The following is a 53,749-nucleotide window of genomic DNA, read 5'->3' as shown; positions in this document are numbered from 1 at the left end:
TTCAGGAGGCGCTTGCGGACACCGTTGCCGATCCGCGACGCCACCTTCTTGGCCTGGCTGTCCTGCCGTTTCACCCGCTCGCCGCCGACCAGGGCCAGGTCCGGCGGACCGGCCAGCAGGGCGTCCACCAGCTTCGGCCCGTCGGCGGGGTCGTTCTGGCCGTCGCCATCCAGGGTGACGATGATCTCGCCGCGCGCCGCCAGGATGCCGGAGCGGATGGAGCGGCTCTGGCCGGAGTTCCTGCGGTGGGCGAGCACGCGCAGCTGCGGAATCTCGGCCTGCAGCGCCTTCAGCGCCGCGCGCGTGCCGTCGCGGCTGGCGTCGTCCACGAAGACCATCTCATAATCGCGGCCGTGGAAGGCGGCGGCGATCTCGCGCGCCAGGGCGGGGGCCGCGCCCTCCTCGTCGAAGACGGGGACCACAACGGAGATCTGGGGCGCTTGAGCCATGGTCCTCCCATAGCGGAAAAGCAGGCGAACGTAAGGATCGTGGTATCAGGGCCAAATGACGCTCGAAGGTGAACTGGCGCGCTGGAGCCGCGGCTGGCGGGGTCCCGCGGTGGCGGCGCTGATCGCCTTCCTGGCCGGCCTGCCGGGGGTCTTCGCCGTGCCGCCCCTCGATCGCGACGAATCGCGATTCGCCCAGGCCACCGCCCAGATGCTGGAGACCGGCGACTACGTCGTAATCCGCTACCAGGACCAGCCGCGGTTCAAGAAGCCGGTGGGCATCCACTGGATGCAGGCGGCCAGCGTCTCGACCTTCTCAAGTCCCGAAGCCCGGCAGATCTGGGCCTACCGCATCCCGTCCCTTCTGGGGGCGATGCTGGCCGCGGCGGCCTGCGCCTGGGGGGCGGCGGCGTTCTTCGGCGGACCGGCGGGCCTGCTGGCCGGGGCGATGCTGGGGACAACCTTCCTGCTCTCCACCGAGGCCTTCATCGCCAAGACCGACGCCATGCTCTGCGGCATGACGACGCTGGCGCTGGCGGCGCTCGCCAGGATCTACGGCGAGGCGCGCGGCGGACCGCCGGCCGGCAAGCGGGCGGTGCTGCTGTTCTGGCTGGGGATCGCCTTCGCCACCCTGATCAAGGGGCCGGTGGGGCCGCTGATCGTCGCCCTGACGATCGGCGCCCTCCTGCTCCTCGACCGCCGCCCGGCGTGGCTCGCGCGGCTCAACGGGTATTGGGGCCTGATCCTGGTGCTGGTCATCGTCGGCCCCTGGGCCGGCGCGGTGACGGTCGCCACCGACGGGGCCTTCTGGACCACGGCGCTGGCCGGCGACCTGGCCCCCAAGCTGGCCGGCGGCCAGGAGACCCACGGCGCGCCGCCGGGCTACCACACCCTGCTCGCGCCGCTGCTCACCTTCCCGATGACCCTGCTGCTGCCCGCCGCCCTGGTGACCGCCTGGCGCAGGCGGGGCGAGCCCGGGGTGCGCTTCGCGGTCGCCTGGTTTGTCCCCGGCTTCCTGTTCTTCGAGCTTCTGCCCACCAAGCTGGTGCACTATCCGCTGCTGACCTACGGCGCGCTCGCCTGGCTGGCCGCCGCGGCGCTGGCCGAGCCCCTGGGGCCGAAGGCCCGTTGGGTCGGCGCGGGCCTCTCCGCCTTCGCGGGCTTGGCCCTGGCGGGCGGCGCCGTCTACCTGCTCTCGGCCTACGGCGACGCCGCGGACGTCGTCGCCGCGGCGCTCACCGCCGGCCTGCTGGCCGCGGGGGGCCTTGTCGGCGCCTACATGATCCTCCGGCGAGCCCCGCACACGGCGCTCGTCAGCGCCTTGGGCCTGGGCGTGCTGGGCCACGGGGCCCTGGCCGCGGGCCTGGCGCCGCGGCTGGACCCGCTCTGGCTCTCCGACCGCACCGAGCACGCGCTCGCCGCCGCCCGTCTGCTGCCGCGACAGGGGGTAGCCGAGGCGCCGGTGGCGGTCGCGGGTTTCGCCGAGCCCAGCCTGGTCTTCGCGCTCGGCACCCCCACCGAACTGGAGGACGCCGAGGAGGCCGCCCAAGCCATCGCCGAGGGCCGCCCCGCCGTCGTCGAGGCCCGGGAGGAGGCCGCCTTCCGCCAGGCGCTCGCCGCCGCCGGCGCCCGCGCCCGCCTGGTGACGGAGATCGAGGGCTTGGACTATTCGAACGGCGATGAGATGACGCTGCGCGTCTACCAGTCCGCCCGAGGAGCCGCCGGATGAGCCGCAGGATCGAGATCGTGGAAGTGGGTCCCCGCGACGGCCTGCAGAACGAGAAGACGCTGCTCGAGGTCGACCAGAAGCTCGAGCTGATCCGCAGGCTGGAGGCCGCTGGCGCGAAGCGGATGGAGGTGGTCTCCTTCGTCAACCCGCGCCGGGTGCCGCAGATGGCCGGCGCCGAGGAGATCATGGCCGCCCTGCCGCCCGAGGCCGGCAAGGGCCGCATCGGCCTGGTCCTGAACATGAAGGGCTGGGAGCGCTGCGTGGAGGCCAGGTGCGACGAGGCCAATGTGGTGGTCTGCGCCACCGACGGCTTCGGCATCCGCAACCAGGGCGCCTCGGTGGCCGAGCAGGTGGATGCGCTGCGCGCCATCATGGCCGTGCGCCGCAAGGAGGACCCGCCGGTGACGGTGACCGTCTCGGTCGCCTTCGGCTGCCCGTTCGACGGCGAGGTGCCGGAGGACCGGGTGGTAGAGATCGTCTCCGCGGCCGCCGACCTGCGCGTCGCCGAGATCGCGCTGGCCGACACCATCGGGGTGGCGGACCCCTGGACCGTGCGTCGCCGCATCGAGGCGGCCCGCAAGGCCGCGCCGAACACCAAGCTGCGGATGCACTTCCACGACACCCGCAACACCGGCCTGGCCAACGCCTTCGCCAGCGTAGAGGCCGGCGTGGACGTGCTGGACGCCAGCGTCGGCGGCCTGGGCGGCTGCCCCTTCGCGCCCAACGCCACCGGCAACATCGGCACCGAGGACCTCGTCTACATGCTGGAGCGCGCCGGCTTCGAGACCGGCTACGACCTCGACGAGCTCATCGGGATCGGCACCTGGGTGTCGGACCTCCTGGGCAAGAAGGTCGCCTCGTCGGTCGGCCGGGCCGGCAGCTTCCCGTTCCGCACCGCCTGACGCACGCCCGGTGCGCGTCTTCCTCGACTTCGAGGCCTCGTCGCTGAGCGACGACAGCTATCCCATCGAAGTCGGCTGGGTCTTTGAGGACGGGACCGAGGAGGCCCACCTGATCGCGCCCGCGCCGAAGTGGACCGACTGGGATCCGGGGGCCGAGGCCATCCACGGCGTCTCCCGCGCGACGCTGCAGCGCGAGGGCGAGCCGCACGAGGCCGTGGCGCGGCGGATGCTGGAGACGCTGTCCGGGCACGAGCTCTACGCCAGCTCGCCGTCCTGGGACGGCAAGTGGCTGAGCGTGCTGCTGCGGGCGGCGGGCCTGCCGCGCCACGCCCTGCGGCTCAAGGACTCCGAGATGGCCTTCGCGGAAGCCGCCGAGGCGATCCTCGCCCCTCGCCTGTCCGAGCCGGACGCGGAGGCGGCCAAGCTCGCGATCCTGGCGCAGGCCCAGCAGGAACGCGCCGGGCGCCCCGTCGCCCACCGGGCGCTGGCGGATGCGCAGGAGGAGCGGCGGACCTGGCTGCGGGTGCAGGCGCTCGCCGCGGAATGGGGCGCTAGGCCCGGCCCCTCAAGCGCCACATGATCGGCCGCGCCACGGCGGCGCCGACCACCACCGGGACCAGCAGGAGGGCGATGGCGCGCTCCGAGACGCTGCGGGCGCGCTTCTGGAAGTAGCGGGCGAGGCCGACGCCCTTGTGGAACTCCACCTTCAGCGGGCTGGTCTGGCTGGTGTGGCCAAGGTGGATCACCTCGGCCTTCGGGTGGAACAGCACCAGACCGCCCTGCTCGCGCACCCGCCAGCAGAGGTCCACGTCCTCCACGTGCAGGAAGTACTTCTCGTCGAAGCCGCGCACGGCGTCGAAGTCCTCGCGGCGCATGCAGAAGCAGGCGCCGGAGATGGTCGGCACCGGGGTGATCTGGTCGGGGGCGGCGTCGCCCTCCCAGTGCACCTCGTAGCGTCGCCAGGCGGGCACCCGCTGGGCCAGTTGCGACAACGACAGCAGCGCGCTGAACGGGGTGATGTCGCCGCGGCGGGCGCCGCGCTGCTCCGTCCGGTCGGCGTTCAGCACCCGGCCGCCGACGATACAGGGCACGGCGCGGCCCTCGATCTCGCGGACCAGCTCGGCGATGCAGCCGGGCTGCAGGAAGGCGTCCGGATTGAGGAAGACCAGGATCTCCCCGGTGGCCGCCCGGGCGCCAAGGTTGGCGCCACGGGCGAAGCCCACGTTGCCGTGGCCGGAGATCAGCTTCACGCGGCGGTCGCGGGCGACCTCGCGCAGGCGCGCGGACTCCGCCCCGGTGGACCCGTTGTCGACGATGACGAATTCGTCGACGTGGGTGTCCGCCAGGACGCAGGCCACGCTCTCCTCGAGCGCCTCACCGGTCATGTAGACGACCATCACCACCGAGACGCTGCGGCGCTGCCGCAGGTCGTCCGGCGCCGGCGCGGGCTCTACAGCGACGATCGGTGCGGCGACGCCGTTCATCCAGCCTCCCTCGCCCCGATGTCCCCGGGCGCCGAAAGCGCCCCCCTAGCCCGGGCAAGATCGGGCGGAGTCGCCTGCAAGGCAAGCATGTTCGCCGCTGCATCCAGGGCGAGAATCTCCTGGCCGTCGGAGCCGAGGCGCCGGAGGGCCACCTTGCCCTCCTCAGCTTCGCGGCGTCCGACCACGGCGATCACCGGGACCTTGGCGAGGCTGTGCTCGCGGATCTTGTAGTTGATCTTCTCGTTGCGCAGATCGGTCTCCACCCGCAGCCCCTTCGCCCTCAGGTCGGCGGCGACCTTGTGCGCGAAGTCGTCGGCGTCGGACGTGATGGTCGTCACGACCACCTGCACGGGAGCGAGCCACAGGGGGAAAGCGCCTGCGTAGCTCTCGATCATGACGCCGATGAACCGCTCCATCGAGCCGCAGATCGCCCTGTGCAGCATCACCGGCCGCTGCTTGGATCCGTCTTCGGCCACGTATTCGGCGTCCAGTCGCTCGGGCAGCACATAGTCGAGCTGCAGCGTGCCGCATTGCCACGTGCGGCCGATGGCGTCCTTCAGGTGGAACTCGAGCTTGGGCCCGTAGAAGGCGCCTTCCCCAGGCAGGTGCTCCACCTTCTCGATGCCCGCGGCCAGCGCCGCCCGCTCCAGCTTCTGCTCCGCGGCGTCCCAGATCTCGTCCGTGCCGAACCGTTCGTCGGGACGAAGGGCCAGCTTCACGGCGTGCAGCTCCAGGCCGCAGTCGCGATAGACCGCTTCCAGCAGGCGGATGAACTTCGTCGACTCCGCCTCGATCTGGTCCTCGCGGCAGAAGATGTGAGCGTCGTCCTGGGTGAAGGCGCGCACCCGGAAGATGCCGTGCAGGGCGCCCGACGGCTCGTAGCGGTGGCAGGATCCGAACTCCGCCATGCGCAGCGGCAGGTCGCGGTAGCTCTTCTGGCCGTGGTTGAAGATCTGCACGTGGCCCGGGCAGTTCATCGGCTTGACGGCGAGGACCTCGCCCTCCTCCGTCTCGCAGGTGAACATGTTCTTGCCGAACTTCTGCCAGTGGCCGGACCGCTCCCACATCTCGCGGTCCATGATCTGCGGCGCCTTCACCTCGACGTAGCCGTCGTCGTCCAGCATGCGGCGCATGTAGGCCTCCACCGAGCGGTAGAGCGTCCAGCCCTTCGGGTGCCAGAAGATCATCCCCTTGGCCTCTTCCTGCATGTGGAAGAGGTCCATGGCCCGGCCGATCTTGCGGTGGTCGCGCTTCTCGGCTTCCTCGATGCGGTGGATGTAGGCCTCGAGCTCGGCCTCGGTGGCCCAGGCCGTGCCGTAGATGCGCTGGAGCATCGGGTTGCGGTGGTCGCCGCGCCAGTAGGCTCCGGCCAGCTTGGTCAGCTTGAAGGCCTTGCCCGCCGCCTTCGTGGACGGCAGGTGCGGCCCCCGGCAGAGGTCCTTCCACTGGCCCTGCTTGTAGACCGTGATCTTCTCGCCGGCCGGGATGCTCTCGATGATCTGGGCCTTGTACTCCTCGCCGATGTCGCGGAAGTGCCGGATCGCCTCGTCGCGGTCCCACTCCTCGCGGCGGATCGGCTCGTCGCGGTCGACGATCTCCTTCATCCGCTGCTCGATCTTGGCCAGGTCATCCAGGCTGAACGGCTCATCGCGGGCGAAGTCGTAGTAGAAGCCGTCCTCGATGGCCGGACCGATCGTCACCTGGGTGCCGGGGAACAGCTCCTGCACGGCCTCGGCCAGGATGTGGCTGACGTCGTGGCGGATGGTCTCCAGCGCCTCGGGCGCCTCGCGCGTCAGGATCTCGAACCTGCCGCCCTTCTCCAGCGGCCGGTCGAGGTCGAGGAGCTCGCCGTCCAGCTTGATGAGGATGGCCTTCTTCTCCAGCGACTTGGAGATGCCGGCGGCCACGTCGCGCCCCGTCACGCCTTCGTCGAAGGAGCGCTTGGAGCCGTCGGGGAAAATCAGGTCGATCATGTCTTACGGGTTCCGGGTGCGGGCGGCGGCGGGTCGTAGCCCGCCGGGCCCCAGGGATTGCAGCGGCACACCCGGCGCGCGCCCAGCCAGGCGCCGCGCCAGGGGCCATGACTGATCAGGGCCTGCGCCGTGTACTCCGAACAGGTCGGGAGGAACCGGCACTGCCGCCCGATCAGCGGCGAAAGCGTCAGCTTGTAGGCGCGCAACGCGCCCCTGACGCACCTCTCGTAGAAAGTCATGCCGGCTACGGGATGGATGAAAGTCGGGCCGGGCTTACGCCCCGCTCACGAGAGGATCAAGCCGCGCCGGCGGGGCTAGTTCGCGCCGTGGCCTGCCGCACAGCCTCGGTCACGGCCTCGAACGCGAGCAGCGTCGAGGCGTGGCGGGCCGGGTAGTCCTTCACGGGCGCGAGCATTTCCAGATCCGAAAACCGTCCATCGGGCGGCGAACCACCCTCTTTCAGCATAGCACGGAACTGGTCGCGGGCCACTTCCAGCTCCGGAAGGGTGGCGCCGATCACATGGGCGCCCAGCACCGAGGCCGCGGCCTGGCCCAGCGCGCAGGCCTTCACCTCCTGGGCGAAGTCGGCGACGACGCCGTCCTCCACCTTCACGTCGACCAGAACCCGGCTGCCGCACAGCTTGGCCACCTTCTCGACGCTCGCGTCGGGCGCGTCGAGCCGCCCGACCCGCGGCAGGTTGGCCGCGAGCTTCAGGAGCTTCGCCGAATAGAGGTCGTCGATCATCGGCCCTTAGTTCCGGATCGCGGGCCGGTCTGTCAAACGCCGGACCGCTGGCGCGTCAGCGCGCCGCGACCGCCGCCATGAAGACGATGGCGGCGATGGTGATCCAGATGATCGAGTTGACCAGCATGCGCAGCAGGCCGCGCTCGTGCTCGTCGGTCGTGCCGAGCCGGTCGGCGAGCATGTTGCCGGGCGTGTAGAAGATCGACTTGAGCAGGTTCATGACGGGCGCCCTTCGCCGCCGTCCATCGGCGACCGAAGGCGTCCGAATATCCGACCACAGCAGTCGGACATACTCCGGGAAAGTACGTAGCTGGGCCGCCCGCTCAGCTCTGCCGGGCCTGCCAGGCGGCCTCGGCGCGCGCCTTCAAGGCCTCGTTCATCTGGCCGAAGCCCCGATGCACCGAGCGACCCACCTGGCGAAGCGCGCTCTTGGCCAGCAGGCCCTGGAACAGCTCGCCGTTGTTGACGATGCAGCCGGCCTCGGAGAGCGCGTCGATCTCGATGAAGCGGATGGACTTCATCAGCCCGCCCATCAGGGTCAGCCGCCAGTGGAGCTGCTCGTTGGGCACCCATTCCAGCACCACCGGCTGGATCTGGCGCTCGGCCTGGCCCGGCAGCGCGAGCGTCATGTCGAGGGTTTCGCCGAGCCGGATCTGCCCGACGGCGCGGGGATAGAGCGGGTTCCACTCGTGCCAGCGCTCCAGGTCGTAGAGCACGTCCCAGATCACCTCGGCCGGCGCCTGCACGCCGATGCGGTGCTCGATACGGATGCCGGTGGGGCCCTTGGGCTTCACCGGCTTGGGGGCGCCGGGAAGCTGCGGTCCGGCGGCGGGGCCGCGCGAGCCGAACATGCCGGCCTTCATCTGTGGGGGCGGAGTGAAACCCATCACGCCTGTTCCTTGATCCTCCAGGTGGCGCCGGTCGGGCCGTCCATGACCTCGACGTTCAGCGCCGCCAGTTCAGCCCTTATACGATCGGCTTGCGGCCAATCCTTGGCGGTCCGGGCCGCTTGCCGCGCGGCGAGCAGCTCTTCCACCTTGGCCTTCAGGCTATCGTCGGCCCCGCCCTGGAACCAGGCTTGCGGGTCGCCGGCGAGGAAACCCATCAGGCCCCCAGCCTGCCGCAGCAGGTCGCGGCCGCTGGCGGCGGCGGCGACGTCCTTGGCCATCACCGCGCTCCGGACCAGGTCGGCCAGCTGGAACAGGGCGGCAAACGCGCCCGGCGTGTTGAGGTCGTCCTCGAGCGCCGCGAACACCGCCTCGTAGGCCTTGCGCTGGGCCGGGGTCTCCCGACCGCCTGCGGCCGGGTCGCCCTCGCCGGACAGGAAGCGGGCGGTGTCGTCCAGCACACGGTAGAGCCGGTCGAGCGCGCTCTTGGCCTGCTCGATCAGTTCGCCGTTCCACTCCAGGGGCGCGCGGTAGTGCCCGACCAGCAGAGCCCAGCGCAGGGCCTCGCCCGGATATTGCTTCAGGAGGTCGTGGGCCAGGGCGACGTTGCCCAGGCTCTTGGACATCTTCTCCTCGGCCATGTTCAGGAAGCCGTTGTGCAGCCAGAAGCGGGCGTACTCGCGCCCGTGGCCGGCGCACACGCCCTGGGCCAACTCGTTCTCGTGATGCGGGAAGACGAGGTCGATGCCGCCGCCGTGGATGTCGATGGGCAGGCCGAGCGCCTGGTCGATCATCGCCGTGCACTCGATGTGCCAGCCGGGCCGGCCGGGGCCCCAGGGGCTTTCCCACTCGGGCTCGCCGGGCTTCGAGGGCTTCCAGAGGACGAAGTCGCGCGGGTCCTGCTTGTAGGGCGCCACGTCCACCCGGGCGCCGGCGATCAGGTCCTCCAGCGGGCGGCCCGAGAGCTTGCCGTAGTCGGCGAAGGCCTGAGTGTTGAAGAGCACGTGCCCCTCGGCGGCATAGGCGGCGTTGTTGCGCACCAGGTCGCCGATCATGGCGACGATGGCCTCCATGGTCTCCGTCGCCCGCGGCTGGAAGGTCGGCGGCAGGGCGCCGAGCGCGGCGGCGTCGGCGTTGTAGGCCGCCAGATAGCGCTCGGTGATCTCGCGGATCGGCACGCCCTCGGCCTGGGCCTTCGCGTTGATCTTGTCGTCCACGTCCGTGACGTTGGCCGCGTAGAGGACGTGGTCCTCGCCGTAGATGTGGCGCAGCACCCGGAACAGCAGGTCGAAAACCACCACCGGCCGGAAGTTGCCGATGTGGGCGAAGTTGTAGACCGTCGGCCCGCACACATACATCGTCACCCGCTCGGGATCCTGGGGCGCGAAGGGCCGCTTCGAGCGGCTCATGGTGTCGTACAGGTGCAGGGTCATGGTCTCGGGCTAACGCAGCGTTACAGTTGCCGCCGGCGGCGGCCTGCCCATATACATTTCGCCCGGACGGGAGGCCACGGGAACCATTCCGGGGGCCCTCCATCCAATGTGTAGGGTGGCACGCGTCATTTCCGGGACCTTCGTCCCGGCGCAACTCAGCCCTGGAAAGAACCGCCTCAGACATGGACGCCATCCGCGACCGAACCCTGGTCGGAGCCGATCAGGAACTTGAAGCCGTGAAGCGCCCGACGCGCGAAGAAGCGATGGAGGCGGTGCGCACGCTCATCGCCTGGGCCGGCGACGATCCCCGGCGCGAAGGCGTGATCGACACCCCCAAGCGCGTGGTCGACGCCTACGCCGAATGGTTCGAGGGCTACCACCTCGACCCGGCCAAGGAGCTGTCGCGCACCTTCGAGGACGTGCAGGGCTACGACGACATCGTCATGCTGCGCGACATCGAGGTGGAGAGCCACTGCGAGCACCACATGGCCCCGTTCCTCGGCAAGGCCTACGTCGCCTACATGCCGACCAACCGGGTGGTCGGCATCTCCAAGCTGGCCAAGGTGGTCGAGATCTTCGCCCGCCGGCTCCAGACCCAGGAAACCATGACCCAGCAGATCGCCGACGCCATCACCGACAGCCTGCGCCCGGCCGGCGTGGCGGTCCTGATCGACGCGGCGCACCAGTGCATGACCACGCGCGGCGTCCACCACCGTCACGTCTCGACTATCACCACCCAGTTCACCGGGGTCTTCAAGACCGACCCGACGCTGCGCCAGCGCTTCCTGGACTTCGTGAACCGGAAGTAGCGCGCCGCCCGGCCTCCGCTGTCGCGCGACAGGGGAGGCCGGGCGCACGCGGCCGCATTGCCGTGCTTGATCTTTGGCCATGAGTGGGCCGGGGTGACGGCATGAAGTGGCTCTTGCTGATCGCCGTCCTCGTCGCCGTCGCCCTGCTCGCCACGCGCGGGATCTGGCGAGGGCCGACGGATCGCGCGCCTCCCCCACCCGCGGCGCGGATCTCGGCCGACTGCGAGGGACCGGCCGAGTTCGCCGAAGCGGCGCGGGCCAATGCGCGCGACTTCGCCGGCCTCCCCTGGGCCCCGTTCGGCGTCGAAGAGCGCGGCTGGGACGCCTATGCCCCGGTGATCGCACGGGAGGTGGGGACCGACTGCGCGCCCGACTCGCCGGGCTTCGCCGCCGCCCTCGCGAGATGGCAGGCCGGCCAGAAGCTCCCGGCCACGGGCCGCGTGGACGCCGCCAGCTTCGAGAAGATGCGGGTGGCCTGGATGCTGCGACGGCCGTTCGTGATCGCCACCCGCCAGGGACAGTGTCCGCAGGCTCCCGCCGAGGCGACCCTCGCCCAGGCTCGCCCTGAGGAGGGTTACTGGCGAAAGCCGGTGCAGCTCCGCCCGGCGGCGCTCGAGGCCTACCGCAAGCTCGTCGCCGCCGCGCGCCGCGACGTCCCCGATCTCGCCGCCGACCCGGAGCTGCTCACCATCGTCTCGGGCTACCGCAACCCGCAGGCCGATGCGGCCCGCTGCGCGGCGGCGGGGAACTGCGGCGGGCCGGCGCGGGCCAACTGCTCGGCGCACCTGACGGGCCTGGCGACGGACCTCTACGTTGGCGCCGCGCCCGGCCAGGATCCCACCTCCAGCACCGACACCAACCGCTCCTTCCAGGCGCAGACCCGGCTCTACGCCTGGATGGCGCGCAACGCCGAGCGCTTCGGCTTCGTCGGCTATCCTTACGAGCCCTGGCACTGGGAATGGACCGGCGAGCCCGTCACCCCCTAGGCCCGGGGGCGGCGGCGCGGCATATGTCGGGGATGGACAAGCACGACCTAGAGCAGGGCGAGACGCTCGCGCCCCGGTTCGACGCCAACGGCCTGATCGCGGCGGTGGCGACGCACGCCGACACCGGCGAGGTGCTCATGCTGGCCTGGATGAACGCCGAGGCCCTGGACCGCACCCTCGCCACCGGCGAGGCCCACTACTGGAGCCGCTCGCGCGGCGAGCTCTGGCACAAGGGCGCGACCAGCGGCCAGGTGCAGACGGTCGCCGAACTGCGCGTCGACTGCGACCAGGACGCCGTCTGGCTGAAGGTCCGGCCGCAGGGCGACGGCGGCGCCTGCCACACCGGCGCACGGTCCTGCTTCTACCGCGCCATCGAGGGCGGCAGACTGGTGCGCCGGCCATGACCGTCCTGCAGGCGCTGCTGGCCTTCGGAGTGGCCGCGGCCCTCCTCACGATCACCCCTGGGCTGGACACCGCCCTCGTCCTGCGTACCGCCGCCGTGGAGGGGCCGAAGCGCGCGGCCCTGGCCGGCGTCGGCATCGTGGCGGGGTGCCTGGTGTGGGGCGCGGCCGTGGCCTTCGGCCTGGGCGCGTTGCTGGACGCCTCCCAGCTCGCCTTCCAGGTGCTGAAGTGGGCGGGCGCGGCCTACCTTGTCTGGCTCGGCGTGAACCTGATCCTGAAGCCCCGCGACCGGTTCGACGCGGCGAGCGCGCCGGTCCAGGACGGCGACGGCCTCGCCTGGATGCGCCGCGGCTTCCTCACCAACCTGCTGAACCCCAAGGTCGGCGTCTTCTACGTCAGCTTCCTGCCGCAGTTCCTGCCACAGGGCGTGGCGGCCGGGCCGTTCATCTTCCTGCTGGCCGCGCTGCACGGCGCGATGGGGCTCGCCTGGTTCGCGGCCCTGATCGCCGCCACCCGGCCGATCGCCGGCGCCCTGCAGAAGGCCGCCATCGTCCGCTGGCTGGACCGCCTGACCGGCGGCGTTTTTCTGGCGTTCGGCCTGCGCCTGGCCCTGGAGCGGCGCTAGGCCTCGGCCGGCTGCGCCACCCCGGTCCCGTCGGGCCGCACGACGAAGCGCTTCACAGGGGCCGCCGTGAACGCCGGCTCGACGATGGTGGAAACCGCCACCATCTCCGCCCTCGCCTCGCCACGGGTCAGGGTGAGCAGGACGAAACCCTTGGCCATCTGGTTGTTGTAGAGCACCTCGGGATTGGCCCGGGCGATGATCTCGCCGAAGTCCAGGCCCTTCACCACCTCGCCGGCGCCGGGGCTGGTGATCCCGGTCGTGCCGAACTCCGCCGCCACCCGCCGGCCCGACGCGTCCTTCAGCTCGTTCGCCCAGAAGGAGTGGCTGTCGCCCGAGAGCACGATAGGCCGGGCCCTGGCCTGGCGGAACAGGCCGTAGAGCCGCTCCCGGTCCGCCGGATAGCCGTCCCACATGTCGAGCGCCGCCGGCACGCCCAGGGCCGCGGCCTCGTCGCGCCGCTCGATGCGCCGCAGCGCCCGGGGCTCGACCTTGGCCGCCTCGTCGGGGGTCAGCGCCGCGCGCAGCGGCGCGTCGACGCGGGCCATGACCACCTGGTTGCCGATCACCTGCCAGGCATGGCCGGCCTTCACCGAAGCGGCCAGTTCACGGCCGATCCAGGCCTCCTGGGCCGGGCCCATCATCCGCCGGGCGGGATCGTTGAGCCGGGCCTTGAAGGCGGCGACGTCCGGCTTGCCGTCCACCATCGGCAGGTCGCGCTCGAGGTCGAGCTGCTGGTCGCGAGCGGCGAGCCTGGTCTCCACCATGATCAGCTGCGCCAGGTCGCCGAACCGGAAGCTGCGGGCGGCGGCCTCCGCCAGGCCCTGGCCGGGCGCGGGCTCGCGGATTGGCATCCACTCGTAATAGGCCTTCAGCGCCACCGCCTTGCGCGCGGCCCAGTCGCCCTCGGCGCCCGGCGTGTGGTTCTCGGCGCCGTTCATCCAGCTGTCGTTGGCCGTCTCGTGGTCGTCCCAGGCGACGATCCAGGGCGCGCGGGCGTGCGCCGCCTGCAGGCCGGGATCGGACTTGTACTGGGCGTGGCGCGTCCGGTAGTCGGCCAGGCTGACGATCTCGCGGTAGGGCGCATGCCGGCGCTGGGGCGCGACGGGCGAGTTGTCGCCGTAGCTGTCGGGCCCGCCGTACTCGTAGATGTAGTCGCCGAGGTGCAGCACCGCGTCCACGCGCGGCAGGTCGGCGATAGCTTGGTAGGCGTGGAAGTAGCCGTTCGGATAGAGGCTGCAGGAGGCCACAGCCAGGACCACGTCCTTCACCCCGCCGGCCGGCAGGGTGCGGGTGCGGCCGGTGGGCGAGGCCACCCCCGCCGCTTCGAACGCGAAGGCGTAGGCCCGGCCCGGCGTCAGCCCCGCCACGTCCACCTTGCAGGTGTAGTCGCGACCGGGGCCTGTGACGCCGACGCCCGATCTCGCGCCGCCCGCGCGCCGGTCCACGGGATCGAGCCGCCAGCGGTATTCGATTTCGCCGCCGGGCGTTTCCGGCGTGATCCGGGTCCAGATCACCACCCGGTCCTGCAGCGGGTCGCCCGAGGCCACGCCGTGGCGGAACGCCACCGTTCCCGTCGTCGCCTGCGCGGCGGCCGGCCCGGCCGCCCCAAGACCCAGCAGCGCCAGCGCGCGTCGCCTGTCGATCCTCATGGTCGTTCCCCCCGTGTCCCGCCCGTAGTATGGCCGCGACATCACCACAGGAGCATGACAGGCATGTCGAAGGAAGGCCTCCACGTCCCCCGCGAGAAGCTGTCCCGGGACACGCTGAACAAGCACTACGCCATCACCTCGATCATCGAGGAGCTGGAGGCCGTCGACTGGTACCGGCAGCGGGCCGACGACTGCGACGACGCCGAGCTGAAGGCCATCCTGCTGCACAACGCCCGCGAGGAGCTGGAGCACGCGGCCATGGTGCTGGAGTGGCTGCGCCGCAACGACGACGAGGCAGCCGAACAGTTCAAGGAATACCTGTTCAAGGACGGCTCCATCGCCGGCCACGAGGAAGGCGCCAGCGAGAAGCATGGCCTCTGAGGACGACCTCGGGATCGAGACGGAGGCGGAGCCGGCCGGCGTCCTCTCCGTCGAGATCGCCGCCGAGGAGGCCGGCGAGCGGATCGACAAGGCGCTGGCCCTTCGCCTGCCGGAGCTGTCGCGGGCCCGCCTGCAGGCGCTGATCGCCGAGGCCCGCGTCAGCGTCGATGGCCGCCCGGTGACCAGCGGCTCGGCCAAGACCATGGCCGGGACCTACCGCGTCGAGGTCCCGCCGCCGGAGCCGGCGGAGCCGCAGGCCGAGGCGATCCCGCTCACCATCCTCTACGAGGACGCGCACCTCGTCGTGCTCGACAAGCCGCCGGGCATGGCCATGCACCCGGCGCCGGGAAGCGAACGCGGCACCGTGGTCAACGCCCTCCTGCACCACTGCGGGGAGAGCCTCTCGGGCATCGGCGGCGTGGCGCGGCCGGGCATCGTCCACCGCATCGACAAGGAGACCTCCGGCGTGGTGGTGGCCGCCAAGAGCGACGCCGCGCACCAGGGGCTCTCGGCCCTGTTCGCCGCCCACGACATCGAGCGGGTCTACGTCGCCTTCACGCGCGGCGCGCCGAACCCGTCGCGCGGCACCATCGAGGGCGCGATCGCCCGCTCCACCCACGACCGCAAGAAGATGGCCCTGGTGAAGTCCGGCGGCCGCCACGCGATCACCCACTACAGGGTCGAGCGCACCTTCGGCCCGCAGGAGAAGCCGCTGGCGGCCCGCGTCGCCTGCCGGCTGGAAACCGGGCGCACCCACCAGATCCGCGTGCACCTGGCGTCGAAGGGGACGCCCTGCCTGGGCGACCCCACCTACGGCTCCGGCCCGCCGGCCGAGAAGGTGCGCGAGGCGGTGCGGGCGTCGGGGCTCGCGCGCCAGGCGCTGCACGCCGCCGTGCTGGGTTTCCGCCACCCGGTCACCGGCGAGGACCTGCGCTTCGAGAGCCCGCTGCCGGCCGACATGGCGCGGCTGGAGAGCCTACTGGCGGCGCTCTGAGCCAAGGCGCACGAGCGTCAGGACCGCGGCGATCCCCGCGAGGCTGAGCGCCAGGAACCGCGGATCGTGGCGGCCGCCGAAGAACGGCAGCGAGAAGGCGGCGACGTTGTCGAGGGCGTGGAACAGGGCGACGGCGAAGACGCTGCGGCCGGCCCCGAAGTAGAGCCGGGTCATCACCACGCGAACCGCGACGATGTTGGCGCATTGCCAGGCGATCCAGTCCCAGCCGCGGCCGGCCTGCAGGAAGGGCACGACGTGCCAGAGGGCCCAGAAGGCGCCCAGCAGCAGGGCGGCGCGCAGCTCGCCGAGCCGGCGGGCCATGGGCTCGATGGCGTAGCCGCACCAGCCCAGCTCCTCGCCGAGGCCGGCGGCCAGGAAGGCCACGAACATGGCGAGGTAAATCCAGGGCGTAGCGCCCGTGCCCGTCGGTGCGCCGTCGACCACGGTCCAGGCGACGAGGCCCAGCGCCGGCATCAGCAGGATCAGCAGGGGCCAGGCGCCGCGGCCGCGCATGCGGCCGCCGTCGAACGCGCGCCGCAGGAAGGCCGCCAGCGCGCCGCGCCCGCCGGAGCGCGCCACGAGGATCGCCGCCGCCACCGCCGGCATGAAGGCCATCAGCCCACTGAGCGGCAGGCCCGCCAGCGGCTGGACCGGCGCGAGCGCCCCGAGGATCCAGAACGGGAGCGAGAGGACGAGAACGAGGGCGAAGAAGGGGATGAGCCCCCTCTCGCCCTCCGCCTCCTCCGCCGGCCCGCGCATGCGCATGACCGCAGGCTAGCGCGGCGGGCGGCCGCCGGTCTTGCGAATGGTCAAGCCGGCACGGCCTCGCCGGCCGCGGCGGCCTCGAGCTTGGCCACGTCCAGCTTGACCATCTGCATCATGGCCGTGGTCACCCGCTTCACCACCTCGGTGTCCTCGTCGGTGATGAGGTCGATGAGCCGCTGGGGCGTGACCTGCCAGCTGAAGCCGAACCTGTCCTTCAGCCAGCCGCACTGGCTCTCGCGGCCGCCGCCCTCCAGCAGCTTCTCCCAGTAGTAGTCGACCTCCGCCTGGTCCTTGCAGCGGATCTCCATCGAGACCGCCTCGCTGAAGGTGAAATGCGGGCCGCCGTTGATGCCGACGAACGGCTGCCCGTCGAGCTCCCACTCAACCGTAACCGCGGTCCCGGCGGGACCCGGGCCGACTTCGGTGTACCGGGCGATCTTGCCCACCTTCGAATTGGGGAAGATCGAGACGTAGAAGTTGGCCGCCTCTTCGGCGTTGGCGTCGAACCAGAGGTTCGGAGTGATCTTCGGCATGGTCGCCTCCTCTTTCGGAACAGCTCCCCAAGGACGCGCGGCGCGGCGCGGCGCCGACAACCAGGCGCCGGTTTTGCGCTGGCGCAAAGCTTTACTGCACGCCCTGTGAGAATCCTTCGCCTTGATGGCGCCCAAGTCGGGGCGTAGAAAACCCGACTAGAGCAGTCGGACATTCGCGCCGTCCTCCCAGGCGGCCTAGCTTCACCGCAACCTCGTACCTATCTCACTGGTTGGAGGGGGCGGATGGTCCTTGCGCGTGGTCGCGCCGATGGCCCGAACGTCCGGGAAAATTGAGGGGATAATCCATGGCCGCTACGTCGCTTGCCGTGATGTCGCCGGAAGGCGGCCTCAGCCGGTACCTGTCAGAAATCCGCAAGTTCCCGATGCTGGCCAAGGACGAGGAGTTCATGCTCGCCAAGGCGTGGCAGGAACACCAGGATCCCGAGGCGGCGCACCGCCTCGTCACCAGCCACCTGCGTCTTGTGGCGAAGATCGCCATGGGCTACCGCGGCTACGGCCTGCCGATCGGCGAGGTGATCTCCGAAGGCAACGTCGGCCTGATGCAGGCGGTGAAGAAGTTCGACCCGGACAAGGGCTTCCGGCTGGCCACCTACGCCATGTGGTGGATCCGGGCCTCGATCCAGGAATACATCCTGCGCTCGTGGTCGCTCGTGAAGATGGGCACCACCGCGGCGCAGAAGAAGCTGTTCTTCAACCTGCGCAAGGCGAAGTCCGAGATCGCCGCCCTGCAGGAAGGCGACCTGCGCCCCGACCAGGTCAGCCAGATCGCCACCAAGCTCGGCGTGCTGGACGAGGAAGTGATCAGCATGAACCGCCGGCTGTCCGGCGGGGACGCCTCGCTGAACTCGCCCCTGCGCGCCGACTCCGAGAGCGAGTGGCAGGACTGGCTGGTGGACGAGGACACCCCCTCGCAGGAGAGCCTGGTCGCAGAGGAGCAGGAGAAATCCATCCGCATGAGCCTGCTCGAGGAGGCGATGACGGAGCTCACCGATCGGGAGCGCCACATCCTCACCGAGCGGCGGCTGAAGGACGAGCCCACCACGCTCGAAGAGCTCGCCTCGCAGTACGGCGTCAGCCGCGAGCGGGTCCGCCAGATCGAGGTGCGGGCCTTCGAGAAGCTGCAGAAGTCGATGCGGGCGGCCGCGGAGGAGCGGAACCTCGTCGACGCCTGAGCCGGCGTCGATGATCGGACACGCAAAGGGCGCCCCGAGCGATCGGCGGCGCCCTTCTTCTTTTCAGCCTCGGGCCGCGATCAGAGCCGGACGACCCGCTTCTCGTCGTGCTGCGCCGGGAGGTAGCTGAGCAGCGGCACGGCGCGGCGCTCCACCTCGATGGCCGTCAGGTCCGGCTTGCTGCGGGCCTCGAACAGGAAGTGGTGGAAGGCGGTCGCCGCGGCGGCCAGCTTCTCGTCGCCAAGCGCGCGGCCGGCCTCCAGCAGTTCGTCGGTCTGGGCCACCAAGGCGCGCAGCGCCTGGCCGCGCTCCTCCTCGATCGCCGCGGCGGCCGAGCGGATGATCTTCAGCGCCTGGGCGATGCGGGCGGCCTCGGCAGTGGGCTCGGTGTCGGCGTGGCGTTTCAGCGGGCCGGAATAGTCGCCGGAGTTGAACCGCCGGCGGTCGGGGCCGACATAGCCCACGGCCTCCACCCAGTCGCGGCGGTGCAGGGTGACCGCTTCCAGCCTTTTCACCAGGTCCTTCACCGTAAAGGGCTTGCGCAGGAACTCGTGCACGCCGGCGTCGCGGGCCGCGAGGATCGAGGCGGCCGTCGCCTGGCCGGTGAGGAGGATCACCGGCGCCTTGCGGCAGGCGAGGTCGGAGCGGCGCAGCTTCCGGGTGAAGGCGATGCCGTCCACCTTCTCGGAGGCGAGCTCACAGAAGATGATCTGCGGATTGACCCGGTCGGCCAGCTTCAGCGCCTTGTCGACGGTGGTGGCGGTCCAGATCTCCGGCTTGGACACCGTGCGCATGAGCTCGCCGATGACCCGCGCGCCGGTCGGCTGCGGGTCCACGACGAGCACCCGTTGCAGCATGGGCGCCATGCGCTGGATAGTCTTGTTGTCGTTATTGGCGAACACGAGCGGTCTCCCCGCGCGTGGTATGCGCCCGGGACGGTAAAGAACGCCTTGACGATGCGGCGTTCGCCGAACGGCTGCGTCAGTCCTGGAAGGGGTCGCGCATCAGGATGGTGTCGTCCCGCTGCGGACTGGTCGAGAGCAGCGCCACCGGGGCCCCGATGAGCTCCTCGATCCGCCGCACGTACTTCACCGCGCTGGCCGGCAGATCGCGCCAGGACCGGGCGCCCTGGGTGGTTTCGCTCCAGCCCTCCATCTCCTCGTAGACGGGAGTCAGCGCGGCCTGGGCCTTCAGGCCGGCCGGAAGGTAGCCGACCTCCTGGTCGCCCAGCCGGTAGCTGGTGCAGATCTTCAGCGTCGGCAGGCCGTCCAGCACGTCGAGCTTGGTCAGCGCGATGCCGCCGATGCCGTTCAGCGCCACCGACTGGCGGACCAGGGCGGCGTCGAACCAGCCGCAGCGGCGCGAGCGGCCGGTCACCGTGCCGAATTCCCGGCCCACCGTGCCCAGGTGCTGGCCCACCTCGTCGAACAGCTCGGTGGGGAACGGCCCCTCGCCCACGCGCGTGGTGTAGGCCTTCACGATCCCCAGCACGTAGCCCACGCCCTTCGGACCCAGGCCCGAACCGGCTGCGGCCTGACCGGCCACCGTGTTGGAGGAGGTCACGTAAGGGTAGGTGCCGTGATCCACGTCCAGCAGGGCGCCCTGGGCGCCTTCGAACAGCACCCGGCGGCCCTTCTTCACCACTTCGTCCAGCAGCAGCCAGGCCGGGCGGGCGAAGGGCAGGATCTTCGGCGCCAGCGCCTCCAGCTCGGCCAGCAGGGCCCGGCCGTCGTATTCGGGCAGGCCGAGGCCCCGGCGCAGCGGGCCGTGGTGGGCGAGCAGGCGGTCGATCTTCACCTCCAGCGCCTCGCGGTCGGCGAGGTCGGCCACCCGGATCGCGCGGCGGCCGACCTTGTCCTCGTAGGCCGGGCCGATGCCGCGCCCTGTGGTGCCGATCTTGTTCTGGGCCGCCGCCTCTCGCGCCTGGTCGAGGTCGCGGTGCAGCGGCAGGATCAGGGCGGCGTTGTCCGCCACAACCAGCAGCTCGGGCGTGATCGCCACGCCCTGCCCGCCGAGGGTCTCGATCTCCTTCAGGAGGTGCCAGGGATCGACCACCACCCCATTACCGATCACCGACAGCTTGCCCTGGACCACGCCGGAGGGAAGCAGGGACAGCTTGTAGGTCTGGTCGCCGACGACGAGGGTGTGGCCGGCGTTGTGGCCGCCCTGGAAGCGCACGACCACGTCGGCCCGGTTGGACAGCCAGTCCACCAGCTTGCCCTTACCCTCGTCGCCCCACTGGGCGCCGATAACGGTGACATTGGCCATGGATACGATCTCCCGACCTGCCCGGGAGGAGACCAGCGGCCCTTCGACAGGTGCTCGGCGGCTGGACTTGGATCGATTGTCGGCCGCGCGTTTAGACCAGCGGGGGGTTCGCCTCAAGCCCCTCGCGCGCTATCACCCCGATCATGGACATCCCCCGCTTCCACCTGGCCTTCCCCGTGCGCGACCTGGAGGAGGCCCGCGGCTTCTACGGTGGGCTGCTGGGCTGCCCCGAGGGGCGGTCGAGCCCGGAGTGGATCGACTTCGACTTCTACGGCCACCAAATCGTCGCCCACCTGTCGCCCGAGGAGGCCGGCCACAAGGCCACCAATCCGGTGGACGGCCACGACGTGCCGGTCCGCCACTTCGGCGCGATCCTCACCCTGCCCGCCTGGCAGGCCCTGGCCGAAAAGCTCCGCGGCGCGGGGGTGAAGTTCGTCATCGAGCCGAACATCCGCTTCAAGGGCCAGCCCGGCGAGCAGGCGACGATGTTCTTCCTCGACCCCTCCGGCAACGCGCTGGAGTTCAAGGCCTTCGCCGACGACGCCATGGTCTTCGCGAAATGAACGCCGTGGTCCCGACGATCACCTTGGCCGACATCGAGGCCGCCGCGGCCCGTCTGAAGGGCCAGGCGGTCGAGACCCCGCTGATCGAGAGCCCGGCGCTGAACGAGCGCCTGGGCCTGCGCGTCCTGATCAAGCCCGAGACGCTGCAGCGGGTGGGCGCCTTCAAGTTCCGCGGCGCCTACAACCGCCTGGTCCAGCTCGACGCCGACCAGCGCGCGCGCGGCGTCGTGGCCTTCTCCTCCGGCAACCATGCCCAGGGCGTGGCGCTGGCGGCGAAGTTGCTGGGCCTGCCGGCGGTGATCGTGATGCCGGACGACGCGCCGTCGGTGAAGGTGGAGGCGACCAAGGGCTACGGCGCGGAGGTGCGCTTCTACAACCGCCTGACCGGCCAGACCCGCGAGCAGATCGCAGCCGAGATCGCGAAGGAACGCGGCGCGGTCGTGGTGCCGGCCTTCGACGACCCGCACATCGTCGCCGGCCAGGGCACGGTGGGGCTGGAGATGGTGCGCCAGGCGCAGGCGCTGGGCGCCACGCTGGACGCCGCCATCGCCCCGATCAGCGGCGGCGGCCTGCTGGCGGGCATGGCCACCGCGATCAAGGCGCTATCGCCGCAGACCGCCATTGTGGGCGCCGAGCCGGCCGCCTTCGACGACACCCTGCAGTCGCTGCAGAAGGGGGAGCGGGTGACCATCAAGCCCTCGGGCCGCTCCTACTGTGACGCGCTGGAGAGCCCCTTTCCGGGCGAGATCACCTTCCCGATCATGCGGCGCACGGTGGCTGACGTGGCGACCGTCACCGACGCCGAGGTGGCCGAGGCCATGCGCTACGCTTTCGCGACGCTGAAGCTCGTCGTCGAGCCCGGCGGCGCCGCAGGCCTGGCCGCGCTGCTGGCCGGCAAGGTGAAGCCGTTCGGACCGACGGTGGGCCTCGTGCTCTCCGGCGGCAACGTGGATCCCGAGTTCTTCGCCAGGGTGCTCCGCGGCGAGGCCTAGGCTCCCTCTCCCGCGGACGGGAGAGGGACCATCCTAGAGCCGGTCCTCGGGCGCGGGCCGGAGGGGCGCCGCCTCACGCGGGGTGACGAGCTTGCCGAGCCGCGGCCGGACCCAGTTCTCGAAGTCGTCCACGAAGCGGTAGACCACCGGCACCAGCACCAGCGACAGCAGCGTCGAGGTGATCAGGCCGCCGATCACCGCCACGGCCATGGGCTGGCGGAACTCGGCGCCCTTCTCCAGCGCCAGCGCCGTCGGCAGCATGCCCGCGGCCATGGCGACCGTGGTCATGATGATCGGCCGGGCCCGCTCGCGGCAGGCCTCGATCAGGGCGTCGTGCTGGGTCATCCCCTCCCGCTCGCGCTCGATCGCGTACTCGACCAGCAGGATCGAGTTCTTCGCCGCCAGACCCATCAGCATCAGGAAGCCGATCAGCGAGGGGATCGAGAGCGAGAGGTTGAAGATCAGCAGCCCGATGAACGCGCCGCCCACCGCCAGCGGCAGGGCCGCCAGGATGACGATCGGCTTGAAGAAGCTCTGGAACAGCAGCACCAGCACCGCGAACATCAGGAACACCGCGGTGGCGAAGGCCACCACGAAGCCGCCGAACATCTCGGCCATCGCCTCGGCGTCGCCGATCGCGCCCGGCTCCACGCCCTTCGGCAGGTTCTTCATGATCGGCAGGTCGTGGACGGCCTTGGTGGCCTCGCCAAGCTCGACGCCGTCGGCCAGCTCGGCCTGGATGGTCACCTGCCGCTGGCGGTTCAGGCGGTCGATCCGGGCGGGACCGGCCTGGAAGGCCACGTCGGCCACGGCCCCCAGGGTGGTGGTCTCCCCGGTCGCGGTGGGCAGGCGAAGCTGCTTGATCTGCTCGATGTCGGCCCGCGCGCCTTCCGGCAAACGGATGCGGATCGGGATCCGGCGCTCGCCCTCGTTCAGCTTGGGCACATTGGCCTCGATGTCGCCGACCGTGGCCACCCGCGCCGCCTGGGCGATGGTCGCCACCGACACGCCGAGGCGCGCGGCTTCGTCGGGCTTGGGTCGGATCACCACCTCGGGACCGACCGGCGGGTTGGCCGGACGGGGATCGACGACCACGTCGACGCCGCGCATCTGCTGCTCGAGCGCGAGGGCCGCGCGCTCCAGCGCGTCAGGATCCTGCCCGGTGAGCACCTGCTGGAAGCCGGCCGAGCCCTGGAAGTCCAGGAAGTTCAGCCTGACGTCCGGGATGGCGGCGATCTGGGCGCGCACCCGGTCCTTGAGCTCGTTGCCGCTCACGCTGCGCTTGGGCGTCAGGAGCACGGTGATGGTGCCGGAGCGCAGGTCGCTGGCCCCCGGGCCGCCGCCGGGCCCGAAGTTGGCCACGGTGCTGCCGACCTGGGTGAAGACCGCGGTGACCTCGGGCTGGGCCCGCATCACGCGGGTGACCGCCTGGGTCGCCGCCTCCATGTCCGCCAAAGTGGCGCCGGGCGGGCCCTGGACGTTTACGTAGACGTAGTCGGGGTCGCCCGGCGGCTGGAAGCCCTGGGGCAGCAGGCCGATCAGCATCACCGAGCCGATGAACATCACCAGGCCGCCGATCGCGGCGACGATCCGGTGCGCCAGCGCCCACTCCAGCGCATTGCGGTAGAAGCCCTCGAAGGGTTTGCGCTCGTGCGGCTTGGTCGACGGCTTCAGGAAGTAGGCCGCCATCAGCGGCGTGACGAGGCGCGCCACGAGCAGCGAGAACAGCACCGCCACGGAGACGGTGAGGCCGAACTCCTTGAAGAACTGCCCGGGGATGCCCGGCATGAAGCTGACCGGCGTGAACACCACCACGATGGCCATGGTGGTGGCCACCACGGCCAGGCCGATGGCGTCGGCGCCCTGCAGGGCGGCCTGGAAGGGCCGGACCCCACGCGCCACGCGCTTCTCGATGTTCTCGATCTCGACGATGGCGTCATCGACCAGGATGCCGATGACGAGGGTCAGCGCCAGCAGGGTCACGAGGTTCAGCGAGAACCCGGCCAGCTTCATGACGAAGAAGGTGGGGATCAGCGACACCGGCATGGCCAGCACGGTGATCAGGGTCGCGCGCCAGTCGCGCAGGAAGAACAGGACCACCAAGGCCGCCAGGAACATGCCCTCCAGCAGCACGTGCTGGGTCGCGCGGAAGTTGGCGCGGGTCTCGTCCACCGAGGCGTAGATCTTGGTGAAGGTCACGCCCGGATAGGTCTTCTCCATCTGGTCGAGCTTGGCGTTGACCGCGTCTTCGACGTCGACGTCGGAGGCCTCCTTGGTCTTGGCCACCTGGAAACCCACCACCGGCCGGCCGTCGAGGCGCGCGAAGCCGCGCGGCTCCGAGGCGCCGTCGCCGATCTCGGCCACGTCGGTCAGGCGGACATAGGTCCCCGTCCCGGTGGGGATGGTCATGTCGCGCAGCTGCTGGACGGTTTCCACCGAGCCCAGCACGCGCAGCGTCTGCTCGCGCCCGCCGACCTCGAGCCGGCCGCCCGGCGCGTCCAGCTGGAAGCTCGACAGCGCATTGTTGACCTGCGCCGCGGTCAGTCCGCGCGCGGCCAGCCGCATGGGATCGATGACGACGTTGATCTCGCGCGCGACGCCGCCGACGCGGGTCACCTGGGCCACGCCGCGGGCGGTCTGCAGCTCGCGGCTGATGGTGTCGTCGACGAACCAGGACAGCTCCTCGTCCGACATGGCCGGCGCCGCCACCGCGTAGGTGATGATCGGGAACGCGCTGTCGATCTCCACCTGGGTGATCGTCGGCTCGTCGATGTCGCGCGGCAGGACCTGGCGGGTCTGATCGATCTTGGCGCGGACCTCGTCGGTCTTCTTCTGCAGGTCCTCGCCCATCTCGAACTGGATCGAGGTGGTGGAGACGCCCTGGGTGACCACCGACTGGACGTTGTCGACGCCGGTGATGCCGGCGATGGCGTCCTCCACCGGCCGGGTGATCTGGGTCTCCATCTCGCCGGGCGCGGCGCCGGACTGGGTGACGGTCACCGCCACCACCGGGAACTGGATGTTCGGGTACTGCTTCACCGGCAGGCCCGAGTAGGCGATCAGGCCGGCGATCACGAGCCCGAGGAACAGCAGGGCGACCGGGACCGGGTTCTTGATCGCCCAGGCGGAGATCGGGAAGTTGGACGGGTTGCCGTGGCGCTCGCTCATCGCTTGGCCCCTGCAGCAGGCGCGGCGGCGGCGGCGCGGGCCGGCGGCCGGGCCGCGGCCGCGGCCTCGGTCGGACGCACGAGGTCGCCGTCCAGGAGGAACGAGGCGGCGTTCTGCACCACGCGGGCGCCCTGCGGCGGGCCGCGGACGATCTCCACCAGGCCGCTGCCGCGCTGGCCGGTCTGCACCGGCACGCGCCGCACGCGGTTGTCGTTGCCGACCACCATCACGCTGGCGCCGTTGGCGTCGTAGCGGATCGCCGATTCCGGCAGGGCAGGCACGGCCAGGCCGACCTGGTCGAACACGGCGCGGGCGAAGCCGCCGGCGCGGATGTCGCTGCGCACCGGCAGGGTGACGCGCACCACGCCGAGCTTGGTCTGCGGGTCGATCTGCGGGCTCACGATGCGCACCGTGCCGGGCGCGGTGGCGCCGTTCGGCAGGGTCACCATGGCGCGCTGGCCGGGGCGGATGCGGGCGAGGTCGTCCTGCGACACCTGGGCGGCGAGCTCCACCTGGCCCTCCCGGGCGAGGCGGAACCAGGGCGTGGTCCCGCCAGCCGACAGGTCGCCCGGTCGGACGGTCCGTTCGAGCACCAGGCCGGAGACCGGCGCGGTGACGCTCATCTTGCGCATGCGGGTCTGCAGGTCGCGCAGGTTGGCGCGTGCCACCTGGGCCTGCAGCCGGCGCTGCACGATCTGCTCCTGGGAGAGCACGCCCTGGCCCTCGAGGCCCTGGACGCGGCGCGCCTGGTCCTCGGCCTGGGCCGCCTGGGCCTCGGCCTGGGCGAGCTGGGCCTGCAGGAGCGCGGGGTCGAGCTGCACCAGGGTCTGGCCCGCGCGGACGTAGTCGCCGACGTCGGCCAGCACGCGGGCCACGCGGAAACCGGTGACCTCGGGCATGACGGCGGCTTCCTCGCGCGGCGCGAGGTCGCCGGACGCGGTCAACGCGCCGGTCATGGCCCGGGGCTCCAGGCGCACCACGGTGACCGCGCGCGCCTGCGCGGGGGCGGTCTTCACCGGCTCCGGCTTGTGGCATCCCGCAAGCGCCAGGGCGGCGGCCAGCGGGATGAAGGCGAGGAGAGATCGTCTCATGCGGGGCTCAGCGGGCTTTGGCGAGAGGAGAAGGACGGTCGGGATTCCAGCCGCCGCCGAGGGCCCGGTAGGCCTGGACGGTGCGGCGGAGCGCCTGCACCTGGGCGGAGGTGAGCTGGGTGCGGGTGGCGCGCCAGGCCTGCTCGGCCGAAAGCGCGGTCTGCAGATCGGTGAGCCCGCGGGAATAGCCGAGGCGCGCGGCCTCGTAGGCGCGTGCGGCGCGGACCTCGCCGTCGCGCAGAAGGGCCACGCGGCGGCGGTCGGCGTCCAGGCGCACCAGCGCGCCCTCGGCCTCGCCGAAGGCGGTCTGCACGGTGCGCTCGTAGTTGATCACCGCCTGCTCGGTGCGCGCGTTCTCGGCCTTCAGGTCGGCCAGCAGGCGCGGGATCGACAGGATCGGCTGGGTCACCGCCCCGCCGATCGACCAGTTCCAGCTCTCGCTCGCGAACCCGGGCTGCTCCTGGCGGCTCCAGCCGATGCCGGGCGTCAGGTCGATGGTGGGCAGGAAGGCGCGCTCGGCGATGTCCTGGCGGCCGGCGGCCGAGCGCACGCGCGCCTGGGCCTCGCGGATGTCGGGGCGGCGGGCCAGGAGCTGGCTCGGGATGGACGCCGGCACGGGCGGCAGGGTCCCGACGCTCGGCTGGGCGTTGATGTTGGCCGTGGGCTCGGCGGCGCGGCCGGTGAGGATGAGCAACGCGCGCCGCTGGGCCTGCAGCTCCGCCTCCAGCGCCGCCACCTGGGCGTCGGCCTGGGCCAGGTCGCCGGCGATGCGGTCGGGTTCGGACGAGGCGGAGAGGCCGGCCTGCGCCCGCTTGACCGCCAGGTCGTAGAGCTCGCGCTGGATGCGCGCCGTCTCCCGCGCGTCGGCGAGCTGGATGGCGAGGCCGCGGGCCTGGAACCAGGAGTCCGCGACCTGGGCGGCGATCGCCGCGCGCGTGCCCTCGTAGGCGAACCGCTGGGCCGCCACGTCGGCGTTGGCCGCGCGGGCGGCGGCGAAGGTGCGGCCGAAGAGGTCGAGCTCCCAGCTCACGTTGAAATTGGCGCTGTAGGCCTCCGACGTCCCGCTGGTGGAGAAGCCGGGGATGCTCACCTGGGTCCCGGAGAGCTGCTCGGTTTCCGTGCGGCGGGCCGAACCGGCGGCGTCGCCTTGGGGGAAGAGCCCCAGGATGGCGCTGTTGCGCTGGGCGCGGACTTCCTGGAGCCGGGCGGCGGCCGTGCGGACGTCGGTGTTGGCGGCGAGCGCCTGCTCCACCAAGCCGCTGAGCTCGGGCTCCTCGAAGGCGGTCCACCACTGGTCGAGGGCCACCGCCTGGGCGGCGCCCGGCTGGACCTCGAAAGCGCCGGGCAGGCTGAGGTCGGGCGTGCGCGGGCTGGCGCAGGCGGCCAGGGCGAGCGCGGCGACGACGGCCAGGGAAGAAGTGTGACGCATCGGCGGACTTTGCTGGGAGGAGCCTTCAGGGCGCGTTTGTTGAACACAGATAGGCGACGGCGCAATGTCTGCGCCGCAACACTCCCACCCGATCGTCTCGCTCCTGCCGGCGCCTCTGACGGGCCCTGGCCAGCGCGGCTGTGCCCCAAACTCCGTATCGTGTAAAGTGTTTTTGCTGTAATGTTGGATCATGTCCGTCGACCCTCCCGACCGCAGCGACCCGCGGCGCAGCATCGAGCTCCTCTGGGGCCGCCAGGAGCCCGGCCGCCGCGGCCCAAAGCCCCGCCGCCGCCTGGACGAGGTGCTGGCCGCCGCCATAGCGCTCGCCGACAAGGAAGGGCTGAAGTCGCTGTCCATGCGGCGGGTGGCGGAGACGCTCGGGCTCTCGCCCATGGCGCTCTATACCTATGCGCCCTCGAAGGCCGAGCTCGTGGACCTGATGATCGACCGCGTGCTGGGCGAGGCCGAAGCGCCGGGCGAGGCCCTCCCCGACTGGCGCTCGCGCCTGGAGTTCATGGCCCGGCAGTACTGGGCGCTCGGCCACCGACACCCGTGGATGCTGCAGATCGCCAGCCAGCGGCCGCCGCTCGGGCCCAACTTCCTGCACCGCATGGAGGCCGCCTTCCGCGCCCTCGACGGCATCGGCCTGGACGAGGTGGAGATGGAGCTCGCCGAGGGCCTGGTCAGCGACTACGTCCTGGGCGCCGTCCGCTCGGCGCTCGAAGCCCGCGAGCTGGAGCGCCAGACCGGCCTCACCGACGAGCAGTGGCTGGCCATCGCCGAGCCCGCCCTGCAGGAGATCCTCGAGGACGGCGACTTCCCCGTCCTGCGCCGGGTGGGCGAGGCCTGCCGCGCGGCCTATGGCGGGATGTGGGACCGCACCCGCGGCTTCGAGTTCGGCCTGCAGCGCGTCCTGGACGGCATCGAGGTGTTCATCGCGCGCAAGCAGGCTGCGGCCTAGCCGAGCGCGCCGCGAGGCAATAGGGTCGCCGCATTTTCCGACCCCTTTCCGAGTGACTTGATGAAAAAGCTTCTCCTCGGTGCGGCCGCGCTCAGCGTGCTGGCCGCCCTTCCCGCCTACGCCGCCGATCCCGTGGACGCCCAGCGGATGGCGCAGGACATCAAGATCCTGTCGTCGGACGCCTTCGAAGGCCGCGGACCGGCCACGGAGGGCGAGAAGAAGACCGTCGCCTACATCGCCGAGCAGATGAAGGCGGCCGGCCTGCAGCCCGGCGGCGACCTCAAGGGCCGCGCCCGCGCCTGGACGCAGGACGTGCCGCTGGCCCGCTTCACCACGAAGGGCCCGGTGAACGTCAGCGTGAAGGCCGGCGGCGAGACCCAGGCCTGGGCCCAGGGCGAGCAGATCGCCATCCGCGCCGCCCAGACGGGCATCGACCGGCTGACCGTCAAGGACGCGCCGGTCGTGTTCGTGGGCTACGGCGTCACCGCGCCGGAGAAGAAGTGGGACGACTTCAAGGGCTACGACCTGAAGGGCAAGGTGGCCCTGGTGCTGGTCAACGACCCCGACTTCGAGACCGGCGAAGGCGATTTCGGCGGCAAGGCGATGACCTACTACGGCCGCTGGACCTACAAGTACGAGGAGGCCGCCCGCCAGGGCGCCGTGGGCTTCCTGGTGATCCACGAGCGCGAGCCGGCCAGCTACGGCTGGGCGACCGTGAAGAACTCCAACACCAACGAGATCTTCGACGTCATCCGCAAGAACCCGTCCGAGGCGCACGCGCCGCTCGAGGGCTGGGTGCAGCGCGACAACGCGGTCGACCTGTTCCGCAAGGCCGGCCTCGACTTCGAGGCCCTGAAGAAGCAGGCCCAGACCCGCGACTTCCGCCCCGTCGAGCTGCGCGGCGTCACCTTCTCCACGGACTATGCGGTCGACGCCCAGAAGGTGGTGTCCAAGAACGTGGTCGGCGTCCTGCCCGGCAAGACCCGGCCGGACGAGCGCGTCTTCTACACCGCCCACTGGGATCACCTGGGCGTGGGCCTGCCCGACGCCAAGGGCGACAGGATCTACAACGGCGCCGTGGACAACGCCTCCGGCACCGCCGCCCTCATCGAGCTCGGCCGCGCCTTCGCCAAGGGCCCGCGTCCGGACCGCTCGATCGTCTTCCTGGCGGTGACCGCCGAGGAGAAGGGCCTGCTCGGCACCGAGTACTATGCCGACAACCCGCTCTATCCGCTGGGGACCACGGTCGCCGACCTCAACATGGACGGCATGAACCTGATCGGCCCGGCGAGGGACGTCACCATGTCCGGCAACGCGCCGCTGACCCTGCAGGACGACCTGATCAAGCTGGCGGCCGAGCGCGGCCTGAGTTTCAGCCCCGATCCCAACCCGCAGGCGGGCAGCTTCTACCGCTCGGACCACTTCCCGTTCGCCAAGCGCGGCGTGCCGGCCATCTCCTTCGGTGCGGGCGAGACCCTGGCGAAGGGCGGCGCGGAGGCCGGCAAGGCCGCGTCCGAGGCCTACATCAAGGACAAGTACCACCAGCCGGCCGACGAGTACGATCCCAACTGGGACCTGACGGGCCTCAGCCAGGAGGTCGGGCTGTTCTACGAGATGGGTCGCCGGCTCGCGAACTCGAACGTCTGGCCGGAATGGAAGGAAGGCGCCGAGTTCAAGGCCGAGCGCGACAAGACCAGGTCCATGCGGAGGTAGCGGCGATGGCGGGGGCGGGACGGATCCGGACGGGCATCGGAGGCTGGACCTTCGAGCCCTGGCGCGGCGTCTTCTATCCGAAGGGGCTGAAGCACGCCGACGAGCTGCACTTCGCCTCCCGCCATCTCGCCACCATCGAGATCAACGGCACCTACTATTCCAGCTTCAAGCCCGACAGCTGGGCCAAGTGGCGGGAGTCCACCCCGGAGGGCTTCCGTTTCTCGGTGAAGGCCTCGCGGTTCTGCACGAACCGCAAGGTCCTTTCCGACGGCAAAGGCTCCATGGACATCTTCCTGAACCAGGGGCTCGTCGAGCTGGGCGACCGGCTCGGGCCGATCCTCTGGCAGTTCATGCCGACGAAGAAGTTCGACTACGACGAATTCGCGGGCTTCCTGGACCTGTTGCCGGCGAAGCTGGAGGGGCTGGCGCTCCGCCACGTGGTGGAGGTGCGCAACGCCACCTTCGCCGACCCGAAGTTCGTGGGCCTCTGCCGCGAGCGCGGGGTGGCGATCTGCAACTCCGAGAACGAGAACTACCCCTACATCCCCGACATCACCGCCGACTTCGTCTACATGCGCCTGCTGTCGGCCAACGACGCCATCGAGACCGGCTATACGCCCGACGAGCTCGACCTGTGGGCCGGCCGCTTCAGGGAGTACGCCCAGGGCCGGGTGCCCGGCGACTTCCGGCCGCTGGACCGCACCGGCCCGCCCGAGGCCCCACGGGACGTCTACGCCTACGTGATCCACGAGGGGAAGGTGCGCGCGCCCCGTGCGGCCATGGAGCTTCAGGCCCGCTGCGGCGGGCTGGAGGCGGCCGCAGCGACCGGCTGAGCCGGCTGCGCCAAAGCCACGAAAATTGGAAGCGTGGCGGGTTGTCGCAAGTATAGCTTGACCATTATCATTATCGTGATTAGTATATATCGGCAGCATTTGCCTATAGCCCGGCAATTGTTGTCTGACGATAGGCAATAAGTGCCGCGGATACAGGGCCCCTAGGCAGCATTGACTACCTCGCCCCTCTTTGCCGGGGGCATTTTGCCGACCTCAGACCAGTTGGCGCCCCTTTTGCCTAGTTGAGAGCGGGCAAAACGCCCTCGTCCGCCAAAACGGCGGGCGGCCATAACCCTAAAAGAAAGGGCCCGCTCTTCATGCCTATGAACAGCGTCAACACCAACACGGGGGCGATGCTCGCCCTCCAGAACCTCAACGCGACCAATACCGACCTGCAGGTCACCCAAGGCCGGATCAACACCGGCAAGCGGGTGGGCAGCGTGAAGGACAACGGCGCCATCTGGGCCATCGCCCAGAACCAGCGTGCGACGTCCAACTCGCTCAACGCCGTCAAGGAGTCCCTGCAGCGGGGTCAGTCCACCGTGGACGTGGCCATCTCGGCCGGCGAGACCATCTCCGACCTCCTCATCACGATGAAGGAAAAGGCGCTGGCCGCAGCCGACTCGTCCCTGGACGCCAACAGCCGGACGGCGTTGAACGACGACTTCATCTCCCTGCGCGACCAGATCACCAAGGCCGTGGACAACGCCATCTTCAACGGCGCCAACATGGTCAAGGCGACAGGCACCACCGTCGAGGCCCTGGCCAACGCGGACGCCTCGTCGGTGATCACCGTGGCCGCCCAGGACCTGTCGCTCGGCGGCACGGCGCTCGGCACCCTGGGCGCCACGTCCTCGATCGGCACGCAGTCGCTGGCGTCGGCGATGATCGCAACCCTCAACACCGCGATCACCAACGTCTCGAGCGCGCTCTCCAAACTGGGGACGGGTTCGACGTCGCTGGCGTCTCACCTGAAGTTCGTCGGCAAGCTCCAGGACACCCTGGACGCCGGGGTTGGCAACCTCGTCGATGCGGACCTGGCCAAGGAAAGCGCCAAGCTCCAGTCGCTGCAGACCAAGCAGCAGCTGGGCATCCAAGCGCTGTCCATCGCCAACCAAGCGTCGTCGACCCTGCTCAGCCTGTTCAGGTAAGACCCGTCCCTCCGGGCGTCCGCGGGGCTCTTCAGGGTCTTGCGGCGTCCGGCAGGGCGGCGACTTCCTCGGGCGTCAGGCGTCGGACGGTGCGAACGTGGCATCTCTGGGGACCAATGGACGTCGGTGCGATCAGCACCGCGTCCAGCCCCGAGCAGATGCTCGAGCCGCCGCGAGACTGGATGGCGATCTGGCTGGCCCAGTCCACGTCCGGACAGGGGCCGATCAGGTCAAGCTGATAGACCTCCTTCACGCCCACCCGCAGGTTGACGGTGCGGTCGTCCACCGCCCGGAAGCCGTTGACGCTGTTGGCCCAGAAGCATTGCCGGCCCCCGGTCGCGGGGCCGGCGTCGGCGTTCAGGCGCGCCCCCGCCGCGCAGCCGGCCAGCGCCAGCGCCGCAAGGGCCGAGACCGGCGCGATCAGGTTCTTCATCCCGGCGTCCCTTCCGGCTGGAACGTCCCGGCCCCGCGACGACCGCGGAACCGGGACCACTCTACACCCTAGCGCGTGGTGCGCATGTCGCGGTGAGCCGCCTCGGCGTGGGTCTCGCCCGCGCTGAGCGACTTCACCCAGGGCAGGATCTGCCAGAGCGCGGACAGGCCGACGAGGCCGTAGACCACCTTGGCCATGGCGGCGTCGTCGCCGCCGAACAGGTTCGCCACCAGGTCCATTTCATGGCCGCCGAGCGCCACAAGACCCCAGTTCACGCCTCCCACTATCAAGAGGAGAAGGGTTACGACATTGAGCCACTTCATGATCAGCCTCCAGTTGTTCCAGCTTGGATACCGGACGTAATTCGCGCGCTCCCCGCACGTTCCGCAGCCGGGACTGACAACGTCATTTGACATGAAGATCTTGGCGGGCGCTGTAAAGGTTTCGTGCCTGCCGACACTTCGTCGGCTTTCGGCTCCGGCACGGGCCGACGCGCTTGACCGCCCCCACGTCAGGGGCGTGTCCTTCCCGCCAACGAAAAGCCGGAGGACGCGATGACCGACTTCACCATGGACGACCTGATGTTCCGCCCGGGACTCATGAAGGGGCAACGCGTCCTGATCACGGGCGGCGGCACGGGTCTGGGCAAGGTCATGGCCGAGGCCTGCCTGATGTTGGGCGCCGACGTCTACATCTGGGGCCGCCGGGGCAATGTCATCGAGGACGCCGCCAAGGAGCTGATGGACGCACACGGCGGCAAGTGCGTGGGCATGGCCTGCGACATCCGGGTCCCGGAGGCCATCCACGACGCGATGGACGAGATCTGGGCCGACGGGGCGCTGACCGGCCTGGTCAACAACGCAGCGGGCAACTTCATCAGCCGCACCGAGGACCTCTCCCCCCGAGGCTTCGACGCCATCGCCAACATCGTCTTCCGGGGCTCCTTCTTCGTCACCCTGGACGCCGGCAAGCGCTGGCTCGCCGAGGGCAAGCCGGCCTCGGTGGTCTCCATCCTCACGACCTGGGTCTGGCACGGCGGCCCGTTCACCGTGCCCTCCGCCATGTCCAAGGCCGGCCTCAACGTCATGACCCAGTCGCTGGCCGTGGAGTGGGGCAACCGCGGGGTGCGCTTCAACGCGATCGCGCCCGGGCCCTTCCCCACCGAGGGCATGAGCGCGCGCCTCAACCCCGGCGGCTCCGGCCGCCCGGAAGGCCCCGCCGATCCGATGATCCCGCTGGGCCGCAACGGCGAGATGCGCGAGCTGGCCAACCTGGCCGTCTACCTGCTGCATCCGCTGTCGGCCTATGTGAACGGCCAGACCATCGCCATCGACGGCGGCTCCCATCTCGCGGGCGGCGGTGGTTTCGCGCGCCTCGCGTCGTGGGGCGACAAAGAGTGGGAAGAGGCCCGCAACGCCATCAGGGCGACCAACGAGAAGGACCGCGCCCAGCGCACGGTCTGACCGCCGTGCGGTGCGATTGGCTTTCTTCCGAGCAGGGCTCTAGAGTGACTCGCGTCATTTTCGAGTCAGCGTCAGGTCGCATGTCCCAGGTCGCCTATCTTCCGCTCGGCAAGCGCGAGCAGACCAAGGTCCAGAATCGCCAGTCGATTCTGGACGCCGCGCGGGAGGTGTTCGGCGAGCTGGGCTACGACACGGCGACGGTGCGCGACATCATCCGCCGGACCGGCCTCGCGGCAGGCACCTTCTACAACTACTACCGCTCCAAGGAGGAGGTGTTCGCCGCCCTCGCCGACGACGGGGCCAGGCGGTTCTCGCCCGTGCTGAAGAAGCTGCGGGCCGAGTCCGCCGGCTTCGAGGACTTCGTCCGTTCCGCCATCCGCGCCTATTTCGGCTTTCTCGCCGACGAGCACCAGAACTGGCTGGCGCAGCGCCCGCCCGGCGAGGCCCACCCGCACATCCACGGCGAGACCCCGGAGATGGCCGCGGTGTTCGCCGAGGTCCGCGACGCGATGCAGGCCGCCATCGTCCGACACGAGGGCCCGGCCGCCGACCCCGACTACATGGCCGCCGCCTGCATCGCGGTCGCCCGCGAGGTCGGCGACAAGATGCTCGCCCGCCGGCCTATCGACGTGGCGGGCGCGGCGGACTTCGCCACGGACATGATCCTGCATGGGCTGAAGGGCCTGCCCAGGACGAGGGCCTAGATGCCGGCGGTCCGGATCCAGCGGCTGATCCTGCACAAGCTGCTCTCGCTGCCTGCGCCGGTGCTGCGGCTGATGTCCGGCGGCGGCGTGGTCTACCAGGGCGGCCGCACCCTCGACCCGGCGTTCCAGTTCCTCGCCGCCCAGGCCCGCAGCCAGCCGTCCATCACCGCCATGAGCCCGCCGGAGGCGCGGCGCGCCAACCGCGGCGCGCTGGCGGTGCTCACCGCCGATCGGGAGCCGGAGGTGCGGACGGAGGCGCTGACGATCGATGGGCCTGAGGGGCCAATCCCGGCTCGCGCCTACCGGCCCGAGAACCAGGATCCGCACGTCCCGCTGCTGGTCTTCGCCCACTTTGGCGGCGGCGTGATCGGCGATCTCGACACCTCGGAGGCGTTCTGCTCGATCCTGGCGCGGGTCGCCCGCTGCCCGGTGCTGTCGGTGGACTACCGGCTGGCGCCCGAGCACCGCTTCCCGGCCGGACTCGAGGACGTGCTGTTCGCGTACCGCTGGGGCCGCGACAACGCCCGCCGCTTCGGCGCGCCGGAGGGGATCGCCGCGGTCGGCGGCGACTCCATGGGCGGCAACTTCGCGGCGGTGGTCTGCCAGGAGCTGAGGTCCGCGGGCGAGCCGCAGCCCTCCCTGCAGCTGCTCGTCTATCCGTGCGTGGACGTCGCCTGCCAGAGCGCGTCCATGACGACCTACGCCGAGGCCTTCCCGCTCAGCCGCGCCATGATGGACTGGTTCATGGGCCACTATCTCGGACCCAAGGACAGTCCGGACGATCCGCGCCTCTCGCCGCTTCGGGCCAAGGACCTCCGGGGCCTAGCGCCCGCCGTGGTGGTCACCGCTGGCTTCGATCCCCTGCTCGATCAGGGCGAGGCCTACGCGCGACGTCTCCGGGAGGCGGGCGTACCTACGGTCTACCGCTGCTACGATCGCCTGGCCCACGGCTTCACCGCCTTCACCGGCGCGGTGCGCTGCGCCGACGTCGCCTGCCGCGAGATCGCGGGGCTGGTCCGCGAAGGCCTGGAAGGACGCATCGCCTGATGAGAGCGCTCGTCGTCGAACGCCTCGCCCCCGAGTACGCCGGCTGCGTGGTGAAGGATATCCCCACCCCGGACCCCGGACCCGGCGAGGTCCGCATCCGGGTGCGCGCCGCCGCGGTGAACTTCCCCGACCTGATGCAGACCCGCGGCGAGCACCAGCACAAGCCGACCCTCCCCTTCGTCCCCGGCATGGAGCTGGCTGGCGAAGTCGACGCCGTGGGCGAGGGCGTCACCGTCTGGCGGCCCGGCGATGCGGTGGCCGGCGGCGGCCGCGGCGGCATGGCCGAGTACGCCGTCCTGCCCGCAGCGGGCCTGCACCGCGTGCCCGCGGGCATGAGCTTCAGCCAGGCGGCGGGCTATCCGGTCGCCTACCTCACAGCCTATGTGGCGCTGGAGCGCTGCGCCCGGCTGCAGCCCGGCGAATGGCTGCTGGTGCATGGCGCGGCGGGCGGGGTCGGCCTGGCCGCGGTCGACCTGGGCCAGGTGATGGGCGCCAAGGTGATCGCCGCCTCGGCCTCCGACGACAAGCTCGCCGTGATCGCCCGGGAGTACGGGCCCGAGGCGACGGTCAACGTCACCGGCGGCTTCCGGGAGCGGGTGAAGGCGATCACTGGCGGCCGCGGGGCCGACGTCATCTACGACCCCGTCGGCGGCGACGTCTTCGACGAGTCGATCCGCTGCATCGCCTTCGGCGGCCGCATCCTCTCCATCGGCTTCACCTCCGGCCGGCTGCCCGTGCTTCCCGTGAACATCGCCCTCATCAAGGGCTTCTCGGTGATGGGCGTGCGCGCCGGCGAGTACGGCCGCCAGTTCCCCGACAAGGGCCGCGAGAACGTCGAGGCGATCTGGAAGCTCGCCGAGGAGGGCAAGGTGAAGCCCCGCGTGGACCGGGAGTACGCCCTGGACGACTGGCGCGACGCCTTCGAGACGCTCGCCCAGCGCACCGTGGTGGGCAAGACCATCGTAAGGCCGGATCTGTGAGCCACGCGACCCGGATCATGTACATCGAGGACAAGTCGGGTGGCTTAAGCGGGCCGGCGCGGATCGGCCGCGTCGTGTTCTCGAAGTCTGGCCGGTCCCTTACCTATGGAGGCCGCACCTTCCGAAAGCTCAGCGGCGGCTACAAAGCCAACTACATGGACGTCGATAACGGCGACCATTTCTGGATTTCCGGCCCTCGTCGGGACGGGCAGGATGGCCTCCATGCAGAGGTGACCACGGCGGACATGGTGGATGCCGACGTCGCCGACGATTACTGGACCACCATCCGCGGAAAGCAGAGCGCCCCATGACCATTGGCAGCGAGGAAGAGCTTGAGAAGCTGAAGGTGGCCGGCCGGGTCGTGGCCCGCACCCTGGCCGCCATGGGGAAGGCGCTGGAGCCGGGCATCACCACGCGGGAGCTGGACCAGCTGGGCCGCCGGATGCTCGAGGAGGCCGGCGCCCGGTCGGCGCCCGAGCTGACCTACAGCTTCCCCGGGGCGACCTGCATCTCCATCGGCCCCGACGTGGCCCACGGCATCCCCGACGACCGCAAGGTGGCGGCCGGCGACCTGATCAACATCGATGTCTCCGCCGAGGTGGACGGCTTCTTCGCCGACACCGGCGCGAGCTTCGCGGTGCCGCCGACCACGCCCAAGGTGGAGCGCCTCTGCCGCGATGGCCGGCGGGCCCTGTGGAGCGGCATCCGGGCGGTCCGCGCCGGCGGGGAGCTCGCCGCCGTCGGCCGCTCGATCCAGCAGTTCGCCGACCGCAACGGCTACACCCTGGTCCGCAACCTCGCGAGCCATGGCGTGGGTTCGGCCCTGCACGAGGAGCCCACCGAGATCGCCACCTGGCACGACAAGTCCGAGCGGCGGCGCATCCACGACGGCCTGGTCTTCACCATCGAGCCCTTCCTGTCCCTGGGCGCGGACTGGGTGGAGGAGACGGGCGACGGCTGGACGCTGCGTCCGCCGGCCGGCCAGCCCACCGTGCAGTACGAGCACACCCTGGTGGCCACCCCGCGCGGCCCCGTCGTGGTCACCCTGGCCGACTGACGCCCTGCCGATGATCGAGCTCGCGCCGCTGGAGCGCGCCGCGGCCGGGCGCACGCCCGAGCGCGCGGCGCTCGCCTTCGCCGCCCTGCAGGCGCTGGAGCGGGGCGAGCTGTTCGCCGCCGGCGTGCAGCCGCAGGAAGGCTTCGCGCGCCTCGCCCGCACGCTTGCCGCGGTGTTCGGCGATCCCGCCCTGATGCTCTCGGACGGCGAGCGCTGGACGCTGGCCTTCTACGGATCGCTGCTGAACAGCCTGTTCGCCGCCGCCGGCGTCTGGCCGGAGGCGGCGGCGCTCTTCACCCTGGACTCGCCGCACGCCGGTCCCGTCGCGCCGGAGTTCGCCCAGGCGCTGGGCCTGATCGCCACCTCCCCCGTGCTGACGGCGCGCGGAGCGGACCGGCGCGAGCGCCTTCTCTGGGACGCCGAGGGGCTGGAGGGGCAGCCCCTGCCGGGCGGCCTGGCGGCCGTCACGCTCGCCTCCGCCGCCTGGATGAGCTGCAGCTATGCGGCCGGTCCGGAGAAGCACGCCCTCAAGCCGGTCCTGAACCGCGCCTTCCGCCGCCTGCTAGACGAGCTCGGCCTGCGGGACCTTCCGCCGCCTCAGGCGGAGGCCCGCCCGGAGCGGCCGACGCTGCTGGTGATGGCCGAGGTGATCCACGCCGCCCACGTCCAGTACCGCTACTTCGGCCAGTACCTGCGCCAGCTCCGCACCCGCTTCCGCCTCGTCCTGGTCGCGCCGAGGAAGGAGCTAGGCGCCGCCGTCGAGGCCCTGTTCGACGAGGTCTTCGCCTTCGATCCGGCAGCCGTCGACTTCGCACCCGAGGTGTTGCGGTTCGTGGGCGCCACGGCCCCGGACATCGTCTTCTGGCCCAGCGTCGGCATGGCCCGCTGGGGTCCGCTGCTGGCCAACCTGCGCCTGGCGCCCCTCCAGATGACGGCGCTCGGCCATTCCGCGTCCACCTTCATCCCGGCGATCGACTACTACCTGACCGAGGAAGGCTATGTGTCGGACCCGGGCCTGTTCTCCGAGCGCCTGCTGCTCCTGCCCGATGCGACCCTGCGGTTCGAGCGGCCGCCGGGCTACGCCCGCGTCGCGCCGCAGATCCGCGAGACGGCGGACCCGGTGCGAATCGCCGTCCCCAGCAACGTCCTGAAGCTCAACCCCGCCTTCCTGCAGATGCTCGGCCGGGTCCGGCGCGAGGCGGGCCGACCGGTCCAGCTCCACCTGTTCCCGAACGCGCCCCTGCTCACCGTATCGTCCCTGCGCGCGGCGGCCGGGCCGCTGCTGGAGGGGGCGGTCGTCTATCCCAGGCTTTCGCCCCAGGCCTATCTGGAGGCGCTGAACGCCTGCGACATGGTGCTGAGCCCCTGGCCTTTCGGCGGCCTGCACAGCGTGGTGGACGCGCTGCGCCAGGGCCTGCCGGTCGTCGCCATGGACCGCCCCGAGCCGCACGGCCGCACCGACGCCATGATCCTGCGCCGGCTGGGGATGCCGGACTGGCTGGTCGCCCGGACCGAGGACGAGTACCTGGGCGCCGCCCTGCGCCTGATCGGCGACGACGCCGTCCGCCTGGAGGCCAGCCGGGCGGCGCTGGCCCGCGACGTGGACCGGGTGATGTTCGGCGACGCGGAGACGCCGCTCGGCTCCGACGTGGTCGATCTCGTCTGGGCCGTCTTCTGCCGCCACGAGGCGATCCAGGCGGACGGCCGGCGCGCCTGGCGCCTCGCGGACCTCGCGACCCTGCCCTAGCCGGCGCCGTTGACATCCCCCGGCGGTTCCACTATCCACCGCCGCTCGATTTTGGACCCGGAGCTTTTCTCGTGAAGCGCACCTTCCAGCCCTCCCGCCTCGTGCGTGCGCGTCGTCACGGCTTCCGTCTGCGCATGTCCACGAAGAACGGCCAGAAGATTCTCGCCCGCCGCCGCGCCAAGGGCCGCAAGCGCCTGAGCGCCTAAGCCGCGCGCTGAGCTATGGTGTCCGCGTGCCGGACGCCGTCTTTCCGATCGAACGTCTGAAGAAGCGCAGCGAGTTCCTCGCCTGCGCCAAGGCCCCCTCGTGCGCGAAGGGGGCCGTTCTCGTTCAGGCCCTGCCCCGCGAGGACGACCGGCCCCTGGTCCGCGCTGGCTTCACGGCCACCAAGCGCATCGGCGGGGCCGTCCAGCGCAACCGCGCCAAGCGCCGGATGAGGGAGGCCGCCCGCCTCCTCCTGCCCGAGTTCGCCCGCCCCGGGTTCGACTATGTGTTCATCGCCCGCGGCGGCGTGACCACCCGCGAGTGGCCGCGTTTGCTTGACGATGTGAAAAGCGCGCTGATAAGGCTCGCCGCCGACCGCGAGCGCCCCGACGTGAAGGCCCCGCGCCCTGCTGCCCCGACGACGGACCGCACCCCCTAAATGCAAAGCGACGACAACAGCCGCAACACGATCATCTTCATCGTCGCTGCGGTCATCCTCTTCATCGCCTACCAGTTCTTCGTGCTGGAGCCCGCCCAGAAGCGGCGGCAGGCGGAATTGGCGCGCCAGGCGCCGGCCGCCAGCCAGGTCCAGCCGGGGGTCTCCGCCGCGGCGGTCCCGCAGGTCCCGCAGGCCATGACCCGCCAGGCGGCCGTGGCCGCCACGCCGCGGATCCCGATCGCCACGCCCTCGGTGCGCGGCTCCCTGTCGCTGCGCGGCGCGCGGATCGACGACCTGTTCCTCACCGAGTACCGCGAGACGGTGAAGAAGGACTCGCCGCCGGTCGAGCTGCTGCGGCCCGAGGGGACCCAGTTCGCCTGGTTCGCCGACATCGGCTGGACCGGCGCCAATGTGCCCGGCCTGCCCACCGCCGACACCGTCTGGACCCTGGTCCAGGGCTCCACCCTCGCCCCCGGCCAGCCGGTGGTGCTGCAGACCACCAACGGCGCAGGCCTGACCTTCACCCGCAAGATCGAGGTCGACGACCGCTTCCTGTTCACGATCACCGACACGGTGGCCAACACCTCCGGCCAGGCGATCACCATCGCCCCCTACGCCTCCGTGCAGCGCCAGGGCGTCCCGAAGGAGCTGGGCACGAACCAGATCGTCCACGAGGGCGCGGTCGGCTGGCTCGACGGCAAGCTCCGTCAGGTGAAGTACAAGAAGTGGCTGAAGGACGGTGGCGGCCCCGCCTACACCTCGACCGGCGGCTGGGTCGGCATCACCGACAAGTACTGGCTCACGGCCCTGATCCCGGGCGGCGCCGAGCGCGTCACCGGCCAGTTCCGCCAGACGAACGCCGGCGCCCTGTCGATCTTCGACGCCAACTACGTGGGCGAACCCCGGACGATCCCCGCCGGCCGCCAGATCACCGAGACCACCCACTTCATCGCCGGCGCCAAGCGCGTGCCGCTTCTGCGCCAGTACCAGCAGCAGCTCGGCGTGGAGCGACTGGACTGGGCGGTCGACTGGGGGAACTTCTGGTTCCTCACCCGGCCGATCTTCTCCTTCCTGGCCTTCATCTCGCAGCACGTCCTGAACTTCGGCGTGGCCATCCTGCTGCTGACCGTCGTCGTGCGGCTGATCTTCTTCCCGCTGGCCAACAAGCAGTACGAGTCGCTGACCAAGATGAAGAAGGTGCAGCCCCAGATGGAGGAGCTGCGCAAGAAATATAAGGACGACCCCGCCAAGCAGCAGCAGGAGCTGCTCGCCCTCTACCAGCGCGAGAAGGTCAATCCGCTCGCCGGCTGCCTGCCGCTGCTGCTGCAGATCCCGGTCTTCTACGCCCTCTACAAGGTGCTGACCGTCACCATCGAGATGCGCCATGCGCCGTTCGTGGGCTGGATCCAGGACCTCTCGGCGCGCGATCCCACCACCATCTGGACCCTGTTCGGCCTGATCCCCTGGGATCCGGCGTCGGCGCCGCTGATCGGCGGCTTCCTGGACGGGGCCCTGCACCTGGGCGTGCTGCCGCTGCTCTACGGCGTGACCATGTGGCTCACCACCTCGATGAGCCCGCCCGCGCCCGATCCCATCCAGCAGCGCATCTTCCAGCTGATGCCGCTGATGTTCACCTTCATTATGGCGCCCTTCGCCGCGGGCCTGCTGCTCTACTGGACCTGGTCCAACGTGCTGACGATCCTGCAGCAGTACGTGATCATGCGCCGGTTCAAGGTGGACAATCCGATCGACCGGCTGATCCGCAAGTTCACCGGAAAGCCGGACCCCGCCACATGACCGACGCCGCCTTCGACGCCGAGGCGCTGGAGGCGGCGCGCGTCCTGTTCGCGGGCGAGGCGAAGTTCCTCATGGGCGCGGTCGCCATGGACGGCCTGCCCGACACGGACCTGCCGGAGGTGGCCTTCGCCGGCCGCTCCAACGTCGGCAAGAGCTCGCTGATCAACGCGGTGACCGGCCGCCTGCGTCTGGCCCGGTTCTCCAACGAGCCCGGCCGCACGCGCGAGGTGAACTTCTTCGTCATCGGCGACAACCAGCTGCGGCTGGTCGACCTGCCCGGCTACGGCTTCGCCCGGGCCTCCAAGGGCGTGGTGAAGAAGTTCCAGAACCTGGGCCGCGACTACCTGCGCGGCCGGCCGAACCTCAAGCGCGCCTTCCTGCTGATCGACTCCCGCCACGGCCTGAAGGAGGTGGACGAGGAGGCCATGGCCGCCTTCGACACCGCCGCGGTCAGCTACCAGATCATCCTGACCAAGGCCGACAAGCTGAAGCCGTCCGAGGTCGCCGACGTGGTCGCGCGCACCCAGGCGAAGATCGCCAAGCGCCCCGCCGCCTTCCCGCGCGTGCTGGCCACGTCGTCGGAGAAGGGGACCGGCATCCCCGAGCTGCGCGCCGAGATCGTCGAGGCCTGCGCGCTCTAGGCGGACCTAGCGTCAGAGCGCTAGGTGACGGGCGAAGGAGAGGAAATCCGATGCTCACCACCGAAGGCCGCGCCACCTGCGACGAAGACATGAACCTGTTCCGCGACCAGGTGCGGAAGTTCTTCGACCGCGCGCTGATCCCCAACCTCGACCGCTGGGAGGAGGAGGGCGTCGTCGACCGCAGCTTCTGGACCGCCTGCGGCGAGGCCGGCCTGCTCTGCCCCACGGTCCCGCCGGAGTACGGCGGCCTGGGCCTCGACTTCCGCTACAACGCGGTGATTGACGAGGAGCTCTCCTACGCGGGCTCCTCGGCCGGCATCACCCTGCAGTCCGACATCGTCGCCGACTACATCGTCAACTACGGCTCGGAAGAGCAGAAGCAGAAGTGGCTGCCGAAGATGGTCTCCGGCGAGGCGATCACCGCCATCGCCATGACCGAGCCGGGCACGGGCTCCGACCTGCAGGGCGTGCGCACCACCGCGCGCAAGGACGGCAACCACTACGTGGTCTCGGGCTCCAAGACCTACATCACCAACGGCCAGAACGCCGACCTGATCATCGTCGTGGCCAAGACCGACCCGAACGCCGGCTCCAAGGGCATCTCGCTGATCCTCGTCGAGGCCGACCGGGAAGGCTTCAAGCGCGGCCGCAACCTCGACAAGGTCGGCCAGAACTCCGCCGACACCTCGGAGCTGTTCTTCGAGGACGTGCGCGTGCCGATCACCAACTGCCTGGGCGAGGAGGGCCGCGGCTTCGCCTACCTGATGAGCCAGCTGCCGCAGGAGCGGCTGGGCATCGCCGTCTCGGCCCAGGCCGGCGCCCAGCGCGCCTTCGACGAGGCGGTGAAGTTCACCAAGGAGCGCAAGGCCTTCGGCCAGTCGATCTTCGACTTCCAGAACACCCGCTTCACCCTGGGCGCCCTGAAGGCCAAGCTGCAGGCCGGCTGGGCCCACCTCGACTGGGCGATCCAGCGCCACCTGGAGGGCAAGCTCACGGCGGCGGAAGGCTCCGCCGCCAAGCTGTTCCACACCGAGCTGCAGTGGGAGGCCTGCGACACCGCCCTGCAGCTGCACGGCGGCGCCGGCTATATGAACGAGTACCCGATCGCCCGCCTCTGGCGCGACGCCCGGGTGCAGCGGATCTACGGCGGCACCAGCGAGATCATGAAGGAAGTCGTGGCGCGCTCCATCTGAACTCCGCTCATCCCGGCGGAAGCCGGGATCCCAGCCGACTCAGATCAAGCTGCGCGACCGAGCCACGCGATCCGACTCCGCTTGGGCCCCGGCTTTCGCCGGGGTGAGCGGATCATCTTGCCTTCACCACCTCGCCGCCCTTCATCACGAAGACCGGCTTCTCCAGCACGGTGACGTCGGCCAGCGGGTCGCCCTTCACGCCGACCAGGTCTCCGTAGCGCCCAGTCGCCACCTGGCCGACGTCCTTCTCCCAGCCGAGCGCCTGGGCGGCGTTCACCGTCGCCGCCTGGATCGCCTGCAGCGGGGTCGCGCCATAGCGCACGAGCACCGCGAACTGCTTGGCGTTCTCGCCGTGCGGATAGATGCCGGCGTCGGTGGCGAACACCTGCTTCACCCCGCCCTTCAGGCTCTTGCGGAAGTTCTCCCGCTGCAGCTCGCCGATCTCGCGGTCCTTGCGCAGGTTGTCCTCGAGCACGCCGTTCTTCTTGCCCTCGGCCTGGGTGTAGTCGGTGTTGTAGATGTCCATGCCGAAGTAGGTGCCCTTCTGGGCCGCAAGCCGGACGCCCTCGTCGTCCACCAGGCTGACGTGCTCGATGGTGTCGACGCCGGCGCGGATGGCGTCCTTGATGCCCGCCGGCCCGTGGGCGTGGGCGGCAACCTTCAGGCCCGCCATGTGCGCCTCCTCGACGATGGCGGTCATCTCGGCGAGGCTGAGCTGCTGGGCGCCGACCGAGGGTCCCCGCGAGAACACCCCGCCGGTCGCGCAGATCTTGATCACCTGGGCGCCGTACTTCTTGGCCAGCCGCACCTTGGCGCGGCCCTCCTCGGGGCTGTCCACGGTGTAGGGGCTTTTCTCGGCCATGGACGGCGGGAAGAAGGTCGAGTCGCAGTGGCCGCCGGTGGCGCCCAGCGCATAGGTCGCCGTGACGACCCGGGGACCCGGGATGTAGCCCCCGTCGATCGCCTCGCGCAGACCCACGTCGGCGTAGAACTCCGAGCCCACGTTGCGCACGGTGGTGAAGCCGGCCTCCAGGGTGTCCTTCGCGTGCCGCGTGGCCACCGCCGTCCAGAAGGCGTCGGAGTATTCCAGGTAGTTGTAGCCGCCGATCTTGGCGACGCTGGTCAGGTGCACGTGCATGTCGATGAGCCCGGGCAGCAGGGTCACGCCGGGGAGGTCCACGCGGCTGGCGCCCGCCGGGACCGCATCGCCCTGCCGCCCTACCGACGTGATCCGCCCGTCGGTGACCACCACCAGCGGCCGCTCCACATAGCGGCCGGTCGTCACGTCCAGCAGCCGGTCGGCGCTCACCGCCACGGTGGCCGCCTGCGCCGCACCTGCGAGCAGCGTCGCCGCCACTGCGGCCACGGCCGCCGTCCCAAGATCCTTACGCACCGTCACATCCCCCCGAATTCCAGGTCCGTTTCCCGCTTAGCACGCCGGGGGCCGCGTGACAGGGGAGGCGGCGTCCGCTATCGGACCCGCGACCGACGGCGACGGAGCAGGACGGGTGACCGAGACGAGCGAAGGCCAGGGCTGGGCGACGGCCAAGACGCTCGCGGAGGCCCTGCCGTACATCCAGATCTACGATCGCGAGACCGTGGTCATCAAATACGGCGGCCACGCCATGGGCGAGGAGCAGGTGGCCAAGCTGTTCGCCGCCGACGCCGTGCTGCTGAAGATGCTGGGCGTCCATCCCGTAGTGGTCCACGGCGGCGGGCCGCAGATCTCAGCCTGGCTGGCCAAGGCGGGCGTGAAGTCCACCTTCGTGGACGGCCTGCGCGTCACCGACGAGGCGACAATGGAGGTGGCCGAGATGGTCCTCTCCGGGGCGATCAACAAGGAGATCGCCAACTGGATCACCCAGGCCGGCGCCGAGGCCGATGTGCGCGGCGTGGGCCTGTCGGGCAAGGACGCCCGGATGCTGACCGTCGAGAAGGTCACCCGCACCAAGAAGGACCCGGAGTCCGAAGTGGAGCGGATGGTCGACCTGGGCTTCGTGGGCGAGCCGAAGAAGGTCGATCCCAAGATCATCGAGGCCCTGCTCTACGCCGAGGAGGACTACATCCCGGTCGTGGCGCCGATCGGCGTCTCGGAGACCGGCGAGACCTACAACATCAACGCCGACACGGTGGCCGGCGCCCTGGCCGGCGCGCTGAACGCCAAGCGCATGCTGCTGCTCACCGATGTGGCGGGCGTCCTGGGCAAGGACGGCGAGCTGATCCGCCAGATGACCGTCGCCGAGGCCCGCAAGGCGATCACGGACGGTGTGGCCACCGGCGGCATGATCCCCAAGCTGGAGACCGCCATCTCCGCGGTGGAGGCCGGGGTGGAGGCCGTGGTCATCCTCGACGGCCGCCGCCCGCACGCCATGCTGGTGGAGCTGTTCACCGAGCACGGCGCGGGCACCCTGATCTGCGAATGAGCGCCGACCTCACCCGCGCCGACCTCAGGCACATCGACACCTGGCTGTTCGATCTCGACAACACCCTCTACCCGGCCGAGTCCGGCTTCATGGGCGAGATCGAGCGGCGGATGACGGCCTATGTGATGCGGGTGACCGGCCTTGAGCGGGACGAGGCCTACCGGCTCCAGAAGCAGTACCTGGCCGACCACGGGCTGACGCTGATCGGCATGATGCGCCATCACGGCGTGGATCCGCTGGAGTTCCACGCCCTGTTCCACGACCTGTCGCTGGAGGCCCTGGCGCACGACCCGGACATGATCGCCGCCATCGCCCGCCTGCCCGGCCGCCGGCTGATCTTCACCAACGCCGACGACGTCCACGCTGAGCGGGTGCTGGCGAGGCTCGGCCTTGCGGACCTGTTCGAGGACGTCTTCCACATCGGCAGCTCCGGCTACACGCCGAAGCCCGATCCGGCCGCCTTCGCGGCCATGAACGCCGCCCACGGCGTCGCGCCGGAGATGGCCGCCTTCTTCGAGGATTCCGAGCGCAACCTGGCGCCCGCCGCCGACCTCGGCATGACCACCGTGCTCGTGGGCTCGCACGCGCCCGCCAGCACCGCCCCCTTCGTCCACCACCGCACCGCGCGCCTGGCCGACTTCCTGGCCGGCGCCCAGGTCAGGGAAGCCGCCTGAGAATGATCGAAGAGCTGAAGCGCGTCATCGAAGCCGCCTGGGAAGCCCGGGACGGGATCAACACCGGCACCCAGGGCGAGGTCCGCGACGCCGTGCGCGAGACCATCGAGCTGCTGGACACCGGCGCCCTGCGCGTCGCCGAGCGCCAGGCCGACGGCGCCTGGGTCACCCACCAGTGGGCCAAGCAGGCGATCCTGCTGCTGTTTCGCCTGACGCCCAACGCCGTGATCGAGGCCGACGCGCCGGGCCCCTACTGGGACAAGGTCCCGCTGAAGTTCTCCGGCTGGGACGCCGCCCGCTTCGAGCAGGCCGGCTTCCGCGCCGTGCCGGGCGCCATCGTCCGCAAGGGGGCCTTCATCGGCAAGGGCGTGGTGATGACCCCGTCCTTCGTGAACATCGGCGCCTATGTCGACGAAGGGACCATGGTCGACACCTGGGCCACGGTCGGCTCCTGCGCCCAGATCGGCAAGAACGTGCACCTCTCCGGCGGCGCGGGCATCGGCGGGGTGCTGGAGCCCCTGCAGGCCAATCCTACGATCATCGAGGACAACTGCTTCATCGGCGCCCGCTCGGAGGTAGCCGAGGGCGTGGTGGTGCGCGAGGGCTCGGTGCTCTCGATGGGGGTCTACCTGACCTCCACGACGCCGATCGTGAACCGCCGCACCGGCGAGGTGACCACCGGCGAGGTGCCGCCCTATTCGGTGGTCATGTCGGGGTCGCGGCCCAACGCCCACGACCCCAGCCTGCCGTCCACCTACTGCGCGGTGATCATGAAGACGGTGGACGAGCGCACCCGCTCCAAGACCAGCATCAACGAGCTGCTCCGGGACTGACCCGGAGCGGCCCGCTCACCCCAGGGCGTAGGGCCGGTAGGGTCCAAGGATCAGCTGCTCGAACACGCCGACGCCTTCCTGCGGCGCCTCGCCGGGCGCCTCGAAGGTGGCGCGGCTGATCGCCTGGATGTGGAAGTTCTCCATGGCGCCCATGTCGACGCTGGCGAGGTCGATGTCCTCGCGCGCCACCGCCAGGTCACCCTTGAGCGCGCCGTGGCGCCAGTCGCCGCCGTAGCCGATCCCGCGCATCAGGAAGGTGGTGACGGGCTCCAGCTTCACCGTCGCCTCGCCCTGGGCGAGCGGGATCTTCAGCGTGCCCGAGCGGGCGTGCCGCGTGCCGGGGATCAGCTCCACGTCCTCCATCCGCGCCGCCTCGGCGTGCCAGCCGCCGCCCTCGCCCGCGCCGTCGGGCAGGATCACCGCCCGGGTGTTCCAGGCCTGGCCGTCGGGGTCGGCGTTGACGTGGAAGAAGACGCTGCGGTCCTGGAAGTTGACCGGCGTCCACTGCCAGAAGAAGCCGGTCAGCCCTGCGCCGGGCGTCGGCTGCGGGTCGGGGGCGCCGACCGGCCGGATGCCCCAGGAGCGGTCGCGCGAGCCCGTCCAGCCCGCGACCTCGCGGCGCTCGCCGTCCACCTCCAACCAGCCCGAGACGCGGACGTTCTGGGTCAGGCGCGTGTAGTCCATGAACAGGCGCGGGCCGAGCCGCTTGACGAAGCGGGGCTCCTCGATCGGGAAGGCGCGGCCCTCGAAGACGAGGTCGGCCGCCAAGCCTTCCGCGCCCTCCACCACCACCCGGAGCTTCTGCAGCGGCTCGAGGATCTCGATGCGGATCGGGCCGACCGTGAGGTCCATCCGCTCCATGCCCAGCACGCGGGAGGCGTGCAGGCAGTACTGCTTGCCGCCGCGGATCACCGAGAGGTGCGCGTCGGCCACGTTCAGCGCCGGATAGACGCCGAAGGCGACCGCGAAGAAGTCGCGCCCGTCGGGCGAATAGCCGTTGAAGAAGTAGCGGTCGTAGAAATTCCGGTCCGAGCCCGCGTAGGCGATCGGCTCCGGCGTCTGGTGGATGGGGTAGTCGTCGCCCTTGGTCAGCATGTTCCCTCCCGTGGAGCGCTTTTCGCCCCCGCGCTCTGGCCGACCTTACGTCCGGTCAGTCTTGCGACTTTTCGGTGTGGCGTATCATGGTTGGCTGACAACAAGGCAAGGGAGGCGCCCCCGGCTCCGGGCGGCGTAAGGGCGACATGAGCGTGATGAGCGCCACGGACCATCGCATCCCGCAGGATGTGGCGGAACAGCTGGTCAATCCGGTGGCCTATGCCGACGGCCGCATCCACGAAGCCTATAAGTGGCTGCGCCGCAACGAGCCGTTCGGCGTCGCCGATGTGGAGGGCGTGGACCCCTTCTGGGTCGCCGTGCGCCACGCCGAGATCCTGGAGATCAGCCGCCAGAACAGCCTGTTCCTGAACGGCGCCCGCAACCCGGTCATCACCTCCCAGGCCGCCGACCGCAAGGTGCGCGAGATGATGGGCGGCAGCCCGCACCTGCTGCGCACCCTCATCCACATGGATGAGCCCGACCACATGAAGTACCGGGCGCTCACCCAGGCCTGGTTCATGCCCCAGAACCTGCGCTCCATGGAGGACCGCATACGGGTGATCGCCAGGGCGGCGGTGGATCGGCTGCTGGCCACGGGCGGACGCTGCGACTTCGTCAGCGACGTCGCCCTGCACTACCCGCTGCACGTGATCATGAGCATCATGGGCGTGCCGGAGGCGGACGAGCCGCGCATGCTGAAGCTCACCCAGGAGATCTTCGGCGCCGCCGACCCCGAGCTCAGCCGCGCGGCCCAGGCGGAGAAGGACGTCCCGATCGAGGAGCGCCAGCTCGACTTCAGCGTCATCACCGACTTCTTCGACTACTACCGCCGCTTCTCCGAGGAGAAGCGGAAGAACCCCTCCGACGACCTGGGCAGCCTGATCGCCAACAGCACCATCGACGGCCAGCCGCTCTCCGACCTGGAGGCGATGAGCTATTACATCATCGTCGCCACCGCCGGCCACGACACCACCTCGTCCTCCACCGCCGGCGCCATGTGGGCGCTGGCCCAGAACCCCGGCGAGTTCGCCAAGGTGAAGTCCGACCTCTCGCTGATCCCCTCCCTGGTGGACGAGAGCATCCGCTGGACGACCCCGGTGAAGACCTTCATGCGCACGGCCGCCGAGGACACGGAGGTCGCCGGCCGGACGGTGAAGAAGGACGACTGGATCATGCTCTGCTACGCCTCCGGCAACCGGGACGAGGCGGTGTTCGAGGACCCCTTCCTATTCCGCGTCGACCGCAAGCCCAACCGGCACCTGGCGTTCGGCTACGGCGCGCACCTGTGCCTGGGCCAGCACCTCGCGAAGATGGAGATGCGGGTCCTCTGGGAGGAACTGCTGCCGAGGCTGAAGTCGGTGGAGCTCGACGGCGAGCCGGCCATGAGCGAGGCGGTGTTCGTCAACGGCCCCAAGCGCCTGCCCATCCGCTTCGAGCTCGCCTGACCTTGGCCCATCCGCTGGAGCCGCGGGTCGCGGCCTACATCTCCGGCCGGCTGGGGTGCGACGTGGCCGTGGAGGCCATGGAGCGCATCTCCGGCGGCGCGAGCCGCGAGACCTACCGCTTCGTCGCCCGCTGGACCGAGGCCGGGACGCCGCGCGAGCGGAAGATGATCCTCAGGCGCGACCCGCCGGCCAGCCTGATCGACACCGAGCGGAAGATCGAGTTCGCCGCCTACCGCGCCTTCCACGGCTCGGCCGTGCCGGTGCCCGAGATGCTGTGGCTGGAGGAGGAGGACGGCCCCCTCGACCATCCCTTCTTCATCGCCGAGGAGCTGGCCGGCTTCCAGGCCGCGCCGCAGGTGCTGCTGTCCGGGATGTACGACGCCGTCCTGCCGAAGGTGGCCGAGCGCAAGTGGACGATCCTGGGCGAGATCGCCCGCGCCGATCCCGCCGCGCTGGGTCTGACCGAGGTGATGGAGGCGCCGGCGCCCGAGGCCTGCTGGCGCCGCGAGCTCGCCTACTGGGAGGCGGCGCTGGCCCGCGACGAGGCCGAGCCCCTGCCGATCACCCGGGCCGCCATCCGCTGGCTGAAGGCCAATCCCCCGCCGCCCGCCCAGAAGCTCTCCGTCGTCCATGGCGACTACCGGACCGGCAACTTCCTGTTCGACGAGGCGGGCGAGATCCACGGGATTCTGGACTGGGAGATGTGCCACCTGGGCGACCCGCTGGAGGACCTCGCCTGGGGCTTCAACCCGGTGTGGGGCTTCGGCCAGCCGGACAAGGCCGGCGGGCTCCTGCCGCAGGCCGAGGCGACCGACATCTGGGAGAAGGCCAGCGGGCTGAAGGCCGATCCCGCGGCGCTCCGCTGGTGGGTCCTGTTCAATTGCGTGAAGGGCCAGGCCATCTGGGTCGGCTCCGCGCGCGCCTTCCTCGACGGCGGCAATCGGGAGCCGATCATGATCTATCCCGCCTGGTGGCTGATCAACGCCCAGGACCGGGCGATCCTGAAGGTGATGGGCCGGCTATGAACCCTCCCGTCCCCGCGGTTCTCGCAGAACTCGCGAACCTGGCGCTCCGCTACACCCTGCCCGACGCGCCGCCGGCCGAACGGGCCAGCAACCTCGGCCTCTCGGCCATGCTGCTCACCCTGGCCGCCGAGGTGTGGGACGGCGCCGCCGCCAACCTGGTCGAGGAGAACCGGGCGATCCGCACCCTGCTGGGCGACGCCGGCGAGGACGCCGACCTGCGCCTGTCGGCGCTCAAGGCCGAGAACGACCGCCTGCGCGCCGCGCTCATCGAAGCCCACGCCGCCGCCGAGCAGGCGGGCGACACGGCCCGTCAGGACGCCATCTGGGCCGAGCTCCTCGCCTCCACGGAACGGCGGAAGCTGTCGATCTCGCTGGTCTAGGCGAGCAGGGCCAGGGTCCGCGCGTCGGCCGCGCCGCCGTAGTAGCGCGCCAGCGCCTCCCCGAAGCGCGGCTCGTCCGGCGCGGCCGCCCGGAAGAGGGTCATGGACGAGCGGAACTTCATGTCGTCGGGGCTGCCGAAGATCTCGTGCGCCGAGCGCCCCTGCACCGCCAGCACCGCGTCCGTGCAGGCCAGGAGCCGCGGCCCCAGCACCGCATGGCTCAGGTAGGCCCGCGCCTCGTCTAGCCCCGAAATGGCGTAGCGCTGGGCCATGGCGCTGAAGCCCAGCCCGGCGAGCTGGGGGAAGACGAACCACATCCAGTGGCTGCGCTTGTCGCCGGCCCGTAGCTCCGCCAGCGCCCGGTCGTAGGCGCCCGCCTGGGCGTCGACGAAGCGCTGCAGGTCGAAGGGATCGCTCATCCCCTACCTTCTCACGGCGCCACCGGCTGCAGGAAGGTCCGCTCCTCGGAGAGGATGAATCGCTGCGCCTGCGCCATGCGGAAATTGGCGGCGCCCGCCGGGTCGGTCTTCAGCCGCGCGCGGTAGGCCTCGTAGGCCGTCAGGCTGTCGAAGGAGATCAGCGCCAGGGCGACGTTGTTGGTCCCCTCGTGCGGCAGCCAGTAGCCGAGCAGGTCGCCGCCGCACGCGGGGATGATGGTCAGCCAGTTGCGGGCATAGGCCTCGAAGGCGTCGCGCTGGAAGGGGTCGATGACGTAGCGGATGCAGCAGGTGACGGTCATGGGGTCCTCGGGTTGCGGTGGGCGGAGGCTTAGCCGTCCGCACCCGCGGCACGTTTCGTTCCGGACCGAAGCATGGCCGCCCGTTCCGGGCTAAGGTGGCGGCATGAGGCTCGGGCCCGACATCACCCGCATCGCCGCCCTGCTGGGGGAGCCGGCGCGCGCGAACATGCTTTCCGCGCTGATGGGCGGCCAGGCCCTGACCGCCGGCGAGCTCGCCCGCGAGGCCGCGATCACGCCCCAGACCGCCAGCGCCCACCTGGCCCGGCTGGAGGCGGGTGGCCTGCTCACCCGCCGCCGCCAGGGTCGCCACAGCTACTTCACGCTTGCGGGGCCCGACGTGGCCGAGGCCATGGAGCAGCTGATCGTGCTGGCCGGGCGCGCCGGCCACCTGCGCACCCGTCCCGGTCCCCGCGATCCGGCGCTGCGCCGCGCGCGGGTCTGCTACGACCACCTGGCGGGCGACGCCGGCGTGGCCATGCTCGACGCCCTGATCGCTCAGGGGCGCGTCGCGGACCACGACGGCGCGCTGGCCCTCACCGCCGAGGGCCGCGCCTTCGCGTGCGAGTTCGGCCTCGACCTCGAGCCCCCCGGCCGCCGGCCCCTCTGCAAGGCCTGCCTCGACTGGAGCGTGCGCCGCAGCCACCTGGCCGGGGTCATGGGCGCGGCCCTGCTGTCGCGCATCTACGCCCTCGGCTGGGCGCGGCGGATCGAGGGCACCCGCGTGGTCCAGTTCAGCGCCCCGGGCGAGGCGGCTTTCCGGGCGACCTTCAAGGTTCCGCTCTGATCCGCTGAGCCGGACGGGTGACAAGCCGGCCAACCTCGGCTTTGCTGCCGACCTTTCCAGACCGAACCATTTCATAGGGACGATTTCATGCCACCACGGATGCTGCCCGAGCCCACGCCGGAGACCCGGCATTTCTGGGACGGGTGCAGGGAGGGCGAGCTCCGCCTTCAGCGCTGCACGGCCTGCGACGGCCAGGCCTACTTCCCGCCCCGCCCCTTCTGCCCGAACTGCGGCAGCCGCGCGGTGGAGGTGTTCCCCGCCAGCGGCAAGGCGGTCCTCTGGTCCTACGTGATCAACCAGCGCCCGCGCCCGGACATGGGGACCGACCCCTACGCCATCGCGGTGGTGAAGCTCGCGGAGGGGCCGCAGATGATGACCAACATCGTCGGCTGCCCGCAGACGCCGGAAGCCCTGCAGCTCGACATGCCGCTGAAGGTGACGTTCGAGAAGCAGACCGACGACATCACCCTGCCCTTCTTCACCCCGGCGGAGGGCTGATCCGATGAAGCCGAAATCAGTCGCCGTGGTCGGCGCCGCCGAG

58 protein-coding genes (1 of these 58 cut by a window edge) are annotated in these 53,749 nt (G+C 70.7%); 36 read left to right on the top strand and 22 right to left on the bottom strand.

Annotated features, from left to right (window positions below; genetic code table 11):
• On the bottom strand, nt 1-449 hold the 5' portion of the coding sequence (locus VM685_RS20750) for a glycosyltransferase family 2 protein (protein WP_325462108.1). Its footprint begins 277 nt before the window's first position; the window shows 449 of its 726 coding nt (coding positions 1-449); its start codon is at nt 447-449; its stop codon lies beyond the left edge, outside the window.
• Nucleotides 450-504: 55 nt separating this feature from the next.
• Here VM685_RS20750 and VM685_RS20745 point away from each other — a divergent pair, with 55 nt between their 5' ends.
• The 3 genes from VM685_RS20745 to VM685_RS20735 are packed head-to-tail and all read left to right on the top strand — an operon-like array spanning nt 505 to nt 3,657.
• Nucleotides 505-2,175 carry a glycosyltransferase family 39 protein gene (locus tag VM685_RS20745; protein WP_325462107.1) on the top strand — a complete coding sequence of 557 codons (1,671 nt, stop codon included), beginning with the start codon at nt 505-507 and terminating at the stop codon, nt 2,173-2,175.
• Nucleotides 2,172-3,077 (top strand): hydroxymethylglutaryl-CoA lyase, encoded by a 906-nt coding sequence (locus tag VM685_RS20740; RefSeq protein WP_325462106.1) that lies wholly within the window; start codon nt 2,172-2,174, stop codon nt 3,075-3,077. The genes VM685_RS20745 and VM685_RS20740 overlap by 4 nt, the downstream gene beginning before the upstream one ends.
• Before the next feature lie 10 nt (nt 3,078-3,087).
• Entirely contained in the window at nt 3,088-3,657 is a 570-nt protein-coding gene (locus VM685_RS20735; RefSeq protein ID WP_325462105.1) for a hypothetical protein, read from the top strand.
• Here the strand turns inward: VM685_RS20735 and VM685_RS20730 are convergent.
• The 7 genes from VM685_RS20730 to cysS form a co-directional block, all read right to left on the bottom strand.
• On the bottom strand, nt 3,629-4,561 hold the full coding sequence (locus VM685_RS20730) for a glycosyltransferase family 2 protein (protein ID WP_325462104.1): 933 nt from the start codon (nt 4,559-4,561) through the stop codon (nt 3,629-3,631). The genes VM685_RS20735 and VM685_RS20730 overlap by 29 nt on opposite strands.
• On the bottom strand, nt 4,558-6,534 hold the full coding sequence (gene thrS / locus VM685_RS20725) for a threonine--tRNA ligase (protein ID WP_325462103.1): 1,977 nt from the start codon (nt 6,532-6,534) through the stop codon (nt 4,558-4,560). Before thrS ends, VM685_RS20730 begins: the two co-directional genes overlap by 4 nt.
• Nucleotides 6,531-6,773, bottom strand: coding sequence for a membrane protein insertion efficiency factor YidD (gene yidD / locus VM685_RS20720; protein ID WP_325462102.1), 243 nt, complete (start codon nt 6,771-6,773; stop codon nt 6,531-6,533). Before yidD ends, thrS begins: the two co-directional genes overlap by 4 nt.
• 56 nt (nt 6,774-6,829) lie before the next feature.
• Nucleotides 6,830-7,279, bottom strand: a complete 450-nt coding sequence (locus VM685_RS20715) for an iron-sulfur cluster assembly scaffold protein (protein WP_325462101.1) — start codon at nt 7,277-7,279, stop codon at nt 6,830-6,832.
• A 55-nt stretch (nt 7,280-7,334) separates the two neighbouring features.
• Complete coding sequence (locus VM685_RS20710) at nt 7,335-7,499, bottom strand: hypothetical protein (protein WP_325462100.1); 165 nt, start codon at nt 7,497-7,499, stop codon at nt 7,335-7,337.
• Nucleotides 7,500-7,602: 103 nt separating this feature from the next.
• Nucleotides 7,603-8,166: an SRPBCC domain-containing protein gene (locus VM685_RS20705; RefSeq protein ID WP_325462099.1), complete on the bottom strand. Its 564-nt coding sequence runs from the start codon at nt 8,164-8,166 to the stop codon at nt 7,603-7,605.
• Complete coding sequence (gene cysS, locus VM685_RS20700) at nt 8,166-9,599, bottom strand: cysteine--tRNA ligase (protein ID WP_325462098.1); 1,434 nt, start codon at nt 9,597-9,599, stop codon at nt 8,166-8,168. Before cysS ends, VM685_RS20705 begins: the two co-directional genes overlap by 1 nt.
• 182 nt (nt 9,600-9,781) lie before the next feature.
• On the opposite strand from cysS, the gene folE reads away from it, so the two are divergent.
• The 4 genes from folE to VM685_RS20680 all read left to right on the top strand — a co-directional run bounded on the left by folE (nt 9,782) and on the right by VM685_RS20680 (nt 12,421).
• A complete protein-coding gene (folE, locus tag VM685_RS20695) occupies nt 9,782-10,408 on the top strand; it encodes a GTP cyclohydrolase I FolE (protein WP_325462097.1) in 627 nt (208 codons plus the stop codon).
• A 101-nt stretch (nt 10,409-10,509) separates the two neighbouring features.
• Complete coding sequence (locus VM685_RS20690) at nt 10,510-11,394, top strand: D-alanyl-D-alanine carboxypeptidase family protein (protein ID WP_325462096.1); 885 nt, start codon at nt 10,510-10,512, stop codon at nt 11,392-11,394.
• 32 nt (nt 11,395-11,426) lie between these two features.
• Entirely contained in the window at nt 11,427-11,798 is a 372-nt protein-coding gene (hisI, locus tag VM685_RS20685; protein ID WP_325462095.1) for a phosphoribosyl-AMP cyclohydrolase, read from the top strand.
• Nucleotides 11,795-12,421, top strand: coding sequence for a LysE family translocator (locus tag VM685_RS20680; RefSeq protein ID WP_325462094.1), 627 nt, complete (start codon nt 11,795-11,797; stop codon nt 12,419-12,421). Before hisI ends, VM685_RS20680 begins: the two co-directional genes overlap by 4 nt.
• Here VM685_RS20680 and VM685_RS20675 read toward each other — a convergent pair.
• Nucleotides 12,418-14,070, bottom strand: a complete 1,653-nt coding sequence (locus VM685_RS20675) for an alkaline phosphatase D family protein (protein ID WP_325462093.1) — start codon at nt 14,068-14,070, stop codon at nt 12,418-12,420. The two genes, VM685_RS20680 and VM685_RS20675, sit on opposite strands and share 4 nt — an antisense overlap.
• 63 nt (nt 14,071-14,133) lie before the next feature.
• Between VM685_RS20675 and VM685_RS20670 the strand changes: the two genes are divergently transcribed.
• Both VM685_RS20670 and VM685_RS20665 read left to right on the top strand, forming a co-directional pair.
• Nucleotides 14,134-14,451 (top strand): ferritin, encoded by a 318-nt coding sequence (locus VM685_RS20670; protein ID WP_325462092.1) that lies wholly within the window; start codon nt 14,134-14,136, stop codon nt 14,449-14,451.
• Nucleotides 14,441-15,445, top strand: a complete 1,005-nt coding sequence (locus VM685_RS20665; RefSeq protein WP_325462091.1) for an RluA family pseudouridine synthase — start codon at nt 14,441-14,443, stop codon at nt 15,443-15,445. The genes VM685_RS20670 and VM685_RS20665 overlap by 11 nt, the downstream gene beginning before the upstream one ends.
• On the opposite strand, the gene VM685_RS20660 is transcribed toward VM685_RS20665, so the two are convergent.
• Together VM685_RS20660 and VM685_RS20655 are read right to left on the bottom strand one after the other, a co-directional pair.
• Nucleotides 15,428-16,210, bottom strand: a complete 783-nt coding sequence (locus VM685_RS20660) for a CPBP family intramembrane glutamic endopeptidase (RefSeq protein ID WP_325462090.1) — start codon at nt 16,208-16,210, stop codon at nt 15,428-15,430. The genes VM685_RS20665 and VM685_RS20660 overlap by 18 nt on opposite strands.
• Before the next feature lie 44 nt (nt 16,211-16,254).
• Complete coding sequence (locus tag VM685_RS20655) at nt 16,255-16,743, bottom strand: VOC family protein (protein ID WP_325462089.1); 489 nt, start codon at nt 16,741-16,743, stop codon at nt 16,255-16,257.
• Between the two features lie 305 nt (nt 16,744-17,048).
• Here VM685_RS20655 and rpoH point away from each other — a divergent pair, with 305 nt between their 5' ends.
• Nucleotides 17,049-17,936 (top strand): RNA polymerase sigma factor RpoH, encoded by an 888-nt coding sequence (gene rpoH / locus VM685_RS20650; protein WP_325462088.1) that lies wholly within the window; start codon nt 17,049-17,051, stop codon nt 17,934-17,936.
• 80 nt (nt 17,937-18,016) lie between these two features.
• On the opposite strand, the gene VM685_RS20645 is transcribed toward rpoH, so the two are convergent.
• On the bottom strand, nt 18,017-18,838 hold the full coding sequence (locus VM685_RS20645; RefSeq protein ID WP_325462087.1) for a response regulator: 822 nt from the start codon (nt 18,836-18,838) through the stop codon (nt 18,017-18,019).
• A gap of 79 nt (nt 18,839-18,917) precedes the next feature.
• A complete protein-coding gene (locus VM685_RS20640) occupies nt 18,918-20,204 on the bottom strand; it encodes an adenylosuccinate synthase (protein ID WP_325462086.1) in 1,287 nt (428 codons plus the stop codon).
• A gap of 143 nt (nt 20,205-20,347) precedes the next feature.
• Between VM685_RS20640 and VM685_RS20635 the strand changes: the two genes are divergently transcribed.
• Nucleotides 20,348-20,767 carry a VOC family protein gene (locus VM685_RS20635; protein WP_325462085.1) on the top strand — a complete coding sequence of 140 codons (420 nt, stop codon included), beginning with the start codon at nt 20,348-20,350 and terminating at the stop codon, nt 20,765-20,767.
• A complete protein-coding gene (locus tag VM685_RS20630) occupies nt 20,764-21,759 on the top strand; it encodes a threonine/serine dehydratase (RefSeq protein ID WP_325462084.1) in 996 nt (331 codons plus the stop codon). The genes VM685_RS20635 and VM685_RS20630 overlap by 4 nt, the downstream gene beginning before the upstream one ends.
• 33 nt (nt 21,760-21,792) lie before the next feature.
• Here VM685_RS20630 and VM685_RS20625 read toward each other — a convergent pair whose 3' ends face one another.
• From VM685_RS20625 to VM685_RS20615, 3 genes are read right to left on the bottom strand one after another with little or no spacing between them, the layout of a single operon-like run.
• Nucleotides 21,793-24,927, bottom strand: a complete 3,135-nt coding sequence (locus tag VM685_RS20625) for an efflux RND transporter permease subunit (protein WP_325462083.1) — start codon at nt 24,925-24,927, stop codon at nt 21,793-21,795.
• Complete coding sequence (locus VM685_RS20620; protein ID WP_325462082.1) at nt 24,924-26,018, bottom strand: efflux RND transporter periplasmic adaptor subunit; 1,095 nt, start codon at nt 26,016-26,018, stop codon at nt 24,924-24,926. Before VM685_RS20620 ends, VM685_RS20625 begins: the two co-directional genes overlap by 4 nt.
• 7 nt (nt 26,019-26,025) lie before the next feature.
• A complete protein-coding gene (locus VM685_RS20615; protein ID WP_325462081.1) occupies nt 26,026-27,447 on the bottom strand; it encodes a TolC family protein in 1,422 nt (473 codons plus the stop codon).
• Nucleotides 27,448-27,637: 190 nt separating this feature from the next.
• Here VM685_RS20615 and VM685_RS20610 point away from each other — a divergent pair, with 190 nt between their 5' ends.
• From VM685_RS20610 to VM685_RS20595, 4 genes are all read left to right on the top strand, one after another.
• Nucleotides 27,638-28,408, top strand: coding sequence for a TetR/AcrR family transcriptional regulator (locus VM685_RS20610; protein ID WP_325462080.1), 771 nt, complete (start codon nt 27,638-27,640; stop codon nt 28,406-28,408).
• A 60-nt stretch (nt 28,409-28,468) separates the two neighbouring features.
• Nucleotides 28,469-30,121 (top strand): M28 family metallopeptidase, encoded by a 1,653-nt coding sequence (locus tag VM685_RS20605; RefSeq protein ID WP_325462079.1) that lies wholly within the window; start codon nt 28,469-28,471, stop codon nt 30,119-30,121.
• A gap of 5 nt (nt 30,122-30,126) precedes the next feature.
• Nucleotides 30,127-30,954 carry a DUF72 domain-containing protein gene (locus VM685_RS20600; protein WP_325462078.1) on the top strand — a complete coding sequence of 276 codons (828 nt, stop codon included), beginning with the start codon at nt 30,127-30,129 and terminating at the stop codon, nt 30,952-30,954.
• A gap of 317 nt (nt 30,955-31,271) precedes the next feature.
• On the top strand, nt 31,272-32,105 hold the full coding sequence (locus VM685_RS20595) for a flagellin (RefSeq protein WP_325462077.1): 834 nt from the start codon (nt 31,272-31,274) through the stop codon (nt 32,103-32,105).
• 31 nt (nt 32,106-32,136) lie between these two features.
• On the opposite strand, the gene VM685_RS20590 is transcribed toward VM685_RS20595, so the two are convergent.
• Nucleotides 32,137-32,538: a DUF6491 family protein gene (locus VM685_RS20590; RefSeq protein WP_325462076.1), complete on the bottom strand. Its 402-nt coding sequence runs from the start codon at nt 32,536-32,538 to the stop codon at nt 32,137-32,139.
• Nucleotides 32,539-32,606: 68 nt separating this feature from the next.
• A complete protein-coding gene (locus tag VM685_RS20585; RefSeq protein WP_325462075.1) occupies nt 32,607-32,861 on the bottom strand; it encodes a DUF378 domain-containing protein in 255 nt (84 codons plus the stop codon).
• A 231-nt stretch (nt 32,862-33,092) separates the two neighbouring features.
• Between VM685_RS20585 and VM685_RS20580 the strand changes: the two genes are divergently transcribed.
• The 12 genes from VM685_RS20580 to VM685_RS20525 all read left to right on the top strand — a co-directional run bounded on the left by VM685_RS20580 (nt 33,093) and on the right by VM685_RS20525 (nt 43,810).
• Nucleotides 33,093-34,001: an SDR family oxidoreductase gene (locus VM685_RS20580; RefSeq protein WP_325462074.1), complete on the top strand. Its 909-nt coding sequence runs from the start codon at nt 33,093-33,095 to the stop codon at nt 33,999-34,001.
• 80 nt (nt 34,002-34,081) lie between these two features.
• The gene (locus VM685_RS20575) at nt 34,082-34,705 is read left to right on the top strand and encodes a TetR/AcrR family transcriptional regulator (protein WP_325462073.1); all 624 of its coding nucleotides are present in this window, start codon (nt 34,082-34,084) and stop codon (nt 34,703-34,705) included.
• A complete protein-coding gene (locus VM685_RS20570) occupies nt 34,706-35,752 on the top strand; it encodes an alpha/beta hydrolase (RefSeq protein ID WP_325462072.1) in 1,047 nt (348 codons plus the stop codon).
• A complete protein-coding gene (locus tag VM685_RS20565; protein WP_325462071.1) occupies nt 35,752-36,732 on the top strand; it encodes an NADPH:quinone oxidoreductase family protein in 981 nt (326 codons plus the stop codon). The genes VM685_RS20570 and VM685_RS20565 overlap by 1 nt, the downstream gene beginning before the upstream one ends.
• A 17-nt stretch (nt 36,733-36,749) precedes the next feature.
• Nucleotides 36,750-37,043 carry a 1-deoxy-D-xylulose-5-phosphate synthase gene (locus VM685_RS20560; protein ID WP_325462070.1) on the top strand — a complete coding sequence of 98 codons (294 nt, stop codon included), beginning with the start codon at nt 36,750-36,752 and terminating at the stop codon, nt 37,041-37,043.
• Nucleotides 37,040-37,789, top strand: coding sequence for a type I methionyl aminopeptidase (gene map, locus VM685_RS20555; RefSeq protein WP_325462069.1), 750 nt, complete (start codon nt 37,040-37,042; stop codon nt 37,787-37,789). The genes VM685_RS20560 and map overlap by 4 nt, the downstream gene beginning before the upstream one ends.
• A gap of 10 nt (nt 37,790-37,799) precedes the next feature.
• Entirely contained in the window at nt 37,800-39,536 is a 1,737-nt protein-coding gene (locus VM685_RS20550; RefSeq protein WP_325462068.1) for a hypothetical protein, read from the top strand.
• A gap of 71 nt (nt 39,537-39,607) precedes the next feature.
• Nucleotides 39,608-39,742 (top strand): 50S ribosomal protein L34, encoded by a 135-nt coding sequence (gene rpmH / locus VM685_RS20545; RefSeq protein WP_068877158.1) that lies wholly within the window; start codon nt 39,608-39,610, stop codon nt 39,740-39,742.
• Between the two features lie 26 nt (nt 39,743-39,768).
• Nucleotides 39,769-40,179 (top strand): ribonuclease P protein component, encoded by a 411-nt coding sequence (rnpA, locus tag VM685_RS20540; RefSeq protein ID WP_325462067.1) that lies wholly within the window; start codon nt 39,769-39,771, stop codon nt 40,177-40,179.
• Nucleotides 40,180-41,976 (top strand): membrane protein insertase YidC, encoded by a 1,797-nt coding sequence (yidC, locus tag VM685_RS20535; protein ID WP_325462066.1) that lies wholly within the window; start codon nt 40,180-40,182, stop codon nt 41,974-41,976.
• A 71-nt stretch (nt 41,977-42,047) separates the two neighbouring features.
• Nucleotides 42,048-42,617: a ribosome biogenesis GTP-binding protein YihA/YsxC gene (gene yihA, locus VM685_RS20530; protein WP_325462150.1), complete on the top strand. Its 570-nt coding sequence runs from the start codon at nt 42,048-42,050 to the stop codon at nt 42,615-42,617.
• Between the two features lie 50 nt (nt 42,618-42,667).
• Nucleotides 42,668-43,810, top strand: coding sequence for an acyl-CoA dehydrogenase family protein (locus tag VM685_RS20525; protein WP_325462065.1), 1,143 nt, complete (start codon nt 42,668-42,670; stop codon nt 43,808-43,810).
• Between the two features lie 112 nt (nt 43,811-43,922).
• Here the strand turns inward: VM685_RS20525 and VM685_RS20520 are convergent, their stop codons facing one another.
• On the bottom strand, nt 43,923-45,203 hold the full coding sequence (locus tag VM685_RS20520; protein WP_414693404.1) for a metal-dependent hydrolase family protein: 1,281 nt from the start codon (nt 45,201-45,203) through the stop codon (nt 43,923-43,925).
• Nucleotides 45,204-45,318: 115 nt separating this feature from the next.
• On the opposite strand from VM685_RS20520, the gene argB reads away from it, so the two are divergent.
• Genes argB through dapD form a run of 3 tightly spaced genes read left to right on the top strand, consistent with a single transcriptional unit; the run spans nt 45,319 to nt 47,740 of the window.
• Entirely contained in the window at nt 45,319-46,233 is a 915-nt protein-coding gene (gene argB, locus VM685_RS20515) for an acetylglutamate kinase (protein WP_325462063.1), read from the top strand.
• Nucleotides 46,230-46,907, top strand: a complete 678-nt coding sequence (locus tag VM685_RS20510; RefSeq protein ID WP_325462062.1) for a pyrimidine 5'-nucleotidase — start codon at nt 46,230-46,232, stop codon at nt 46,905-46,907. Before argB ends, VM685_RS20510 begins: the two co-directional genes overlap by 4 nt.
• A gap of 2 nt (nt 46,908-46,909) precedes the next feature.
• Nucleotides 46,910-47,740 (top strand): 2,3,4,5-tetrahydropyridine-2,6-dicarboxylate N-succinyltransferase, encoded by an 831-nt coding sequence (dapD, locus tag VM685_RS20505; RefSeq protein WP_325462061.1) that lies wholly within the window; start codon nt 46,910-46,912, stop codon nt 47,738-47,740.
• A gap of 15 nt (nt 47,741-47,755) precedes the next feature.
• Here the strand turns inward: dapD and VM685_RS20500 are convergent, their stop codons facing one another.
• Nucleotides 47,756-48,835, bottom strand: a complete 1,080-nt coding sequence (locus tag VM685_RS20500) for a hypothetical protein (RefSeq protein ID WP_325462060.1) — start codon at nt 48,833-48,835, stop codon at nt 47,756-47,758.
• Between the two features lie 155 nt (nt 48,836-48,990).
• On the opposite strand from VM685_RS20500, the gene VM685_RS20495 reads away from it, so the two are divergent.
• The 3 genes from VM685_RS20495 to VM685_RS20485 are packed head-to-tail and all read left to right on the top strand — an operon-like array spanning nt 48,991 to nt 51,685.
• A complete protein-coding gene (locus VM685_RS20495; protein WP_325462059.1) occupies nt 48,991-50,280 on the top strand; it encodes a cytochrome P450 in 1,290 nt (429 codons plus the stop codon).
• A 2-nt stretch (nt 50,281-50,282) separates the two neighbouring features.
• On the top strand, nt 50,283-51,305 hold the full coding sequence (locus VM685_RS20490) for a phosphotransferase family protein (protein ID WP_325462058.1): 1,023 nt from the start codon (nt 50,283-50,285) through the stop codon (nt 51,303-51,305).
• On the top strand, nt 51,302-51,685 hold the full coding sequence (locus VM685_RS20485) for a hypothetical protein (RefSeq protein ID WP_325462057.1): 384 nt from the start codon (nt 51,302-51,304) through the stop codon (nt 51,683-51,685). Before VM685_RS20490 ends, VM685_RS20485 begins: the two co-directional genes overlap by 4 nt.
• Here VM685_RS20485 and VM685_RS20480 read toward each other — a convergent pair.
• Together VM685_RS20480 and VM685_RS20475 are read right to left on the bottom strand one after the other, a co-directional pair.
• Nucleotides 51,682-52,104, bottom strand: a complete 423-nt coding sequence (locus tag VM685_RS20480) for a DUF1810 domain-containing protein (protein WP_325462056.1) — start codon at nt 52,102-52,104, stop codon at nt 51,682-51,684. The genes VM685_RS20485 and VM685_RS20480 overlap by 4 nt on opposite strands.
• Nucleotides 52,105-52,115: 11 nt before the next feature.
• On the bottom strand, nt 52,116-52,424 hold the full coding sequence (locus VM685_RS20475) for an NIPSNAP family protein (protein ID WP_325462055.1): 309 nt from the start codon (nt 52,422-52,424) through the stop codon (nt 52,116-52,118).
• Between the two features lie 103 nt (nt 52,425-52,527).
• Between VM685_RS20475 and VM685_RS20470 the strand changes: the two genes are divergently transcribed.
• The gene (locus VM685_RS20470; RefSeq protein WP_325462054.1) at nt 52,528-53,208 is read left to right on the top strand and encodes a helix-turn-helix transcriptional regulator; all 681 of its coding nucleotides are present in this window, start codon (nt 52,528-52,530) and stop codon (nt 53,206-53,208) included.
• 87 nt (nt 53,209-53,295) lie between these two features.
• Nucleotides 53,296-53,706: a Zn-ribbon domain-containing OB-fold protein gene (locus VM685_RS20465; protein WP_325462053.1), complete on the top strand. Its 411-nt coding sequence runs from the start codon at nt 53,296-53,298 to the stop codon at nt 53,704-53,706.
• The last annotated feature ends 43 nt before the right edge of the window (nt 53,707-53,749 follow it).

Source organism: Phenylobacterium sp. (genome assembly GCF_035539035.1).
Taxonomy (GTDB): Bacteria; Pseudomonadota; Alphaproteobacteria; order Caulobacterales; family Caulobacteraceae; genus Phenylobacterium.
The sequence above is the reverse complement of the archived record's forward strand: the minus strand, read 5'-3'. Positions and strand labels throughout refer to the sequence as shown.

Coding starts and splice junctions, on each gene's coding strand:
- VM685_RS20585 (WP_325462075.1), bottom strand. CDS start 32,861: ATGAAGTGGCTCAATGTCGTAACCCTTCTCCTCTTGATAGTGGGAGGC.
- VM685_RS20565 (WP_325462071.1), top strand. CDS start 35,752: ATGAGAGCGCTCGTCGTCGAACGCCTCGCCCCCGAGTACGCCGGCTGC.
- VM685_RS20705 (WP_325462099.1), bottom strand. CDS start 8,166: ATGGGTTTCACTCCGCCCCCACAGATGAAGGCCGGCATGTTCGGCTCG.
- cysS (WP_325462098.1), bottom strand. CDS start 9,599: ATGACCCTGCACCTGTACGACACCATGAGCCGCTCGAAGCGGCCCTTC.
- VM685_RS20485 (WP_325462057.1), top strand. CDS start 51,302: ATGAACCCTCCCGTCCCCGCGGTTCTCGCAGAACTCGCGAACCTGGCG.
- VM685_RS20525 (WP_325462065.1), top strand. CDS start 42,668: ATGCTCACCACCGAAGGCCGCGCCACCTGCGACGAAGACATGAACCTG.
- VM685_RS20665 (WP_325462091.1), top strand. CDS start 14,441: ATGGCCTCTGAGGACGACCTCGGGATCGAGACGGAGGCGGAGCCGGCC.
- VM685_RS20570 (WP_325462072.1), top strand. CDS start 34,706: ATGCCGGCGGTCCGGATCCAGCGGCTGATCCTGCACAAGCTGCTCTCG.
- VM685_RS20510 (WP_325462062.1), top strand. CDS start 46,230: ATGAGCGCCGACCTCACCCGCGCCGACCTCAGGCACATCGACACCTGG.
- VM685_RS20730 (WP_325462104.1), bottom strand. CDS start 4,561: ATGAACGGCGTCGCCGCACCGATCGTCGCTGTAGAGCCCGCGCCGGCG.
- VM685_RS20470 (WP_325462054.1), top strand. CDS start 52,528: ATGAGGCTCGGGCCCGACATCACCCGCATCGCCGCCCTGCTGGGGGAG.
- VM685_RS20710 (WP_325462100.1), bottom strand. CDS start 7,499: ATGAACCTGCTCAAGTCGATCTTCTACACGCCCGGCAACATGCTCGCC.
- VM685_RS20680 (WP_325462094.1), top strand. CDS start 11,795: ATGACCGTCCTGCAGGCGCTGCTGGCCTTCGGAGTGGCCGCGGCCCTC.
- VM685_RS20575 (WP_325462073.1), top strand. CDS start 34,082: ATGTCCCAGGTCGCCTATCTTCCGCTCGGCAAGCGCGAGCAGACCAAG.
- VM685_RS20715 (WP_325462101.1), bottom strand. CDS start 7,279: ATGATCGACGACCTCTATTCGGCGAAGCTCCTGAAGCTCGCGGCCAAC.
- VM685_RS20655 (WP_325462089.1), bottom strand. CDS start 16,743: ATGCCGAAGATCACTCCGAACCTCTGGTTCGACGCCAACGCCGAAGAG.
- VM685_RS20480 (WP_325462056.1), bottom strand. CDS start 52,104: ATGAGCGATCCCTTCGACCTGCAGCGCTTCGTCGACGCCCAGGCGGGC.
- VM685_RS20615 (WP_325462081.1), bottom strand. CDS start 27,447: ATGCGTCACACTTCTTCCCTGGCCGTCGTCGCCGCGCTCGCCCTGGCC.
- map (WP_325462069.1), top strand. CDS start 37,040: ATGACCATTGGCAGCGAGGAAGAGCTTGAGAAGCTGAAGGTGGCCGGC.
- VM685_RS20630 (WP_325462084.1), top strand. CDS start 20,764: ATGAACGCCGTGGTCCCGACGATCACCTTGGCCGACATCGAGGCCGCC.
- VM685_RS20590 (WP_325462076.1), bottom strand. CDS start 32,538: ATGAAGAACCTGATCGCGCCGGTCTCGGCCCTTGCGGCGCTGGCGCTG.
- dapD (WP_325462061.1), top strand. CDS start 46,910: ATGATCGAAGAGCTGAAGCGCGTCATCGAAGCCGCCTGGGAAGCCCGG.
- rpoH (WP_325462088.1), top strand. CDS start 17,049: ATGGCCGCTACGTCGCTTGCCGTGATGTCGCCGGAAGGCGGCCTCAGC.
- yihA (WP_325462150.1), top strand. CDS start 42,048: ATGGGCGCGGTCGCCATGGACGGCCTGCCCGACACGGACCTGCCGGAG.
- VM685_RS20740 (WP_325462106.1), top strand. CDS start 2,172: ATGAGCCGCAGGATCGAGATCGTGGAAGTGGGTCCCCGCGACGGCCTG.
- VM685_RS20560 (WP_325462070.1), top strand. CDS start 36,750: ATGTACATCGAGGACAAGTCGGGTGGCTTAAGCGGGCCGGCGCGGATC.
- VM685_RS20625 (WP_325462083.1), bottom strand. CDS start 24,927: ATGAGCGAGCGCCACGGCAACCCGTCCAACTTCCCGATCTCCGCCTGG.
- VM685_RS20670 (WP_325462092.1), top strand. CDS start 14,134: ATGTCGAAGGAAGGCCTCCACGTCCCCCGCGAGAAGCTGTCCCGGGAC.
- VM685_RS20660 (WP_325462090.1), bottom strand. CDS start 16,210: ATGCGCATGCGCGGGCCGGCGGAGGAGGCGGAGGGCGAGAGGGGGCTC.
- VM685_RS20640 (WP_325462086.1), bottom strand. CDS start 20,204: ATGGCCAATGTCACCGTTATCGGCGCCCAGTGGGGCGACGAGGGTAAG.
- VM685_RS20605 (WP_325462079.1), top strand. CDS start 28,469: ATGAAAAAGCTTCTCCTCGGTGCGGCCGCGCTCAGCGTGCTGGCCGCC.
- VM685_RS20610 (WP_325462080.1), top strand. CDS start 27,638: ATGTCCGTCGACCCTCCCGACCGCAGCGACCCGCGGCGCAGCATCGAG.
- VM685_RS20500 (WP_325462060.1), bottom strand. CDS start 48,835: ATGCTGACCAAGGGCGACGACTACCCCATCCACCAGACGCCGGAGCCG.
- VM685_RS20690 (WP_325462096.1), top strand. CDS start 10,510: ATGAAGTGGCTCTTGCTGATCGCCGTCCTCGTCGCCGTCGCCCTGCTC.
- yidC (WP_325462066.1), top strand. CDS start 40,180: ATGCAAAGCGACGACAACAGCCGCAACACGATCATCTTCATCGTCGCT.
- VM685_RS20745 (WP_325462107.1), top strand. CDS start 505: ATGACGCTCGAAGGTGAACTGGCGCGCTGGAGCCGCGGCTGGCGGGGT.
- folE (WP_325462097.1), top strand. CDS start 9,782: ATGGACGCCATCCGCGACCGAACCCTGGTCGGAGCCGATCAGGAACTT.
- hisI (WP_325462095.1), top strand. CDS start 11,427: ATGGACAAGCACGACCTAGAGCAGGGCGAGACGCTCGCGCCCCGGTTC.
- VM685_RS20675 (WP_325462093.1), bottom strand. CDS start 14,070: ATGAGGATCGACAGGCGACGCGCGCTGGCGCTGCTGGGTCTTGGGGCG.
- yidD (WP_325462102.1), bottom strand. CDS start 6,773: ATGACTTTCTACGAGAGGTGCGTCAGGGGCGCGTTGCGCGCCTACAAG.
- VM685_RS20600 (WP_325462078.1), top strand. CDS start 30,127: ATGGCGGGGGCGGGACGGATCCGGACGGGCATCGGAGGCTGGACCTTC.
- VM685_RS20595 (WP_325462077.1), top strand. CDS start 31,272: ATGCCTATGAACAGCGTCAACACCAACACGGGGGCGATGCTCGCCCTC.
- VM685_RS20635 (WP_325462085.1), top strand. CDS start 20,348: ATGGACATCCCCCGCTTCCACCTGGCCTTCCCCGTGCGCGACCTGGAG.
- thrS (WP_325462103.1), bottom strand. CDS start 6,534: ATGATCGACCTGATTTTCCCCGACGGCTCCAAGCGCTCCTTCGACGAA.
- VM685_RS20620 (WP_325462082.1), bottom strand. CDS start 26,018: ATGAGACGATCTCTCCTCGCCTTCATCCCGCTGGCCGCCGCCCTGGCG.
- VM685_RS20550 (WP_325462068.1), top strand. CDS start 37,800: ATGATCGAGCTCGCGCCGCTGGAGCGCGCCGCGGCCGGGCGCACGCCC.
- VM685_RS20580 (WP_325462074.1), top strand. CDS start 33,093: ATGACCGACTTCACCATGGACGACCTGATGTTCCGCCCGGGACTCATG.
- VM685_RS20465 (WP_325462053.1), top strand. CDS start 53,296: ATGCCACCACGGATGCTGCCCGAGCCCACGCCGGAGACCCGGCATTTC.
- VM685_RS20475 (WP_325462055.1), bottom strand. CDS start 52,424: ATGACCGTCACCTGCTGCATCCGCTACGTCATCGACCCCTTCCAGCGC.
- VM685_RS20495 (WP_325462059.1), top strand. CDS start 48,991: ATGAGCGCCACGGACCATCGCATCCCGCAGGATGTGGCGGAACAGCTG.